Source organism: Microvirga terricola (genome assembly GCF_011777495.1).
GTDB lineage: Bacteria > Pseudomonadota > Alphaproteobacteria > Rhizobiales > Beijerinckiaceae > Microvirga > Microvirga terricola.
Map to the genome: position 1 here is coordinate 736,527 of NZ_JAATJS010000002.1, position 55,872 is coordinate 792,398.

55 protein-coding genes and 1 pseudogene (2 of these 56 running past the window's edge) are annotated in these 55,872 nt (G+C 63.4%); 31 read left to right on the top strand and 25 right to left on the bottom strand.

What is annotated here, in order from left to right; genetic code table 11:
• Positions 1-966, bottom strand: the 5' portion of a protein-coding gene (locus HB375_RS07875) for a hypothetical protein (protein WP_343232370.1). The gene continues 177 nt to the left of window position 1, outside the view; 966 of the gene's 1,143 nt are visible here — the first part of the coding sequence; its start codon is at positions 964-966; the stop codon falls past the left edge of the window.
• Positions 967-1,338: 372 nt separating this feature from the next.
• Here HB375_RS07875 and cckA point away from each other — a divergent pair, with 372 nt between their 5' ends.
• From cckA to HB375_RS07915, 8 genes are all read left to right on the top strand, one after another.
• A complete protein-coding gene (gene cckA / locus HB375_RS07880; RefSeq protein ID WP_167672544.1) occupies positions 1,339-3,876 on the top strand; it encodes a cell cycle histidine kinase CckA in 2,538 nt (845 codons plus the stop codon).
• 188 nt (positions 3,877-4,064) lie between these two features.
• On the top strand, positions 4,065-4,796 hold the full coding sequence (locus tag HB375_RS07885) for a phosphatase PAP2 family protein (protein ID WP_167672406.1): 732 nt from the start codon (positions 4,065-4,067) through the stop codon (positions 4,794-4,796).
• 100 nt (positions 4,797-4,896) lie between these two features.
• Positions 4,897-5,361: an SRPBCC family protein gene (locus HB375_RS07890; RefSeq protein ID WP_167672407.1), complete on the top strand. Its 465-nt coding sequence runs from the start codon at positions 4,897-4,899 to the stop codon at positions 5,359-5,361.
• Between the two features lie 186 nt (positions 5,362-5,547).
• Positions 5,548-6,642 (top strand): recombinase RecA, encoded by a 1,095-nt coding sequence (gene recA / locus HB375_RS07895; RefSeq protein WP_167672408.1) that lies wholly within the window; start codon positions 5,548-5,550, stop codon positions 6,640-6,642.
• 365 nt (positions 6,643-7,007) lie between these two features.
• Complete coding sequence (alaS, locus tag HB375_RS07900) at positions 7,008-9,662, top strand: alanine--tRNA ligase (RefSeq protein ID WP_167672409.1); 2,655 nt, start codon at positions 7,008-7,010, stop codon at positions 9,660-9,662.
• 12 nt (positions 9,663-9,674) lie between these two features.
• A complete protein-coding gene (locus HB375_RS07905) occupies positions 9,675-10,841 on the top strand; it encodes a cyclic nucleotide-gated ion channel (protein ID WP_167672410.1) in 1,167 nt (388 codons plus the stop codon).
• Positions 10,842-10,974: 133 nt separating this feature from the next.
• Positions 10,975-11,253 (top strand): DUF6959 family protein, encoded by a 279-nt coding sequence (locus tag HB375_RS07910; RefSeq protein WP_167672411.1) that lies wholly within the window; start codon positions 10,975-10,977, stop codon positions 11,251-11,253.
• A 190-nt stretch (positions 11,254-11,443) separates the two neighbouring features.
• On the top strand, positions 11,444-13,402 hold the full coding sequence (locus HB375_RS07915) for a vWA domain-containing protein (protein ID WP_167672412.1): 1,959 nt from the start codon (positions 11,444-11,446) through the stop codon (positions 13,400-13,402).
• Between the two features lie 3 nt (positions 13,403-13,405).
• Here HB375_RS07915 and HB375_RS07920 read toward each other — a convergent pair whose 3' ends face one another.
• The 3 genes from HB375_RS07920 to HB375_RS07930 all read right to left on the bottom strand — a co-directional run bounded on the left by HB375_RS07920 (position 13,406) and on the right by HB375_RS07930 (position 15,557).
• Positions 13,406-13,864: a GFA family protein gene (locus HB375_RS07920; RefSeq protein ID WP_167672413.1), complete on the bottom strand. Its 459-nt coding sequence runs from the start codon at positions 13,862-13,864 to the stop codon at positions 13,406-13,408.
• Positions 13,865-13,952: 88 nt separating this feature from the next.
• A complete protein-coding gene (locus tag HB375_RS07925) occupies positions 13,953-14,204 on the bottom strand; it encodes a hypothetical protein (RefSeq protein ID WP_246728386.1) in 252 nt (83 codons plus the stop codon).
• Between the two features lie 138 nt (positions 14,205-14,342).
• A complete protein-coding gene (locus tag HB375_RS07930) occupies positions 14,343-15,557 on the bottom strand; it encodes an NADP-dependent isocitrate dehydrogenase (protein WP_167672414.1) in 1,215 nt (404 codons plus the stop codon).
• A 357-nt stretch (positions 15,558-15,914) separates the two neighbouring features.
• Between HB375_RS07930 and HB375_RS07935 the strand changes: the two genes are divergently transcribed.
• The 7 genes from HB375_RS07935 (at position 15,915) to rpsD (ending at position 24,726) form a co-directional block, all read left to right on the top strand.
• Complete coding sequence (locus HB375_RS07935) at positions 15,915-16,202, top strand: hypothetical protein (protein WP_167672415.1); 288 nt, start codon at positions 15,915-15,917, stop codon at positions 16,200-16,202.
• 182 nt (positions 16,203-16,384) lie between these two features.
• The gene (locus HB375_RS07940) at positions 16,385-17,119 is read left to right on the top strand and encodes an RNA methyltransferase (RefSeq protein WP_167672416.1); all 735 of its coding nucleotides are present in this window, start codon (positions 16,385-16,387) and stop codon (positions 17,117-17,119) included.
• A gap of 69 nt (positions 17,120-17,188) precedes the next feature.
• The gene (locus HB375_RS07945; protein ID WP_167672417.1) at positions 17,189-18,385 is read left to right on the top strand and encodes a dienelactone hydrolase family protein; all 1,197 of its coding nucleotides are present in this window, start codon (positions 17,189-17,191) and stop codon (positions 18,383-18,385) included.
• 30 nt (positions 18,386-18,415) lie between these two features.
• Complete coding sequence (gene murI, locus HB375_RS07950; RefSeq protein ID WP_167672418.1) at positions 18,416-19,291, top strand: glutamate racemase; 876 nt, start codon at positions 18,416-18,418, stop codon at positions 19,289-19,291.
• Between the two features lie 107 nt (positions 19,292-19,398).
• Positions 19,399-20,610: an efflux RND transporter periplasmic adaptor subunit gene (locus HB375_RS07955; RefSeq protein WP_167672419.1), complete on the top strand. Its 1,212-nt coding sequence runs from the start codon at positions 19,399-19,401 to the stop codon at positions 20,608-20,610.
• Entirely contained in the window at positions 20,610-23,753 is a 3,144-nt protein-coding gene (locus HB375_RS07960; RefSeq protein ID WP_167672420.1) for a multidrug efflux RND transporter permease subunit, read from the top strand. Before HB375_RS07955 ends, HB375_RS07960 begins: the two co-directional genes overlap by 1 nt.
• Before the next feature lie 355 nt (positions 23,754-24,108).
• Positions 24,109-24,726, top strand: coding sequence for a 30S ribosomal protein S4 (gene rpsD / locus HB375_RS07965; RefSeq protein ID WP_167672421.1), 618 nt, complete (start codon positions 24,109-24,111; stop codon positions 24,724-24,726).
• Between the two features lie 75 nt (positions 24,727-24,801).
• Here rpsD and HB375_RS07970 read toward each other — a convergent pair whose 3' ends face one another.
• From HB375_RS07970 to rpe, 5 genes are all read right to left on the bottom strand, one after another.
• A complete protein-coding gene (locus tag HB375_RS07970) occupies positions 24,802-25,335 on the bottom strand; it encodes a Spy/CpxP family protein refolding chaperone (RefSeq protein ID WP_167672422.1) in 534 nt (177 codons plus the stop codon).
• A gap of 94 nt (positions 25,336-25,429) precedes the next feature.
• A complete protein-coding gene (locus HB375_RS07975; RefSeq protein WP_167672423.1) occupies positions 25,430-25,984 on the bottom strand; it encodes an RBBP9/YdeN family alpha/beta hydrolase in 555 nt (184 codons plus the stop codon).
• A gap of 31 nt (positions 25,985-26,015) precedes the next feature.
• Entirely contained in the window at positions 26,016-27,266 is a 1,251-nt protein-coding gene (locus tag HB375_RS07980) for a cyclopropane fatty acid synthase (RefSeq protein ID WP_167672546.1), read from the bottom strand.
• Between the two features lie 154 nt (positions 27,267-27,420).
• A complete protein-coding gene (gene purB / locus HB375_RS07985) occupies positions 27,421-28,728 on the bottom strand; it encodes an adenylosuccinate lyase (RefSeq protein WP_167672424.1) in 1,308 nt (435 codons plus the stop codon).
• 59 nt (positions 28,729-28,787) lie between these two features.
• On the bottom strand, positions 28,788-29,459 hold the full coding sequence (gene rpe, locus HB375_RS07990) for a ribulose-phosphate 3-epimerase (protein WP_167672425.1): 672 nt from the start codon (positions 29,457-29,459) through the stop codon (positions 28,788-28,790).
• Positions 29,460-29,678: 219 nt separating this feature from the next.
• Between rpe and HB375_RS07995 the strand changes: the two genes are divergently transcribed.
• Both HB375_RS07995 and HB375_RS08000 read left to right on the top strand, forming a co-directional pair.
• Entirely contained in the window at positions 29,679-30,920 is a 1,242-nt protein-coding gene (locus HB375_RS07995; protein ID WP_167672426.1) for an NAD(P)/FAD-dependent oxidoreductase, read from the top strand.
• Positions 30,921-31,430: 510 nt separating this feature from the next.
• Positions 31,431-32,165 (top strand): hypothetical protein, encoded by a 735-nt coding sequence (locus HB375_RS08000; RefSeq protein WP_167672427.1) that lies wholly within the window; start codon positions 31,431-31,433, stop codon positions 32,163-32,165.
• Here the strand turns inward: HB375_RS08000 and HB375_RS08005 are convergent.
• Positions 32,162-33,172, bottom strand: coding sequence for a P1 family peptidase (locus HB375_RS08005; RefSeq protein WP_167672428.1), 1,011 nt, complete (start codon positions 33,170-33,172; stop codon positions 32,162-32,164). The genes HB375_RS08000 and HB375_RS08005 overlap by 4 nt on opposite strands.
• Positions 33,173-33,268: 96 nt before the next feature.
• Here HB375_RS08005 and HB375_RS08010 point away from each other — a divergent pair, with 96 nt between their 5' ends.
• Both HB375_RS08010 and HB375_RS08015 read left to right on the top strand, forming a co-directional pair.
• Positions 33,269-33,994 (top strand): cytochrome c biogenesis CcdA family protein, encoded by a 726-nt coding sequence (locus HB375_RS08010; RefSeq protein ID WP_167672429.1) that lies wholly within the window; start codon positions 33,269-33,271, stop codon positions 33,992-33,994.
• A gap of 73 nt (positions 33,995-34,067) precedes the next feature.
• Complete coding sequence (locus tag HB375_RS08015; protein WP_167672430.1) at positions 34,068-34,535, top strand: DUF1203 domain-containing protein; 468 nt, start codon at positions 34,068-34,070, stop codon at positions 34,533-34,535.
• Between the two features lie 65 nt (positions 34,536-34,600).
• Here the strand turns inward: HB375_RS08015 and HB375_RS08020 are convergent, their stop codons facing one another.
• From HB375_RS08020 to HB375_RS08045, 6 genes and pseudogenes are all read right to left on the bottom strand, one after another.
• The gene (locus HB375_RS08020; RefSeq protein ID WP_205800089.1) at positions 34,601-35,728 is read right to left on the bottom strand and encodes a branched-chain amino acid ABC transporter substrate-binding protein; all 1,128 of its coding nucleotides are present in this window, start codon (positions 35,726-35,728) and stop codon (positions 34,601-34,603) included.
• A gap of 128 nt (positions 35,729-35,856) precedes the next feature.
• Entirely contained in the window at positions 35,857-36,219 is a 363-nt protein-coding gene (locus HB375_RS08025) for a DUF6867 family protein (protein ID WP_167672431.1), read from the bottom strand.
• On the bottom strand, positions 36,219-36,995 hold the full coding sequence (locus tag HB375_RS08030; protein WP_167672432.1) for an ABC transporter ATP-binding protein: 777 nt from the start codon (positions 36,993-36,995) through the stop codon (positions 36,219-36,221). The genes HB375_RS08025 and HB375_RS08030 overlap by 1 nt, the downstream gene beginning before the upstream one ends.
• Before the next feature lie 23 nt (positions 36,996-37,018).
• Positions 37,019-37,834 (bottom strand): annotated as a pseudogene (locus HB375_RS08035) (ABC transporter ATP-binding protein); the annotation flags it as partial.
• Entirely contained in the window at positions 37,834-39,249 is a 1,416-nt protein-coding gene (gene livM, locus HB375_RS08040) for a high-affinity branched-chain amino acid ABC transporter permease LivM (RefSeq protein WP_167672434.1), read from the bottom strand. The pseudogene HB375_RS08035 and the gene livM, both read right to left, overlap by 1 nt.
• Before the next feature lie 11 nt (positions 39,250-39,260).
• Positions 39,261-40,181 (bottom strand): branched-chain amino acid ABC transporter permease, encoded by a 921-nt coding sequence (locus HB375_RS08045; RefSeq protein ID WP_167672435.1) that lies wholly within the window; start codon positions 40,179-40,181, stop codon positions 39,261-39,263.
• A gap of 282 nt (positions 40,182-40,463) precedes the next feature.
• Between HB375_RS08045 and HB375_RS08050 the strand changes: the two genes are divergently transcribed.
• A complete protein-coding gene (locus tag HB375_RS08050) occupies positions 40,464-40,994 on the top strand; it encodes a flavin reductase (RefSeq protein WP_167672436.1) in 531 nt (176 codons plus the stop codon).
• 4 nt (positions 40,995-40,998) lie between these two features.
• Here the strand turns inward: HB375_RS08050 and HB375_RS08055 are convergent, their stop codons facing one another.
• Positions 40,999-41,853, bottom strand: a complete 855-nt coding sequence (locus HB375_RS08055) for a methionyl-tRNA formyltransferase (protein WP_167672437.1) — start codon at positions 41,851-41,853, stop codon at positions 40,999-41,001.
• A 176-nt stretch (positions 41,854-42,029) separates the two neighbouring features.
• Between HB375_RS08055 and HB375_RS08060 the strand changes: the two genes are divergently transcribed.
• The gene (locus HB375_RS08060; protein ID WP_167672438.1) at positions 42,030-42,356 is read left to right on the top strand and encodes a hypothetical protein; all 327 of its coding nucleotides are present in this window, start codon (positions 42,030-42,032) and stop codon (positions 42,354-42,356) included.
• Here HB375_RS08060 and HB375_RS08065 read toward each other — a convergent pair.
• Positions 42,353-43,795: a patatin-like phospholipase family protein gene (locus tag HB375_RS08065; protein WP_167672439.1), complete on the bottom strand. Its 1,443-nt coding sequence runs from the start codon at positions 43,793-43,795 to the stop codon at positions 42,353-42,355. The two genes, HB375_RS08060 and HB375_RS08065, sit on opposite strands and share 4 nt — an antisense overlap.
• A 258-nt stretch (positions 43,796-44,053) precedes the next feature.
• Here HB375_RS08065 and HB375_RS08070 point away from each other — a divergent pair, with 258 nt between their 5' ends.
• Entirely contained in the window at positions 44,054-44,323 is a 270-nt protein-coding gene (locus HB375_RS08070) for an usg protein (protein WP_167672440.1), read from the top strand.
• 101 nt (positions 44,324-44,424) lie between these two features.
• Positions 44,425-45,021, top strand: coding sequence for an exopolysaccharide biosynthesis protein (locus HB375_RS08075; protein WP_167672548.1), 597 nt, complete (start codon positions 44,425-44,427; stop codon positions 45,019-45,021).
• Here the strand turns inward: HB375_RS08075 and HB375_RS08080 are convergent.
• The 4 genes from HB375_RS08080 to map all read right to left on the bottom strand — a co-directional run bounded on the left by HB375_RS08080 (position 45,018) and on the right by map (position 47,348).
• Entirely contained in the window at positions 45,018-45,383 is a 366-nt protein-coding gene (locus HB375_RS08080; protein WP_167672441.1) for a hypothetical protein, read from the bottom strand. The genes HB375_RS08075 and HB375_RS08080 overlap by 4 nt on opposite strands.
• Positions 45,384-45,385: 2 nt before the next feature.
• On the bottom strand, positions 45,386-46,072 hold the full coding sequence (gene radC, locus HB375_RS08085; RefSeq protein ID WP_167672442.1) for a RadC family protein: 687 nt from the start codon (positions 46,070-46,072) through the stop codon (positions 45,386-45,388).
• Between the two features lie 114 nt (positions 46,073-46,186).
• Positions 46,187-46,447 (bottom strand): DUF3303 domain-containing protein, encoded by a 261-nt coding sequence (locus HB375_RS08090; RefSeq protein ID WP_205800122.1) that lies wholly within the window; start codon positions 46,445-46,447, stop codon positions 46,187-46,189.
• 79 nt (positions 46,448-46,526) lie between these two features.
• The gene (gene map, locus HB375_RS08095) at positions 46,527-47,348 is read right to left on the bottom strand and encodes a type I methionyl aminopeptidase (protein ID WP_167672444.1); all 822 of its coding nucleotides are present in this window, start codon (positions 47,346-47,348) and stop codon (positions 46,527-46,529) included.
• A gap of 147 nt (positions 47,349-47,495) precedes the next feature.
• On the opposite strand from map, the gene HB375_RS08100 reads away from it, so the two are divergent.
• Positions 47,496-48,320, top strand: a complete 825-nt coding sequence (locus tag HB375_RS08100) for an FkbM family methyltransferase (RefSeq protein WP_167672445.1) — start codon at positions 47,496-47,498, stop codon at positions 48,318-48,320.
• A 6-nt stretch (positions 48,321-48,326) separates the two neighbouring features.
• On the opposite strand, the gene sfsA is transcribed toward HB375_RS08100, so the two are convergent.
• A complete protein-coding gene (gene sfsA / locus HB375_RS08105; protein ID WP_167672446.1) occupies positions 48,327-49,046 on the bottom strand; it encodes a DNA/RNA nuclease SfsA in 720 nt (239 codons plus the stop codon).
• A gap of 117 nt (positions 49,047-49,163) precedes the next feature.
• On the opposite strand from sfsA, the gene HB375_RS08110 reads away from it, so the two are divergent.
• From HB375_RS08110 to HB375_RS08130, 5 genes are all read left to right on the top strand, one after another.
• The gene (locus HB375_RS08110; protein ID WP_167672447.1) at positions 49,164-49,910 is read left to right on the top strand and encodes a competence/damage-inducible protein A; all 747 of its coding nucleotides are present in this window, start codon (positions 49,164-49,166) and stop codon (positions 49,908-49,910) included.
• Between the two features lie 22 nt (positions 49,911-49,932).
• The gene (gpt, locus tag HB375_RS08115) at positions 49,933-50,439 is read left to right on the top strand and encodes a xanthine phosphoribosyltransferase (RefSeq protein WP_167672448.1); all 507 of its coding nucleotides are present in this window, start codon (positions 49,933-49,935) and stop codon (positions 50,437-50,439) included.
• Positions 50,440-50,463: 24 nt separating this feature from the next.
• Complete coding sequence (locus HB375_RS08120; protein ID WP_167672449.1) at positions 50,464-52,020, top strand: AMP-binding protein; 1,557 nt, start codon at positions 50,464-50,466, stop codon at positions 52,018-52,020.
• A 65-nt stretch (positions 52,021-52,085) separates the two neighbouring features.
• Positions 52,086-52,385: a hypothetical protein gene (locus HB375_RS08125; RefSeq protein WP_167672450.1), complete on the top strand. Its 300-nt coding sequence runs from the start codon at positions 52,086-52,088 to the stop codon at positions 52,383-52,385.
• A 338-nt stretch (positions 52,386-52,723) separates the two neighbouring features.
• Positions 52,724-54,010, top strand: a complete 1,287-nt coding sequence (locus tag HB375_RS08130; protein WP_167672451.1) for a porin — start codon at positions 52,724-52,726, stop codon at positions 54,008-54,010.
• Between the two features lie 106 nt (positions 54,011-54,116).
• Here HB375_RS08130 and HB375_RS08135 read toward each other — a convergent pair whose 3' ends face one another.
• Entirely contained in the window at positions 54,117-54,497 is a 381-nt protein-coding gene (locus tag HB375_RS08135; RefSeq protein ID WP_167672452.1) for a COG4315 family predicted lipoprotein, read from the bottom strand.
• Between the two features lie 194 nt (positions 54,498-54,691).
• Here HB375_RS08135 and HB375_RS08140 point away from each other — a divergent pair, with 194 nt between their 5' ends.
• Positions 54,692-54,967 carry a hypothetical protein gene (locus tag HB375_RS08140; protein WP_167672453.1) on the top strand — a complete coding sequence of 92 codons (276 nt, stop codon included), beginning with the start codon at positions 54,692-54,694 and terminating at the stop codon, positions 54,965-54,967.
• A complete protein-coding gene (locus HB375_RS08145; protein WP_205800090.1) occupies positions 54,964-55,671 on the top strand; it encodes a 2-phosphosulfolactate phosphatase in 708 nt (235 codons plus the stop codon). Before HB375_RS08140 ends, HB375_RS08145 begins: the two co-directional genes overlap by 4 nt.
• Before the next feature lie 4 nt (positions 55,672-55,675).
• Here the strand turns inward: HB375_RS08145 and HB375_RS08150 are convergent, their stop codons facing one another.
• Positions 55,676-55,872, bottom strand: the 3' portion of a protein-coding gene (locus tag HB375_RS08150) for a GNAT family N-acetyltransferase (RefSeq protein ID WP_167672454.1). Its footprint extends 241 nt past the window's final position; the window shows 197 of its 438 coding nt (coding positions 242-438); its start codon lies beyond the right edge, outside the window; it ends in the stop codon at positions 55,676-55,678.

Consider the following 55,872-nt stretch of genomic DNA (forward strand, 5'->3'; position numbering starts at 1 on the left):
GAGATCCTCTTCCTCGAACTCGACCTTATGCGCGGGAGCAGCCGGGGCCGGCTCGAGAAGCTCGTCCTCGTCGATGGGCTCCGGCGCGCGGACCGGCTCGGGGGTCACCGGGGTCGCGGGGCGCTTCAGGGCCTCTTCGAGCTGCTTGGCCATGTCTGAGAGGATTGCCGCGTCGGGCGTCACCTTTTCAACCGGCGGGGGCTCGGGCACGCGGACCACTTCCGGCACGACCGGCGGCGGAGGCGGTGGGGGAGGAGCCCGGAAAGACGGCTGCGGAGGCGGAGGAGGCGGCGTGAAGCGTGGCTCCGCACGCGGGAAGATAGGCTCCGGCGCGGCAGGCGCGCTCGGGAAAGAAGGTGCCCTGGCCTCGGCGCGCAGCCCAGGGATACCCGCCGGGGCCGCTGCCGCCGGATGAGCAAGGGTGACCACGTCCGGCTTGAGCGCGGGCTCGGCATGGACCGGCAACGGCGCGGTGATTGAAGCGACGGGAGACAATTCCTCCTCGCTGTCGGATTCCTCCGACGGGCGCTTGATGAAGGCGCCGAGCTGGGCCGCAAGCTGTGTTTCGATGGACGGACGGCCCGACGGCTCGACCTGCGGGCGCGGGGCCTCGAGAGCCGGCTCGAACCGCTCCATGCCAGGTTCGCCGGCGGTCGGGGCCAGGCGAGCGCCGGCCACGCGGACGATATTGGTCTCGATCACCACGTCGTTCAGGCCGCCGATGAGGAGCAGGTGCTCCACGTTGTCCCGGCGCAGGAGCACGAGCTGGCGCTGACGGTCGAGATCGTAGATGTCGACCACGCCCAGGCGCGGCTGCCGGCTGCGGGCCCGGTCCTGGCCGGACAGCATGAGGCGCGCGCCCGTCAGTTTGCGCAGGACAAGACCAAAAAGCGCGACGAGGGCCAGGATGATCGCAAAGGCGATCAGGTATTGGGCCGCTCGTTCGATGCCAAATTGAGCTAACACGATGGACTCTCAAACATTGTGGAGGCCTTCCAGCCTGTTCCATTTTTCTGTACCACATCGAGCCGCAAGGCGAGTGGCAAGGTTAACAGATGGTTAACGCTGGCCTCCAACTGTGGATGGCGAAGCCGGGAAAACGCCCGAATCCGGCCTCAGGCGAGGCCGCGGGACCCCTACTACAGGACAGAATGTGGCTTTAGCAGGGTCAACCACAAGGAAGCGGACGGAACCGGTGTCACGCCTCTTGATGCAACCTTAGAGGTCGATCAATAAATTCCACCTATTGTCGCGGAAATCGCCATGCGTCGGTGCATGGTTCCGCAGCCTGGGCGGTACGGTACAGCTGCCGCCATTCCTTGGGGATACTGGATTTCGATGGCTCACGAGGGCGAAATGCCGAAGGCTTCGACGATCGACCGTTCCGAGCGGCCGGGCCATATCGGGCTGGTGCTGCTTCTGGCCTTGCTCCTCGTCGGCGCGATCCTCAGCCTGCGCTTCCTCGGCAACGAGCAGGCCCAGCCGCTGATTCTGGCGCTTCTGGCCCTGTTCGCCATGGCCGGCGTGTTCTTCCTCTTTGCCATCGCCATCGGCGTCGTCCACTTCGCCGGGCATGAGGCGCGCAACGATATTACCAAGATTATGGCCGATACGGCGGGCGAGGGGCTCGTGGTGGTCGAGGACGATGGGCGCGTCGTTTATGCCAATGAGAGCTACGTCTCCCTTGCGGGGCTGAGCAGCAGCGGCGACGTCCGGGCGGTCGAGCGGCTGTTCACCGGCGCACCGGAGGTGTCCGAGGCGATCTATCGCCTGGCCCAGTCCGCCCGCGAGCACCGGATGGGGGCGGAAGAAATCCGCCTCTCACCATCGCTCGACGGCGCACAGGAATTTGGCTGGTACCGCGTGCGCGTGCGGCCCCTGCCGCGCCCGGGCGGCCGCCAATCGGCGCTCTGGACCATCGCCGAGGTGACGCATGAGCGCGAGCGGCAGGAGAACGTCTTCCAGGAACTCCAGCACGCCATCGACTATCTCGACCACGCGCCCGCAGGCTTCCTCTCCATCGATCCCAACGGCGCGATCATTTATCTCAACGCCACGCTTGCCTCCTGGCTCGACTACGATCTCGCCCAGGTCGGCTCGGGCGGGCTCGCGCTTGCCGATATCCTGCCGCGCAACGTCGTGGCGATGATGATCTCGTTCTCCGGCGAGCCGGGCAGCGTGCGCACGGAAACCTTCGATCTCGACCTGCGCCGCCGCAGCGGCCAGTTCCTACCGGTGCGGCTCTATCATCGCATCGCCTTCGGGCAGGACGGGCGCATGGGCGCCTCCCGCACGCTCGTGCTCAACCGCTCTCCCGGCGTCGAGGTGGACGAGGGCCAGCGCGCGGCGGAGGTGCGCTTTGCCCGCTTCTTCAACAACACGCCCATCGCGATTGCGACCGTGAACAAGACGGGTCGCGTGGTGCAGGCGAATGCGCCGTTCACGCGCCTGTTCGTGACCCTGCCGCGCACGGGCGAGGGCGGTGAAGGGCCCTCCATCCTCGATGCGTTCCAGGACACTGACCGGGGGCAGATCGAGGCCGCGCTCAAAGCAGCGTCGGAGAACCGGGGCGACATCCAGCCGCTTGAACTGCAAACGGCGGGTGAGGCTGGCGGTGCGGTCCGCGTGTGGGTGACGCCGGTGGGCGAGACGGGGGCGGAGGGCGAGACAGCGATCCTCTACGGCCTCGACACCACGGATTTCCGCAAAGTCGAAGAACAGCTTGCCCAATCGCAGAAGATGAATGCGGTCGGCCAGCTCGCGGGCGGCGTCGCGCACGACTTCAACAACGTGCTGCAAGCGATCATAGGCTACAGCGATCTGCTGCTCGCCAACCACCGCCCGACCGACCCGTCCTTCCAGGACATCATGCAGATCAAGCAGAATGCCAACCGCGCCGCGAGCCTCGTGCGGCAGCTCTTGGCCTTCTCGCGGCGGCAGACGCTTCGTCCCGAGGTGCTCAACCTCAATGACCGCCTGCATGAATTGTCGATGCTCTTGAAGCGCCTGCTCGGCGAGCGGGTCGCTTTCGATCTCAGCCATGGCCGCGAGCTGTGGTTCGTGAAGGCGGACCTGAACCAGTTCGAGCAGGTGGTGATGAACCTCGCGGTCAACGCGCGCGATGCCATGCCGAACGGCGGAAAGCTCACCATCCGCACGGCGAATGTCGCCGCTGCCGAGGCGGCCCGCCTGAATGTAAACGGGATGCCCGCCGCCGACTACGTGATGGTCGAGGTGGCGGATTCCGGCACTGGCATCACGCCCGAAGTGCTGGGCAAGATTTTTGAGCCCTTCTTCACCACCAAGGAAGTCGGCAAGGGTACGGGCCTGGGACTCTCGACGGTGTTCGGCATCGTCAAACAGTCCGGCGGCTTCATCGACGTGGATTCGAAGGTGGGGCAGGGCACGACCTTCCGCATCTATCTGCCCCGCTACATTCCGGGCGCGGAGGAGATCCCTGAAGAGACCAAGGCCGAGACGGTCAAGAAGCCCGCCGCCGACATGACCGGCCAGGGCACCATCCTGCTGGTGGAGGACGAGGACCCGGTGCGCGCGGTCAACGCCCGCGCTCTCTCCGCGCGCGGCTACACGGTGCTGGAGGCCGCCTCCGGCGTCGAGGCGATGCAGGTGATCGAGGAGAGAGGAGCCCCGGTCGATCTCGTGGTGTCAGACGTGGTGATGCCGGAAATGGACGGCCCGACTCTGCTTGGCGAATTGCGCAAACTCTATCCGGACCTGAAGGTGATCTTCGTTTCCGGTTACGCGGAGGACGCCTTCCGCAAGAACCTGCCCGAAGGCGAAGAGTTCAATTTCCTGCCCAAGCCCTTCAGCCTGCGTCAGTTGGTGGAGACGGTGAAACAGGTCGTGGGGCGCTAACGCCCCGCGACCCCTTGGCCTCCCCAGATTTGCCAAGCCGGCTCCATTGCCGTCGCGCCTTCCCACAATAAAACTAACACCCTTGAGTGTGGCGGATCCCCAAACCGGGTGAGCCGCAGCGCGACGGGAGCCTCGATGGCGGCTGCGCACGCTGGCTCGTCGTGCTTCGCGGGTGGAGCTGAAGGCGCATGGGCGAGACAATTCTCGATTTTTTCTCCCGTCTCGACGCTGCGGTGCTTCATACATTGAGCGGGTGGGGGCAGATTTCGCCGCTCGCCAACAAGATCATCGTCGGGTTCCTCAACCTGAGTTCCGTCAAGATCCTGCCACTCGTCTCCGGGCTGTGGCTTCTCTGGTTCCGCAAGAACCACCATCCCAAGGACAAGCTCGCCGTCATCGCCGCGTTCGTATCGATGATGGTTGCGGTCGGCGTTGCCCGCATGGTCCAGAACGCGCTGCCCGCCCGCCCCAGGCCGCTTCATTCCGAGGATCTCGACTTTCTCTGGCCGCTGGGCATCGATCACGACGTCATGGAAAAGTGGGGGTCATTCCCCAGCGACCACGCAGCGCTCGCCTTCGCGCTCGCCATCTGCGTTTATCGCGCGTCACGACCCGGAGGGATCATCGCGTTCGCGTGGGCTCTTCTGGTTGTCAGCTTTCCGCGCCTCTTTGCCGGTTGGCACTACGCTAGCGACATCATCGGCGGAGCGATGATCGGGATCGTCGTGGGCTCTATCTTCACCCACAGTCAGCGCCTCGAGAAATTGCTGGTCGGCACGGCGCTGCGGCTGGAATCCCGCTTCACCGGGCTGTTCTATGCCGGCGCCTTCATCTTCTCCTACCAGATCGTGACCCTGTTCGACGATATTCGGAAGGTCGGGCGCGAGGCCGTCGAGTTGCTCCTGAAGGGGCATCTCTGAGAGAGGCCCGGATTTATTAATGAAATAACGTTTACATCAATGCGGGCCGGTTTTATGGATTGCCTCGATCCCAAAGGTTTGTCCCGCCAAGAGTTTCGCCATGTCCAGCATCGTTGCCGAGGCCCAGCGCCGTATCCCGGTGGCCTCCGAGGTCGTGTATCTCTGCATCGCCGATTACAAGAATCACCATGGGCAGTTCCTGCCGAAGGAGTTCATCGACTATCGCGTCGAGGAGGGCGGATTCGGCACCGGTACGGTCATCTCCTTCAAGGGGCGGTTCGCCGGCAACGTGCGGCATTTCCGGAACAAATGCGAAGAGACCGTTCCGGGCCGCGTTCTGGTCGAGCGCGATCAGCTGTCATCTCTCGTGACCACGACCACGATCACGCCCGAGGGCGAGGGCTGCACGGTGCAGTTCCGCACCGTCTGGGATGCGCAGGGCGGCATCACGGGACTGATGGAGCGGCTTTTTGCGCCCGCCATGCTGCGGCGCATCTTCTCCCGCGAGCTGGAACTCCTCGAAGACTACGCGAAGCGGCAGGCCAAGCAGGGCGCCTTCCCTTAAGCCTCAAAATCACCCCGCGAGAGCGATAGACCGTGCGGGTTATGCACAGGGCACAACCAAGCAAAACGCCTATTTGCGAAGGGAACAAAAAAAGAACTTGCGCCAAAGAACAAATCGGGTACGCATATTGCATCAACAACCCGCGTTGAGACTCAATCGCCCTCCGTGCCATAAGGACGTCTGGTTATGTCGCAGGCCTCTCTGAGACTGGTGGAAAGCTCATCAATGGATAAAGATAAGTCGAAAGCTCTCGACGCGGCGCTCTCCCAGATCGAACGCGCCTTCGGCAAGGGTTCGATCATGCGGCTGGGCAAGAACCAGCAGCCGGTGGAGATCGAAACCGTCTCGACGGGGTCGCTGGGCCTCGACATCGCGCTCGGCGTCGGCGGCCTGCCGCGCGGCCGCATCATCGAAATTTACGGGCCGGAATCGTCGGGTAAGACGACGCTTGCCCTGCACACCATCGCCGAAGCCCAGAAGAAGGGCGGCATCTGCGCCTTCGTGGACGCGGAACACGCGCTCGACCCGGTCTATGCACGCAAGCTCGGTGTGGCGCTCGACGATCTTCTGATCTCGCAGCCCGACACGGGCGAGCAGGCGCTCGAAATCGCCGACACGCTCGTGCGCTCCGGCGCGGTCGACGTGCTCGTGATCGACTCGGTCGCGGCGCTGACGCCCAAGGCCGAGCTCGACGGCGAGATGGGCGATGTTCAGCCCGGCCTTCAGGCCCGCCTCATGAGCCAGGCGCTCCGCAAGCTCACCGGTTCGATTTCGCGCTCGAAGACGATGGTGATCTTCATCAACCAGATCCGCATGAAGATCGGCGTCATGTATGGAAGCCCTGAAACGACGACGGGTGGCAACGCGCTGAAGTTCTACGCCTCCGTGCGCCTCGACATCCGCCGCGTCTCGACGCTCAAGGACCGCGACGACCCGATCGGCAACTCGGTCCGCGTCAAGGTGGTCAAGAACAAGGTCGCGCCGCCCTTCAAGCAGGTCGAGTTCGACATCATGTTCGGCGAAGGCGTCTCGAAGGTCGGCGAACTCGTCGACCTCGGCGTGAAGGCCGGCATCGTGGAAAAGTCCGGCGCGTGGTTCTCTTACGACAGCCAGCGCCTCGGCCAGGGCCGCGAGAACGCCAAGCAGTTCCTGCGCGACAACCCCGAGGTCGCGGGCAAGATCGAAGCCCTCATCCGCCAGAATGCCGGCCTCTTGGCCGACCGCATCTTGGAACACGCCACCCCGACCGCTGACGATCTCGACGAGGGTTCCGCCGATTAAGGCAGGCCCAACCGACGCGGAGGACGCAACCGGTCGTCCGCGCCGGGTCGTTTAAGTCAGTCATGCTTGCTCTCCTTCAAGGGCAAACAAGGGCCGCCGCGAGCGATCGCGGCGGTTTTTTCGTTGCTGGTAATGGCCGGGCTTGCCCGGCCATCCCGATCCGGGACCTCAATGCTGAGGGGGCAGGATCACCGGGACAAGCCCGGTGATGGCAAGAGAGCATGTCTCCCGTTGCTTTTCATTGCCCGTGGATCCGAAGAAAGGCGCAAAACGTCTTCTCGACAGCGCCCCTGCAGGCGTCTAAAACCGGCCTCCACCATGTCTTTTCTCGGGCCTCGCGGCCTTTTACCTGAGCTTAGAGTTTCATGAGCGGCGTCAACGAAATCCGGTCGGCCTTCCTCGATTACTACGCCAAGAACGGCCATGAGGTCGTGGCGTCGAGCCCCCTTGTGCCTCGCAACGATCCGACCCTGATGTTCACGAACGCCGGCATGGTGCAGTTCAAAAACGTCTTCACCGGCGTCGAGAAGCGGCCGTATTCCCGCGCAGCCACGGCGCAGAAATGCGTGCGCGCGGGCGGCAAGCACAACGATCTCGACAATGTGGGCTACACGGCGCGCCACCACACCTTCTTCGAGATGCTGGGCAATTTCTCGTTCGGCGATTACTTCAAGGAACGGGCGATTGAACTCGCCTGGAACCTGATCACCAAGGAATTCGACCTGACGAAGGAGCGCCTGCTCGTCACCGTCTATCACGACGACGACGAGGCGGCGAACCTGTGGAAGAAGATCGCCGGATTCTCTGATTCCAAGATCATCCGCATCCCGACCTCGGACAACTTCTGGCAGATGGGCGATACCGGCCCCTGCGGCCCGTGCTCGGAAATCTTCATCGACCAGGGCGACAAGCTCTGGGGCGGCCCTCCCGGCTCTGCGGATGAGGATGGCGACCGCTTCCTCGAATTCTGGAATCTCGTGTTCATGCAATACGAGCAGATCGAGCCCGGCAATCGCATCCCGCTGCCCAAGCCCTCCATCGACACCGGCATGGGGCTGGAGCGCATCGCCGCGATCATGCAGGGCGTCTATTCTAACTACGACACGGACCTATTCCGCACCCTCATCGAAGCCGTGGCGCACGCCACCGGCGTTGCGCCGGAAGGCGACCGCAAGGCCTCGCACCGGGTGATCGCGGACCACCTGCGCACGTCCTGCTTCCTCGTGGCCGATGGCGTGCTGCCGTCGAACGAGGGCCGTGGCTATGTGCTTCGCCGCATCATGCGCCGCGCCATGCGTCATGCGCAGCTTCTGGGCGCGAAGGAGCCATTGATGTACCGCCTCGTGCCCGCTTTGGTGCGCGAGATGGGGCAGGCCTATCCGGAGCTGGTGCGCGCCGAGTCGCTCATCACCGAGACGCTGAAGCTTGAGGAAACCCGCTTCCGCAAGACGCTGGAGCGCGGCCTGACGATCCTCGACGATGAAACGCGCAACCTCACCAAGGGCCAGTCGCTCTCCGGCGAGACGGCGTTCACGCTCTACGACACCTACGGCTTCCCGCTCGATCTGACGCAGGATGCCTTGAAGCCGCGCGGCATCGGCGTCGATACGGATGCCTTCGACGCCGCCATGGAGCGCCAGCGCGAGAAGGCGCGCGCCGCGTGGTCCGGGTCGGGCGAGGCGGCAACGGAAACCGTGTGGTTCGGCATCAAGGAGCGCGTCGGCGCGACCGACTTTTTGGGCTACGACACCGAGAACGCCGAGGGCGTGGTGCTGGCGCTGATCAAGGATGGCCAGGAGGTCAAGGAGATCAAGGCTGGAGAAACCGGCCTCGTGGTCCTCAACCAGACGCCGTTCTATGGCGAATCCGGCGGCCAGGTCGGCGATACGGGCATCATGCAGGGCGAGGGCTCGCGCCTTCGCGTTTCCGGCACCGAGAAGAAGCTCGGCGATTTGTTCGTGCACCACGTCATGGTGGAGCATGGCACGCTCAAGCTGAACCAGTCGCTGGAGCTGATCGTGGATCACGCGCGCCGCACGGCGATCCGCTCCAACCACTCCGCAACGCACCTGCTGCACGAAGCGCTGCGTCAGGTGCTCGGCGATCACGTGGCGCAAAAGGGCTCGCTCGTCTCGCCCGACCGCCTGCGCTTCGACTTCAGCCATCCCAAGCCCATGAGCGATGAGGAAGTGGCGAAGGTCGAGGAGATCGCCAACAAGGTGCTGCTCCAGAACGAGCCCGTCGTGACCAAGTTGATGGGCGTGGAAGAAGCCATCGAATCCGGCGCGCGCGCGTTGTTCGGTGAGAAATACGGCGAGGAAGTCCGCGTCGTGTCCATGGGCAAGGCTGACGGCAACAAGACGTTCTCTGTCGAACTTTGCGGCGGCACGCATGTGAGCCGCACGGGCGATATCGGCCTCATCACGATCCTTGCCGAGGGCGCGGTGGCCGCGGGTGTGCGCCGTCTCGAAGCGATGACGGGCGATGTGGCGCGTCACCACCTCACCGAGGAAAGTCGCCGCCTGCGCGAAATCGCGAGCCTTCTGAAAATCCCCGCCGATGAAGCGCCCGCGCGCCTCTCGGCGCTGCTCGAGGAAAAGCGTAAAGTGGAGCGCGAACTCACCGACGCGCGCCGCAAGATCGCCATGGGCGGCGGGGTTGCGGGCGGCGAAGAGCCGGTGCGCGAAATCGCGGGCATCAAGCTCATGGCGCGCGCCGTCACCGGCGTCGAGATGAAGGATCTGAAGAGCCTCGCCGATGAAGGCAAGAAGCGCATCGGCTCGGGCGTCGTCGCCATCGTCGGCGTGGGTGAGGATGGCAAGGCGGGCATCGTCGTCGGCGTCACGGAAGACCTGATCGCGAAATACGATGCGGTCTCGCTCGTGCGCGTCGGCTCCGAGAAACTCGGTGGCAAGGGCGGCGGAGGCCGCCGCGACATGGCGCAGGCCGGCGGACCCGACGGGGCCCAGGCCGAGGCAGCGCTCGCGGCCATCGAAGCGGCGCTCTCAACCGCCGCCTAAAGGACCGGCGCCATGGCGAGGGATCATCCACACCCGGCACGGCGCAGAGTCTATGAGATCCTCGAACGCAGCAGCGTGAGCGATCCCGTCGTTCACGCTGTTCATATTTTTCTGATCCTGCTGATCCTCATCAACGTGACGTCGGTGGTGCTGGAAAGCGAGCCCTCGTTGCGGGCGGAGTATTGGCAGACCTTCGTCGCCATCGACATTTTCAGCGGCTTCATCTTCACGGTGGAATATGCCGCGCGTCTGTGGTGCGCACCGGAGCACACGCCCTGGCGGCACCTGAAGCCATGGCGCGCGCGGCTGCGCTGGGCGCTGCATCCGCAATCCATTATTGATTTTCTGGCCATCGTGCCGTTCTATTTCGCCTATTCCGACATCAGCGAGTTGCGCATCTTCCTGCTGCTGCGGCTCTTCCGCTTTTTCAAGCTCGCGCGCTATTCGCCCGGCCTGACAAGCCTGATGGAGGCGATCTACGCGGAGCGGCGCGCGCTTGTGGCCTGCGGCGTCATCCTGCTCGGCGCCGTGCTGGTGTTTGCCTCCCTCATGAACCTCGTTGAGAAGGATGCGCAGCCCGACAAGTTCGGCAGCATTCCGGAATCCATGTATTGGGCCATCATCACGCTCACCACTGTCGGCTACGGCGACGTGGTGCCGGTGACGATGCTCGGCCGCGCCATCGCGGCGCTGACGGCGGTGATGGGGCTGGTGATGCTCGCGCTTCCCGTCGGCATCATCGCCAGCGCGTTCTCACGCGAGATCCACCGGCACGATTTCGTCGTCACCTGGAGCATGGTGGCGCGCGTGCCGCTGTTTGCCGATCTCGACGCGGAGGAAGTGGCGCTGGTCATGCACAGGCTGCGCTCGCAAAGCTGCGTGCCGGGCGAGCTGATTGTCCGCAAAGGGGACGTGGCGCATGCGATGTATCTCATCGCCTCTGGCGAAGTCGAAGTGCTGGTGCCCGGCGAACCGGTCAGGCTGGGCGTGGGCGATTTCTTCGGCGAAACCTCTGTGCTCAAGCGCCGCCGCAGGCACGTCACCGTGCGCGCCACCACCCCATGCCGCCTCCTCGTGCTCGACGCGGAAGACCTGCACCAGCTCATCGCCTCCGACCCTGCCATGGCGCAGCACATCGAAGAGGTCATCCTGTCGCGGGGCGAACGGCGGGCGGTGTGAAATAGGCGAGGCTAGAATAGCCGTGGACCCATCTCATAGAGGTTAGTCACGCACAGGATAGCGGCGTTTGCCGATGGCACAAACTTGTGATCTTGTTGCGTGATCCAGAGACGAGCCACCTTGGGATCGGGCGATGCGTATTGAGAGTGTTGAGATTTTTTCGGACAGGACCAATGCCGCCGTCATGCGGCACCCCGGTCGAGCTTTTCCGGGCGTTTTGGTGCAGGGTGACAGCCTCCATATACTGTGTCAGCAAGCGGACGCGGCCTGCAAAGAAATCGGGCGGGACGCGCCCGGTTATGAAGATCTGAACGACCTCCGCGATACGTTGCGGTCTTACCTCAACCATTACAAAGCCACGCTCGCCGAGTACGGTATGAAACTCCCATTCTATGAGCCGAAGCTTCCGTGAAGCTTGGACTTCCATCACGTCGTTCGCGGAATTCACGGTCCAACTAGCCTCAATGTGGCTGTGTGCTTATGATTTCACGACTCCAATTATGGCAATGAAGTAACATGGCAAGTAACACGTTTTTTCATTGCGTTCCTTGACGGAATTCTCGTTTTCGCGAAAGCCTCAGGCAGCATTCGGAAATGTTGCAATGAGACAGATCTTCATCACGGCGCTTTTTATTGGCGGCTTTCTTTTCAACCCGGCCCAGGCTCAGGATCGAAACACCCCACCGACGGTGCTGGTGATCGATGCGTCGAACAGCATGTGGGGGCGCATCGACGGGAAGGCGAAGATGGAGATCGCGCGCGATGCGGTCGGCTCCGTCGTGGATACGCTTCCCAAGGGGACGCGACTCGGCATCGTTGCCTATGGGCATCGCCGTGCAGGCGATTGCAGCGATATCGAAGCGATCTTACCGCTCGGTCCCGTCGACAAATCCAAGGTGCAGGCGGTCGCGAACCGGCTGACCCCGCGCGGCAAGACGCCGATCACCGCCGCGTTGAAGGAGGCGGCCGGTCTGCTCGATGCCGGCAAGCCCGGTAATGTCATCATCGTTACGGACGGCATTGAAACCTGCAAAGCCGATCCTTGCGCGCTTGCCGAGGAGTTGAAGCGCGCGAATGCGGGCTTTGTCGCACACGTGATCGGGTTCGACGTATCGAGCGTGGAGCGTCCCAAGCTGTCCTGCATCGCCGAGAGGACGGGCGGCACCTTCGTTGCTGCATCGAATGCGGGTGAGCTGGGGCAGGCGTTGAAGGCGTCGGTGCAGGCGAAGGCCAAGCCTGCCGTTGTCACGCGCAAGATTGCTCTCGAAGCTACGGATGGCGGACGCCCGGTGTCCAACGCAGCCTTCACCGTCGCGCGAAACGGCGAGACAGGCGTGATTGCGGAAGGTGTTTCCGACGCCGTGGCCCTGTCGCCCGGTCGCTATCGCGTCTCGGCCCTCACTGCGGCCAAGACCGGCCAGGTGGAGGTGGAAGTCACCAAGGATGCGCCCGCGAAGATCGTCGTCGCGCTTGCTGGCGATCTGCCCAAGGCCAATCTGCAACCGGCAAAGACCAGCACTCCCGCGACCGGTCGTCTCGACGTGCGCTGGAGCGGCCCTGACGGGAAAGGCGACTACGTCGTCTTCGCCCGTGCGAATGGCGAGGCTTTGGAAACTCGGCACTACAGCTACACCAGCGAAGGCAATCCGCTCAAAGTGCGCGTGCCGGGAGAGCCCGGCGAGTACGAACTGCGCTACGTCTCGGATGCGACCGGCGCGATCCTCGCCCGCACCAAGATCACCGCGACGCCCGTGACCGCGACACTCGATGCTCCCGCCAAGGGTGCGGCAGGCTCGGAGATTGCGGTGACGTTCAACGGGCCCAATGCGGACGAGGATTGGATCGGGCTTGCGAAGCCGGGCAGCGACGTGAACAGCTATGAAGCCTTTGCGTGGGTGATGAGCGGGGCGCCCGCGAAGTTGCTGCTTCCTGCCGAGCCCGGTGCTTACGAAATCCGCTACATCTCCGGCCTCGACCCCAAGACACTGGCGACGCGCAAGATCGACGTGACTCAGGCCAGCGCTTCGCTGACCGCTCCGGCTCGCGCCACTGCGGGCAGCACGATCGAGATCGGTTTCAAAGGCAGCGGCGGTGGCGACACCTTCATCGGTGTGGTCAAGAAGGGCGCTGCCCCGGGGGCCTGGGCCGCCTTTGAATATCCGAAGGGCGAGCAGGTGGCTCTACGCCTGCCGGGAGAGCCCGGCGCATACGAAGTGCGCTTCGTTCTGGAGGCGAACGGTGTCTACAAAGTGCTGGCCTCGAGCCCTCTCACCATCGACCCCGCCGTCGCCAGCGTGACTGCGCCGGATCGCGTCAAGCGCGGGGCGCCGGTCGCGATCACTTTCACCGGCCCCAAGGGCGAGGGCGACTTCGTCACCATCGTGCCTCCCGCGTCCGCGCCCGAGACCTTTGCCGATTATCAGGATGCCACGCCGGACAAAGCGTCCATCACGCTCGAAGCGCCCGCGGAGGCCGGCGTTTACGAGGTGCGCTATGTCATGGCTGCGCCGGGGGAGGGCGGGCACCAGATCATCGCCCGCAAGACGATCCGGGTGGATTGATCTTCAGTCGTGATCCGGGTGCTGGCGAGAGGCCATTTTCGCCAGCTCTTCCGGTGTCGCGCTGTCTTCCGTCTCGGGGAGGGTGTGCAGCGTCTCGAACGCGGCGAGGCGGCTTTCCATGCCATATTGGGTTTCCGGCTGCGCACGGCCCGGATCGTCGAGGCTGCCGATGGAAACGCTGATGCGGTTGCTCTCCACATAGCGAAACGATAGCGGCGTTCCGCAATCCCGGCAGAAACCGCGCTCGACGGCCTCTGAGCTTTTGAAGGTCCCCGGCGCGCCTTTCGTCCATACGAGATCTTTCAGCGGAACGCCGGTGAGGGGCGCGAAGTAATTGCCAAAAGCCTTCTGGCACATGCGGCAATGACAGATACTCGCACCCGTCGGCTCGGACATGAGGCGGTAACGCACCGCGCCGCATTGGCAGCCGCCGGAAAGGAAGGAATGCTGTTGATCGCGCATCGCAGAGGCTCGCTCGCGGGAGAAGTCCCGATTCAACAACCTAGGGCATACGCCGACGACGGATAGGCTGCTCTAGCCGACCGCTAGGTCAATCATCACTCCAGTGTTCTCGGATCAGCTCGAACAGGAGGTCGACATTGTCTTCGACCGCTTCTGAGCCTTTGAAGATGCTGAACTCGATGTGATCATCGAAGAAGTCCAGCTCGATACGTGCGCCGACAAGCGTGAATGAGACCATGATGGTGTCCTCGCGGACATGATCCAGCCGATAGTAGATATTTTCTCGATCGAGATAGTTCAGAAACGGGATCAAATCTTTGATGCCATTCAGCGTCATCATGATGCGTCACTTTCGGACTTTGTTGCCGCCGAGCACCTTAAGGCGTGATCCCGCGGTGAAATTGCCGCTTTGATGGTCCACATATCAAAAAGCCCGGCGTTGAGCCGGGCTTTTTGTCTCTCATCGCGTGAGCGCGGTTTACGCCGCCATTGCCTTCTTGAGGTTCTCGTCGATCTTGTCGAGGAAGCCGGTGGTGGAGAGCCACTTCTGTTCGGCGCCGACGAGGAGGGCGAGGTCCTTGGTCATGTAGCCGGCTTCCACCGTGTCCACGCAGACCTTTTCGAGGGTCGAAGCGAACTTGGCGAGCTCGGCGTTGTTGTCGAGCTTCGCGCGGTGGGCGAGGCCGCGGGTCCAGGCGAAGATCGAGGCGATGGAGTTCGTGGAGGTCTCCTTGCCCTTCTGGTGCTCGCGGTAGTGACGGGTCACGGTGCCGTGGGCGGCTTCCGCCTCGACCGTCTTGCCGTCCGGCGTCATCAGCACCGAGGTCATGAGGCCGAGCGAGCCGAAGCCCTGCGCAACCGTGTCGGACTGCACGTCACCATCGTAGTTCTTACAGGCCCACACATAGCCGCCCGACCACTTGAGGGCCGAAGCCACCATGTCGTCGATCAGGCGGTGCTCGTAGGTGATGCCGGCGGCGTCGAGCTTTGCCTTGAACTCGTTCTGGTAGACCTCTTCGAAGATGTCCTTGAAGCGGCCGTCATAGGCCTTGAGGATGGTGTTCTTCGTGGAGAGATAGACCGGGTACTTGCGGTTCAGGCCGTAATTCATCGAGGCGCGAGCGAATTCGCGGATCGACTCGTCGAGGTTGTACATGGCCATCGCCACGCCGCCGCCCGTGAACTTGAAGACTTCCTTCTCGATGACCGAGCCGTCCTCGCCCTCGAACTTGATGGTCAGGCGGCCCTTGCCGGGCACCTTGAAATCGGTCGCCTTGTACTGGTCGCCGAAGGCGTGACGGCCGACGATGATCGGCTGCGTCCAGCCCGGCACCAGGCGCGGAACGTTCTTGCAGATGATCGGCTCACGGAAGATCACGCCGCCGAGGATGTTGCGGATCGTGCCGTTCGGCGACTTCCACATTTCCTTGAGGTTGAACTCCTTCACGCGAGCCTCGTCCGGCGTGATGGTGGCGCACTTCACGCCGACGCCGTACTTCTTGATGGCCTCAGCCGCCTCGACCGTGACCTGATCGTTGGTCGCGTCGCGGTGCTCCATGCCCAGGTCGTAGTACTTGAGATCGATGTCGAGATAGGGGTGGATCAGCTTGTCTTTGATGTAGTGCCAAATGATGCGGGTCATCTCGTCGCCGTCGAGTTCGACGACCGGATTGGCAACCTTGATCTTCGCCATTGATCTTAACCTTGAGCCTGTTGAACGGGAACCGGGCCTGCCGGACGGCAGAGCGTTGCCGCGGGCTATAGCGCGACTGGGGCTTGCGGGGAAGGGCGGTGACGCTCACGACAGGCGCCGTCCCCATTCCGGCACGGCCTCATCGATGGAAGTCAGGCGGGAAAACGGTCGAAAGACTCCATTCCCAAGCGTCGCTTGTGTGCTGGAGCACCGATGTCGAGGCGGAATTGCTCTGAAATCCTAGGTATTCCGATAGGTCTTCCCAAAAGTCAGTACAGTAAGGATTGACTTTATCGGAATGATATTCCATGTCCGGATTCGGAATGTTCACCTATCGTCATCCCGGGGGGAGAGACAATGCGTCTAGCTATCATCATCGGAGCCGCCACCTTGGTTCTGGCTGGCTGCCAGACCACCGAGCAATCCATGGCCAATGCCCAATCGGTCTGCTCTGAATCGGGCCTGCGGCCCGGCACGAAGACCTATGAGCGTTGCGTCAACGCCAGCTACCGCAACAACGTCGCGCAATCCAACGCCGCCGCCAACCAGGCCGCGGTCGGCGCGGCTGCCGGCGTCGTCGGCGGTGCAGTGCTCGGCGCAGCCGCCGCCCGTCCGCACTACTATTGCGGCTGGGGCTGCTGGTAAGCGGCACAGAATGAAGGGCCTGCCTTGGCAGGCCCTTAGGAAAAAGCCTCCTCGGAGAGAGTTCTCTCGGGGAGGCTTTTTTTGGGCGGACTTGATGAAATCCGGGTCTAGCCGGGTCGTTGTCCTTGGCGGTATGGGAGTCTTGTTCCGTTCACGTCCGCCTTCGGCTCCTTAAACGCACCATGGCCAACCCCGTCATCATCCTGGTCGAACCGCAGCTCGCCGAGAATATCGGCATGGTGGCGCGTGCCATGGCCAATTTCGGGCTCTCGGAGCTTCGGCTCGTGTCGCCGCGCAACGGTTGGCCGAAGAAGGGGGCGCACTCGGCGGCTTCGGGCGCGGTGCATGTTCTCGAAAGCGCGAAGCTTTATGACACGGTTCCGGAAGCGATTGCCGATCTGAACTTCGTCTTCGCCACCACGGCGCGCGAGCGCGGGCAGATGAAGCGAGTCTTCGGGCCGGATGCGGCGATGCAGGAGGCGCGCGAGCGGATCGGGGCCGGGCAGGGCGTCGGCATCCTTTTCGGGCGTGAGCGGACCGGGCTTGAAAACGATGAGGTTTCGCTGGCGGACGCCATCATCACCTTTCCGGTCGATCCGCAATTCTCCTCGCTCAATCTTGCGCAAGCCGTGCTGCTCGTTTCTTACGAGTGGTACAAGCTCGCAGTGGGCGGGATATTGCCCTTTTCCGGTGAGCGGCGCTCGCCGCCCGCGGCGCGCGAGGCGGTTCTTTCCTTCTTCGACTACCTTGAAGCCGAGCTTGATGCGGCCAATTTCTATCCAGAGGACAAAAAGCCGATCATGGCCCGCAACATGCGGGATATCTTCCACCGCCTTGAGATGACCGAGCAGGATGTCCGCACTCTTCGTGGGGCGATTCGTGCCCTTGCGGAGGGGCGGAGATTGAGAAAGCCTTAAAGATCTTCCCCTAAGGTAAGGAAAATAAGCGCATTGCTGCGCTCAAATCCTTTTCGCCCTGAGGCCGCCATGCGCCGCTCCCTGATTGCGTTTCTTCTTCTCGGCTCTTGCCTTGCCGCGCCCGTCGCGCTGGCGGCGTCGCCGCCCAAGCAGCCGGCGGAAGGGCCGGGCGGGACCGACTACAAGGTGGCCGAGGTGACCAAACGCGCGGTCGGAACCGCGAGCGCGGCAGCCTATATCTTCCACGCCGCTGGAGCCGCAGCCGAGCCGCGGCCCGTGGTCGTGTTTCTCCACTCATGGGGCGCGACCAATCCGGGGCTTTACGGCGGCTGGATCGAGCATCTGGCGCGCAAAGGCCATCTCGTCATCGTGCCGCGCTTCCAGGAAGTGAACCGGACGAAGCCGGCTGACGCGACCTCTATGGCCGCGACGATCCTGCGCAATGCGCTCACAACGCTGGCGAACGATCCGGCGGCGCATCCCGATCTCGACCGAGTGGCCTATATCGGGCATCTGGCGGGCGTGCCGATCGCACTCAACCTCGCGACGGGCGGCGGCCAGGAGGGCCTGCCGACGCCGAAGCTGATCCTCGGCCTGATGCCGGGTGGCATCGCGACAGGTGACAAGTCGCGCGGCATCCCGCTCGACGATCTCTCAGCCATCAACGGTTCGACGCTTCTCATCACCATGAGCGGCGACCGCGATTATCTCCCGGCGGATCGCACCGCCAAGCGCATTCTGACCGAGACGACCCAGATCCCGGCCTCCCGCAAACTGTTCATGCGCGTCGGTTCGGACGATCACGGCTATCCCGCGCTCACAGCGACCCTCGTCTCGCCCGGCTCTCCCAAGGCCGAGTACGACGCCTCCACCATGAAGCTGCCGCCCGAGCCGCCGAAGGATCCTAAGCAGAGATCCACCTGGCGCTGGAGCGCCGACATGGCGCTCACCGGCGAGCAGACGGTGCTCACCGCCCAGCTCGGCAACAACGCCATCGACACGCTGGATTATCTCGCGTTCTGGAAAACCTTCGACATGGCGGCGGATGCCGCTTTCTCGGGCAAGGACGCTGCATTCCTCCGCCGCGATCCGAAATTCATCGACATGGGCACCTGGAGCGACGGCTGGCCCGTGCGCCGCCTCTCCGCCGACATGCCGAAGGGCGCCGGGGATGAGAAGCAGGAGCGCGGCCCCCGCCGCCTTCTCAATCTTGGGCCTGCCGGGACCAAGGAAAGCCTGCGGGAATTCCTTAACCAGCGCTCTTAAGAATATGAGGCCAATCTAGGGGCCTTGCTCATGCGTGTCGATCTTCTTGCGGGAACGGCCTATATCCCAAGGGTTATGCCGTCTCCCGTCCCCACGATCCTCGTCTTCGATTCAGGCCTTGGCGGCCTGACGGTCTTCTCCGAGGTCTTGAAAGCTCGTCCTGATGCACGGTTCGTCTATGCGGCGGACGACGCCGGCTTTCCCTATGGGCGATTGAACGAAGCGGAGCTCGTTGCGCGCGTTGCTGTCGTCATGGAGCGGCTGATCGACGTGCATCGGCCACAGATGGTTGTCGTCGCGTGCAATACGGCGTCGACCCTCGTTCTGCCGCACTTGCGCGCGCGCTTCCCGCTACCTTTCGTCGGCACTGTGCCCGCCATCAAACCGGCGGCGCTGGCGACGAAATCGAAGAAGATCACGGTGCTCGCCACGCCGGGTACCGTCGCGCGGGACTATACGCGCGACCTGATCGAAACCTATGCCGCCGGATGCGAGGTCAACCTCATCGGCTCGCGCCGGCTTGCGGGCTTCGCCGAAGCAGAGCTCACCGGCGCGCCGGTATCCGACGCCGATCTGCTCTGCGAGCTTCGCCCCTGCTTTATCGAGGATGGGGCGGGGCGCACCGACGTGGTGACACTCTCCTGTACCCATTACCCGCTGCTACTCGACCGCCTGAGAGGTCTGGCACCCTGGCCGGTGACCTGGATCGACCCCGCGCCCGCCATCGCGCGCCGCGTGGTGCAACTGATCGGCGGCCCGGTTCCCGGTCATGAAGCCGACGAGAACGAGATGGTGGCGGTGTTCACCGAAGGCCGGGGCATCGAGGCCGGGCTTCGCGAGGCCCTGCGCGCAAAAGGTCTGCCCGCCATCGCCATCGAGCCTCTGCCGTTTCTCCAGGCGCAATAACTTAAGCTTTTCAAGAAGCTCGGCCACACAACTGCGTGTGGTGCGTGAACCATATCCCCCCGACGGCGTAGTCAAGTTGGGACGCTTTGTGTGCCGCGGGGAGTTTCATGACGGAGACGACGCCGAGGGCATGGCGGCCGATGCGCGCTGTCCTCGCAGTCCTCATTCTCGGTTTTCTGGCCGCCGGTGGTTACGCCGGCTGGGTCTGGCTGCAATCGCGCGACAACAAGGCGGCTGCCTCGACGCCAGCGGCTGCTGTGCCCGTTCCCGTGCAGGCGGCTGCCGCGGGAAGGGCAGACGTGCCGATCTATCTGACTGGGCTCGGGAACGTACAGGCCTACAACACGGTCACGGTGCGCAGCCGCGTCGATGGCGAGATCCAGAAGATCGCCTTTGAGGAAGGTCAGATGGTCAAGCAGGGGGATCTGCTGCTGCAGATCGATCCGCGCCCCTTCCAGGCAGCGCTCGATCAGGCGGTTGCGAAGAAGGCGCAGGACGAGGCGCAACTGGTCAGCGCCAAGGCGGACCTGGAGCGCACGACCAATCTTCTCGCGCGGAACTATGCCACGCACCAGCTTTACGACTCGCAGCAGGCCGGGGTGAATGCGTTGATGGCACAGATCCGGGGTGATCAGGGAGCCATCGACAACGCGAAGACGCAACTCGAATACACCACCATCCGCGCGCCGCTTTCCGGGCGCACGGGGTTCCGTCAGGTCGACCAGGGCAACATCATTCATGCGGCGGATACGAACGGTGTCGTCGAGATCACGCAGATTGAGCCGATTTCGGTAGTCTTCACGGTTCCTGAGAGCCAGCTGCCGACCATCGTGACGCATCAAAAGCTCGGACCGCTCAAGGTCTGGGCTCTGCCGCCGAGCGGCAAGGAGATCCTCGGCGAAGGTGTGCTGACTCTTCTCAACAATCAGGTCGATACCGGCACCGGCACGATCCGCCTTAAGGCGCGGTTCGACAATAAGGAACACACGCTCTGGCCTGGCCAGTCCGTCAATGCGCGCCTGCTGGTGCAGACGCTGAAAGGCGTCGTCACGGTTCCCAACACGGCGGTTCAGCGTGGGCCGAACGGGCTTTTCGTCTATCTCGTCAAACCGGACAAGACGGTGGAGATGCGCAGCGTCGGTGTCGGCCCGATCACCGAGGACAAGGCCGTGATCGAAAGCGGTCTCCAACCGGGCGATGAGGTGGTGACCGCCGGGCAGTACCGGCTGCAGCCGGGCGCGACCGTCGACATCACCAATGCCCAAGAAAACAATAGACATGAGAATCCGCAGCGCATGACCGCTCAGGAGCCGTCGTGATGGGTGGCGGTCTTTCTGCTCCGTTCATCCGGTATCCGATTGCGACGACGCTGCTGATGGTCGGCGTGCTCTTCGTCGGCCTTGTCGCTTATCCGTTCCTGCCCGTCGCGCCGCTGCCGCAGGTGGATTTCCCGACGATCCAGGTGTCTGCAACACTTCCCGGCGCAAGCCCGGAGACCATGGCCTCGTCGGTGGCGCAGCCTTTGGAGCGGCAGTTCGGGCAGATCCCTGGCGTCACGCAGATGTCCTCTTCGAGCGCGCTCGGCGCGACGACGGTTACGCTTCAGTTCGACCTGAACCGCAACATCGACGCAGCGGCGCAGGATGTGCAGGCCGCGATCAACGCCGCGAGCGGCCAACTGCCGAAGAATTTGCCTAAGCCGCCGACCTATAGAAAGGTGAATCCGGCGGATGTTCCGATCCTCATCATCTCGGTCACCTCCGACAGCCTGCCGCTGGTCGACGTTGACGACAATGCCGACAACAAGCTGGCGCAGCAGGTCAGCCAGATCTCAGGCGTGGCCCAGGTCACCATCGGCGGTGAGCAGAAGCCCGCGATCCGCGTGCAGCTCGACCCGGCGAAGCTCATCAACAAGAACCTGTCGCTTGAGGATGTGCGCGCTCAACTCATGCTCTCCACCGTGGACAGTCCGAAGGGCACCGTCGACAGCGCCACCCGCAGCTTCACGATTTACGCGAACGACCAGCTGACACGCGCCGAGGACTGGAACGACGTCATCGTCGCCTACCGGAGCGGCGCGCCGGTGCGCGTGCGCGATATCGGGCGCGCGTTGTCCGGGCCGGAAAACACCAAGCTCGCGGCGTGGAGCAACGGCAAGCCCGGCGTGTTCCTCGTGGTGTCCAAGCAGCCCGGTGCGAACGTCATCGACACGGTGGAAAAGATCAAGGCGCAGTTGCCGCGCCTTCAGGCGGCGATGCCGCCCGCGATCAAGGTCAGCATCCTGAGCGATCGCACGCAGACCATCCGCGCCTCCGTTGACGATGTGCAATTCACGCTGATCCTCACCATCGTGCTCGTCGTGTTGGTGATCTTCCTCTTCCTGCGCAAGCTGTGGGCGACGGTGATCCCCAGCATCACGGTTCCGCTGGCGCTGCTCGGGACCTTCGGGCTCATGTATCTGGCGGGCTACAGCCTTGATAACCTGTCGCTGATGGCGCTCACCATCTCGGTCGGGTTCGTGGTGGATGATGCCATCGTCATGCTCGAGAACATCGTCCGCCATGTCGAGGATGGCGAGAAGCCGATGGAGGCGGCCTACAAGGGCGCGGGCGAGATCGGCTTTACGATTTTGTCGATCAGCATTTCGCTGATCGCGGTTTTCATTCCGCTGCTGTTGATGGGCGGAATCGTCGGGCGGCTTTTCCGCGAGTTCTCCATGGTTGTCGCCATGGCGATCGCGGTGTCCGCCGTCGTCTCTCTGACGCTGACGCCGATGATGGCCTCGCGCCTTCTGAAAGAAGAAAAAGGCGTGCGGCAAAACTGGTTCTACCGCGTCATGGAGAAGATGTTCAACGGGATGGAGCGAGCTTATGAGCGTGGGCTCGATGTGGCGCTCAAACATCGCTTCATCACGCTTATGGTCTTCTTTGCGACCTTGGGCCTGACGGGCTATCTCTTCGTGGTGATCCCCAAGGGCTTCTTCCCGCAGCAGGACACGGGCTTCGTGCAAGGCACGTCGGAGGCCGCGCAGGACATCTCCTTCGAGGACATGAAGAAGCGGCAACTGAAGCTCGGCGAGATCGTCGCGCAAGATCCGGCGGTCGATACCTTCGCGATGGCCGTCGGGTCGGGACCCAACGCCAGCACGCTCAACAACGGGCGCTTCTACATCAACTTGAAGCCGCGCTCCGAGCGTGACGTTTCGGCGACCGAATTCATCGCGCGGTTGCGGCCCAAGCTTGAGAAGGTGGAGGGCATTCGCCTCTTCCTCCAGGCATCGCAGGACATCAATATCGGCGCGCGTCAGGCGCGTACACAGTTTCAGTACACCTTGCAGAACGCCGACCTCGATCAACTGAACCAGTGGGCGCCGAAAGTTTTGGACAAGCTCAAGACGCTCCCCGAACTGCGCGATGTCGCGACCGACCAGCAGATCAGCGGCACCACGCTGACGCTGACCATCGACCGCGACCAGGCCTCGCGTTTCGGCTTCACGCCGCAGATGATCGACGACACGCTTTATAACGCCTTCGGTCAGCGCCAAATCACGCAGTATTTCACGCAGCTCAACACCTACAATGTGGTCATGGAAATCCTGCCGGAATTGCAGGAGCAGACGCAGAGCCTGAACAACATCTACCTGAAATCGCCGGTCTCAGGGCAGCAGGTGCCGCTCTCCACTTTCGCGAAATGGACGACGCGCAAGATCGCGCCGCTGTCGGTCAACCACCAAGGCCAGTTCCCGGCGGTGACGATCAGCTTCAACCTCGCGCCGGATACCGCGCTGGGACAGGCGACCGCCGCGATCCAGAAGGCGCAGCGCGAGATCGGCGCGCCAGCCTCCCTCGTCGGCAATTTTCAGGGCAACGCGCAGGCCTTCCAGGCCTCGCTCTCCACCGTGCCGCTGCTGATCGGGGCGGCGCTGGTCGTGGTCTATCTCGTCCTGGGCATTCTCTATGAGAGTTACGTGCACCCCATCACCATCCTCTCGACGCTGCCTTCCGCGGGATTGGGCGCGCTCGCGACGCTGATGGTGTTCGGAATCGAGTTCAGCTTGATTGCCTTCATCGGAATCATCCTGCTCATCGGCATCGTAAAGAAGAACGGCATCATGATGGTGGACTTCGCCATCAGCGCTGAGCGGGAGGAGGGGCTCTCCAGCCAGGAGGCCATCCGCAAGGCTGCGATCCTGCGCTTCCGGCCCATCATGATGACGACGATGGCGGCGCTGCTCGGCGGCGTGCCGCTGATGCTCGGCCACGGGACGGGCTCGGAATTCCGCCAACCGCTCGGCTACGCCATGGTCGGCGGCCTGTTCGTCAGCCAGGCGCTGACTCTGTTCACCACCCCGGTCGTCTACCTCTACCTCGACCGCCTGTCCCTCGCGGTCCGCCGCTGGCGGCGCGGCGGGGAGGTGCCTCCGGAGGCCGAAGAGGAGGCGATTTCGCAGGCGGCGGAGTAACTGCATGGCGCCCAACCACCGCCGTCATTCCGGGGTGAGCACGAGAGCCCGGAACCCATAAACGCTGGCAATTCCAAACAAAGCGCGATGAGAGCAGCCGAGCCATACTCGGCGCCGTTAGCGGGTGTGGGTTCCGGGCTCCGCTTCGCGGCCCCGGAATGATAGGGTGGGCGCTACCTCTCCACGCCTTCATTGACTCCCCCGCCATTTTCCCTTAGGCACCCCTGGTCGGCGCGGTCCTTTTGGGCCGCGTCGGCATTTACGCACCCGTGGCCCGGCTTTGGTCGGCCTGTCGTCCCTTCGGGGAAGAGGAGGGCGCGTTCCTCGAAACCGTTCGACTACATGAGGAATCGCGATGTCGAAGCGCATTCAGGCCAAGCATAAGCTTGACCGCCGTATGGGCCAGAATATCTGGGGCCGCCCGAAGAGCCCCGTCAATCGCCGTGAATACGGCCCCGGTCAGCACGGACAGCGCCGCAAGGGCAAGATGTCCGACTTCGGCACGCAGCTGCGCGCCAAGCAGAAGCTGAAGGGCTACTACGCGAACATCACCGAGAAGCAGTTCCGCCGCTACTACGCGGAAGCGCTGCGCCAGAAGGGCGACTCGGGTGAGAACCTGATCGGCCTGCTCGAGCGCCGTCTCGACGCGGTCGTCTACCGCGCCAAGTTCGTTGCGACCCCGTTCGCTGCGCGTCAGTTCGTCAACCACGGTCACGTGAAGGTCAACGGCCGCCGCGTCAACATCGCGAGCTACCTCGTGAAGGCAGGCGACGTGATCGAGGTCAAGGAAAAGTCGAAGCAGCTCGAGATCGTCGTCGTGGCGAGCCAGCTCGCTGAGCGCGACGTTCCGGACTACATCGAGGTCGATCATTCCAAGATGACCGCCAAGATGACCCGCATTCCGACCCTGTCCGAGGTGCCTTACCCGGTGCAGATGGAACCGAACCTCGTCATCGAGTTCTACTCGCGCTAAGCCGCGACGAAACCGAATACGGAAAAGGCCGCCTTCGGCGGCCTTTTTTGTTGCTTGGAATGGAAGCGGTTTCGCTTACTGCTTCGGAGCCGCAGGCTGCTGGCCCTGCATGCCGCCGTGGTGCTCCATACGCCAATGCTCACGCGCCGCCATTCGGCCGCCCCGGCCTTCGTGCATCAGAACCGGAAGAAGCTTCTTCTGGCGGTCGTCGAGCGAGGCCCAGAAGGGCTTCATCGCGGTCGAGAGCGCGGTCAGGTTCTCGCCATTCTTGGTCGAGAACGTGGCAGCACGGTCAAGTCGCGCCATCAGGTCGGGATGCTCCTTGGCGTTAGCCCGTGCGCGAAACGCTTCCATGCGCTCGGCGCGGGTGGCCGAGATGGAGCGAAGCGCCTTTTCAACCGGCGGCCAGAGCTTCTGCTGGTCGGGGGTCAGCTTGAGGCCGGCCTGAATGCCGGCGATGCGAGCGTCCGTAAGCGACTCGACGTCCGCGCGGCTCATCGGTTCGTGCGCGCGCGGGCCGCCGGCCGGCGGCGGGGCCGGCTGGGCATAGGCCAACGTCCCTGCAAGGGCGAGGGCGGACGCTGCCGAGAGAATTGCAAAGGTTTTCATACGGTTTCCTCCATGATGGGGCGAGGACGAAACTGGCTCCCCTTCGCTCTCCGCAGGGTGACCGCCGCATGAAATTTTCGTCATGTTGGGCGGATCAGCCGAGGTGCTTGAGAAACCCTGCGAAGCGCATCAGACCTTCAGGCCAGGGGCCATGTCCGCTATCCGTATTGATGTGGCCCGCATCGCCCGCATCCACAATGGCCGAACCCCACGCGTAGGCGATATCTTCCGCCTTGGCGTAATCACAATGCGGATCCGTGCGGCTTGCGACGAGCACGGACGGGAAGGGCAGCGGATCGCGCGGGATCGGCGCGAAGGCGTGGTCGATTTCCGGGATGAAACCGGGCCGCCCGACGTCCGGCAGACCGGCGAGGAATGCGCCCTGAACCTTGCCCTTGGGGAGAAGCGGAGCGGCGTGCGCAATGGCGATGATGCCGAGGCTGTGGCCGACCAGGACGACGGGCTTCTTCGCGCGCTTCACGTCCTGGACGATGCGCTTGACCCAGTCATCCTTCTTCGGCGCGTCCCAATCCTCCTGCTCGATCCGGCGTGCGGTCGAGAGCTGGCGCTCCCAGCGGCTCTGCCAGTGATCGACGCCTGAATTGGTGTAACCGGGGACGATGAGGATGTCGCAGTCGGAAGTTTTCATGCTCCCGAGGTAAACGCCCAAGGCCGCCGGTTCAAGCGCTCCGCCGCAATTCCAGCTCCTCGGCTCGCTTGAGCACGGCTTCCCGCTCGGCGATGTAATCGCGCGTCAGCGGCACCGTGTCGTTGCGCTTGGCGAGCTGGAGCTGGAACACCACCGCATCCTGGAAGCGGAAGGCGGATTCCGACATGGCGAGATAGCACTCCCACATCCGGCAGAAGCGCTCGTCGTAAAGCCGTAGCACCTCTTCGCGATGCGCCATGAAGCGCTCGCGCCACGCCTTGAGCGTGAAAGCGTAGTGCAGGCGCAGCACCTCGATGTCGGTCACGATCAGCCCAGCGCGCTCCACGGCAGGCATGATCTCCGAGAGGATCGGCAGGTGCCCGCCGGGGAAGATGTAGCGGGTGATCCAAGGGTTTGTCGGATGGGGCGTGCCCGTGCGGCCGATGGTGTGGAGCAGCATAACCCCGTCGTCTTTCAGAAGCCGACGGCAGGCCTGAAAGTAAGTGTCGTAGGACGGCACACCCACATGCTCGAACATGCCGACCGAGACGATGCGATCGAACGAGCCCTTGGTGGCGCGGTAATCCTCAAGCTCGAAGCGGACGCGCTCCGGCAGTCCGGCCGCCACCGCACGCTTGCGGGAGATGTCGAGCTGTTCCTCCGACAGCGTCACGCCTTTGACCGAGCCTGCCCCCGCCACGCGGGCGAGATAGAGCCCGAGGCCGCCCCAGCCGGAGCCGATGTCGAGCACGCTCTGGCCTGGATCGACCATGAGTTTGGCCGTGATGTGCCGCTTCTTGGCGAGCTGCGCCTGTTCCAGCGTCGCGTCGGGATGGTCGAAATAGGCGCAGGAATATTGCCGGTCAGCATCCAGGAAGAGGGCGTAGAGCCGCCCGTCGAGATCGTAGTGATGGGCGACATTGCGCTTGGAGGCGCGCGGGTCGTTCTCGGCCCTGAGCTGCATCCAGGTCCTGATCGCCCTCAGGCGGCGTAAGGGGAGCTCGTCCAATTCCCCGTGCGTGTCCTGCAGCACGAGTTGCAGCAGGTCATAAATGGTCCCTTGCTCGATCACGAGCCGGCCATCCATGAACAATTCGCCGAGCTTCAGTTCTGGGCGGAGGCACAGCAGCAGTTGCGCGGCGCCGTCCGTGAAGCGGATCGATACTTTAGGTTCCTGACCGTCGCCGAAGGTGAGGCGCTGTCCGCGGGCGGTCGTCAAATTCAGGGTTCCCCGCCTGACCGCGCTCGAGAAGGCGGCGGCGAGAAGTCTTTCCGACAGCATGGCAATCCCCAAGCCGGTGAGTCCTGCCCGGGGATTGTTGCTCAAACAACGAAATTTTCCAGTACTGCCTTTGGCCTAGAAAATATTCAGTCATTCCTGGGGCGCATAGGCCGCAGTGCCGCGCGATTCCCTCCCCGCAAAGGGGAGGAGAGGCTCAGCTCGCGCCGAAGACCCGCTTGAAGATCGTGTCGACGTGCTTGAAGTGATAGGCGAGGTCGAAGCAGGCTTCGATCTCGGCAGGCGACAGGTATTTCGTCACGTCCGCGTCGCTCTTCAGAAGTGTGAGGAAGTCGCCTTCGCCACGCCAGACCGGCATGGCGTTGCGCTGCACGAGGCGGTAGGCGTCTTCGCGGGACGCGCCCTTTTGCGTCAGCGCCAAAAGAACGCGCTGCGAATGCACGAGGCCGCCGAGGCGGTCCAGGTTCTTCTGCATGTTCTCCGGATAGACCAGCAGCTTGTCGATGACGCTGGTGAGCCGCGCGAGCGCGAAGTCCAGCGTCACGGTGGCGTCGGGGCCGATCATGCGCTCGACGGAGGAGTGGGAGATGTCGCGCTCATGCCAGAGCGCCACGTTCTCCATGGCGGGCAGGGCATAGGCGCGAACCATGCGAGCGAGGCCGGTCAGGTTTTCCGTCAGCACGGGGTTGCGCTTGTGCGGCATGGCGGAAGAGCCCTTCTGGCCCTCCGAAAAATACTCCTCCGCTTCCAGCACTTCACTGCGCTGCAGGTGGCGGACCTCGATGGCGAGACGCTCGATGGACGAGGCGATGACGCCCAGCGTCGCAAAGAACATGGCGTGACGGTCGCGCGGGATGACTTGCGTCGAGACCGGCTCGACGGAAAGGCCCATCTTTTCGGCCACGTATTCCTCGACCTGCGGGTCGATATTGGCGAAGGTGCCGACGGCGCCCGAAATGGCGCAGGTCGCCACCTCGCGCTGCGCCTCGATGAGACGCAGCTTGCAGCGCTCGAACTCCGCATAGGCCTGGGCCATCTTGAGGCCGAAGGTGACGGGCTCGGCATGGATGCCGTGCGAGCGGCCGATCGTCGGCGTCATCTTGTGCTCGAAGGCGCGGCGCTTGATGGCGGCGAGCAGCGCTTCGATGTCGCGCAACAGAAGGTCCGAGGCGCGCACGAGCTGCACGTTGAAGCAGGTATCGAGCACGTCGGAGGAGGTCATGCCCTGGTGCACGAAGCGCGCTTCCGGGCCGACGATCTCGGCAAGGTGGGTCAGAAAGGCGATGACGTCGTGCTTGACCTCGCGTTCGATGGCGTCGATGCGCTCCACGTCGAAGGTGGCCTTGGAGCCCTTTTCCCAGACGAGATCCGCCGCTGCCTGCGGCACGACGCCGAGCCCGGCGAGCGCGGTCGTGGCGTGCGCCTCGATCTCGAACCAGATGCGGAACTTGGTTTCGGGCGACCAGATGGCCACCATCTCGGGACGGCTGTAACGAGGGATCATGGGCTCACACTTTCGCGCGGGGAATTAAGCCCGCGCGGTAGCACGACAAGCCCGCGATCTCAACGCGCCTTGGCTGCCGCCTCGCGAATGGCTGCAATGTTGTGGGAATAAGCCGACGGGCCGCCCTTGAACGTGGCCGAGCCTGCGACGAGCACGTTGGCGCCAGCCTTGGCCACCAGGGGCGCTGTCTCGGCGGTCACGCCGCCATCGACCTCGATGTCGATGTCGCGGTCGCCGACCATGGCCTTGATGCGCCGGATCTTCTCGCAGACCGAGGCGATGAAGGCCTGGCCGCCGAAGCCGGGATTGACGGTCATGAGGAGCACCAGATCGACCAGGTCGAGGACCGGCTCGATGACGTTCTCATGGGTACCGGGGTTCAGCACCACGCCCGCCTTCTTGCCGAGCGAGCGGATGGTCTGGAGCGAGCGGTGGAAATGCGGGGTCGCCTCCGCATGAATGCTGATGACGTCCGCCCCAGCCTTGGCGAAGGCCTCCAGATAGGGATCCACCGGCGCGATCATCAGGTGCACGTCAAACACCTTCGCCGAATGGGGGCGAATGGCCTTCACGATGTCCGGACCCAGGGTGATGTTGGGCACGAAATGCCCGTCCATCACGTCGATGTGGATCCAGTCGCCGCCGGCGGCGTCGACGGCACGGACTTCCTCGCCGAGCTTGGCGAAATCGGCGGAGAGGATGGAGGGAGCGATCAACAGGGGGCGTGTCATGGCGGCGCGGGTAGCACGAGCTTATCCAAACGGCAACGGCGCAAGCAGATTCCGCTTCTTCCGCGCCCTCAGACAACTGGGGAGACGGCTTTTTGCCACAGGAAAGAAATGGACGGCTCTCGGGGATCGGGAGTAAAGAAAGCGGATACAAGAGGGGCAGCGAGCCCCTTCGGCCCTCGCGGATGAGGGCGTCATTTCGAGGATGGGGCTAAGGTTTCCATGCGTAAGGATGTCGTTGTTCTGGGCGCCGGCATTGTCGGCGTGTCGATTGCCATTCACCTGCAGAAGCGGGGCCGTTCCGTGCTGCTGGTAGATCGCCGCGGGCCGGGGCAGGAGACCTCCTATGGCAATGCGGGCCTGATCCAGCGCGAGGGCGTCTATCCTTACGGCTTCCCGCACGATTTCGGCGCGCTGCTGCGCTATGCGCTGAACAACACCATCGATGCGCATTACCACATGGCCGCGCTGCCGAAGCTCGCGCCCTTCCTGTTCCAGTACTGGATGCACTCGCGCCCCGCGCAGCACAAGGCGATCGCGCGGCTCTATGCGCCGCTGATCGAGAACAGTGTGACGGAGCACATGGCGTTGGCGGAGGAGGCGGGCTCGACCGCGCTCATCCGCCCGACCGGCTGGATGAAGGTTTTCCGCAGCACGAAGGCGCGGGACGAGCAGTTCCGCGATGCGGAGCAGGTGAAGCGCGACTTCGGCGTGAACTTCGAGGCCCTCGACGACAAAGGTGTGGCGGATCGTGAGCCGCACCTGAAGGCGGAACTGACCGGCGGCCTCCATTGGACCGACCCGTCCGCCATTTTCGACCCCTTTGCGCTCACCTCGTCCTATGTGGAGCTGTTCGAGCGCCTCGGCGGCGAAATGGCCGAAGGCGATGCCCGGACGCTGGAGGAATCAGGCTCCAGCTGGCGTATCCAGACCGTGAACGGCCCCGTCGAGGCCGGGTCGGTCGTCGTCGCGCTCGGTCCGTGGGCGGATGCAGTGACGAAGCGTCTCGGCTATCGCTTTCCGCTCGCGGTCAAGCGCGGCTACCACATGCACTACACGCCCGAAGGCAACGCGGTGCTCAATCGCCCGACGCTCGATTTCGAACGCGGCTATTTCCTCGCGCCGATGGCAAAGGGCATCCGCCTTACCACGGGCGCGGAATTCGCCAACCGCGACGCGCCCAAGACGCCGGTTCAGCTCAAGCGCGCCGAACCCATCGCCAAGGAATTCTTCCCCCTCGGCGAGAGGGTGGAGGAGGAGCCCTGGATGGGCATGCGCCCCTGCACGCCGGACATGATGCCGATCATCGGTAAGGCGGAGCGGCACAAGAACCTCTGGTTCAGCTTCGGCCACGCCCATCACGGCATGACGTTGGGCCCCATCACGGGCCGTCTCCTGGCCGAGATGATCGTTGGCGAGAAGCCGGTCATCGATCCGAAGCCGTATCGGCCGGATCGGTTCTAATCCGGCACCTTTAAGAGCAACTTCTCATAAGACATCAATCCTATCCAATTGGAGGGGGAGGTGCTTGAATGAGGAGGTGGAACGCTTATGATCTGCCCCAACGTTACAGGGGGGAGCGGATGCTGGGGGGCGGCCGGTCGCTGATAAGCGACATCTATGAAGCTGCGGTCATTCCTGAGCGATGGTTCTAGGTTCTCAACCAGATTTCCGCCATTGCAGGAGCTGAAGGGGGCTTCGTGGTCGCCGTCAGCGGACGAGGCGAACGATCCTGGGTCGCTACGGATTACTATCAGCCCCTTCTCTGAATGGTATGCCGATGGCTGGCATTTGCGAAACACCTGGATCAAGCGCGGCCTCCAGCGCAAGCGCCTTCAGTTCTTCGACGAGAACGATCTTTTCGCACCCGGCGAAGTCGATTCAATTCCCATGTATCGGGATTTTCACCGTCCGCGCGGCGGCGGGTGGTCCGCTGGCGCCATCATGCAGATCCCCGGCGGCGGCCTTGTCTGCATGCGCTTCGAGCGCCGCTATGACCAAGGGCCGCTGGAGCGGGATGGCAAGGCGAATCTCAATGTCCTCCGATCGCACCTTGCGCGTGCGTCCTTCCTGTTTACGAAGTTCCCGACGCGGCAGGCTCGATCGACGGTTTCCGCTCTCCAATTCATGGATATCCCCGCTGCGGTGCTCACCCGGAACGGTCGTGTTTTGGCTTGCAATGAAGCCATGGAGACCCGGCTTTCCCAGGTGAATGTGAGAGCCGGTGATCGGGTCGTGTTCACGAATGAAGATGCCCAACGCGACTTGAGCGAGAGCCTCGAACGGATGACGGCCGGCTTGTTCGATCAGTTGCGCGGCCCCATTCCTCTCCCGGCCACGGAAGAGCACGGGCCGGCGGTTGCTTATCTGATCCCGATGCGCGGGGCTGCCCAAGATCTGTTCGGCTGCGAGAGCACGTTGCTCATGATCCGGCCAGCTGATTCAGAGAACCGACTCTTGGATCTGGTGCGGACCCGGTTCGCCATTGATGCCGGTGAGGCTCAACACTGGGGAAGACTGATTGCGGCCGCCTCTCCGCGCCTGGCCGCGGCGCTCTTGGCCTCGACCGAGAACGTTCAAGCCACCCTCGACCGTACGCTCGGAAACACACAAAGCGGATTGGAAGCTCGCATGGCGAACTTCTTATCGCGACTCGGGGACGATCCGGAATACAGCTCCGCCGCAAGACAGGCTGCACTCTCGCTCTAACCCTGCCGCTCTTTGCTGAAGCAATCCCGCCAAGCCGGCTGCGCGCCGGGGTAGGGTAGTGCCGTCGCCTCATAGACCCCGCGTGCGATGGCGCGGGTCAAACAATCGGTTGCGATAGCAGTAATTTCGGTGAACTCGGCGGGTTCGTCCTTCAGCGGTCGGCGTCCCGTGGAGGCGGCAAAGACCGTGTCGCCGTCGAAGAGCGCATGAGCGAAGCGTAGGCCCCGCGCGAGGCCGCCATGGGCGGCGATGGCGAGGCGCTTGGCCTGGCCCTTGTTTAGCGTCGCGTCGGTGGCGACAAGGGCGATGGTGGTGGCCGGCTGTGGGCCGCCTTTCCAGATCAGCTTGCGCTTTTCCGGCTCGATCTTGCCCGGCAGGCCGAGGCCGCCGAACTCGTCGTTTTCCTCAAAGCCGCCGGCCCAGAAATGCGGGCCGTTGCCGATAACGGCCGAGGCGACGGAGTTGACGATCACCAGCGCGCCGACCGTGTGCCCGGTCGAGGTGACGGCGCTGGCGGAGCCGAGGCCGCCTTTCAGGTTCGCGGTGGTCGCGCCATAGCCGCCGCCGACGGTGCCGAGCGAGAAGTCGAGCCCCGCTTTCTGCACGGCCTCGTAGCCCAACTCGCGGTAGGGCGGATAGCGGCCCCAATCCTTGTTGCCGCCGTTGAGGAGGTCAAAAATGACAGCCTGCGGCACCAGTGGCACGATGGCATCTCGCACCGCGAAGCCGATGCCTTTTTCCCGCAACGCGGCTTGCACGCCGCTCGCCGCATCGAGGCCGAAGGCCGAGCCGCCGGACAGCACGACCGAGTGAATGGCGGGAGCCAGCTTATCGGGGTCGAGCAGATCGGTCTCGCGCGTGCCAGGCGCGCCGCCCATCACGAAACACGAGGCGACGGCGGGTTCGTCGAACAGGACGGCGGTGACGCCGGACCCGAGGGCGGTGTCGTGGGTATTACCGACGCGCAGGCCTGCGACATCGGTGATCAGATTGCGAGCGTTGGTCATGACGCAAGGCAAACCTAAAACGCGCGGGTTCACAAGCTGGCGACCTTGGCTTCCACCGGCTTTCTTGTGGGACCGCGACGGGATAGAACGCCTTCCATGCTCAACGTTTCCCTTTCAGCCGCTGCGCTCGGTGGCCTCATCAGTTTCTTGAGCCCCTGCGTTCTGCCGCTGGTGCCGCCGTATCTGTCCTTTCTCGCGGGCACGACCTTCGACCGCCTGAACGCGGGCGAGGGCGCGGTACGCCGCCGGGCGCTTCTCGCCGCGCTGCTGTTCGTCGCCGGGTTTTCGACCGTCTTCGTGCTCCTGGGTGCGACGGCCTCCGCGCTTGGTCAAGTCATCCGGCAATATCTCGACGTGTTGAGCACACTCGCCGGGCTCGCCATCATCGTCATGGGGCTGCATTTCTTAGGCGTCTTCCGCATCGGCTTTCTCTATCGGGAGGCGCGGTTCAGCGTGAACCGGCCGGTCGGTCTCTGGGGCGCTTATGTCATGGGCCTCGCCTTCGCCTTTGGCTGGACGCCCTGCATCGGTCCCGTCCTCGCGGCCATTCTGGCGGTTGCCGGTTCCGAGACGGATGTTTTGCGCGGTGCGCTGCTGCTGGGCGCCTATTCCGCGGGACTCGGTATCCCGTTCCTGCTCGCTGCCTTCGCGATGAAGCCGTTCGTCGCGCTCATCAAGCGGATGCGGTCGCATTTCTCCATCGTCGAAAAGACCATGGGCGTCCTGCTGGTGCTCACCGGCATCGCCTTCCTGACAGGCTGGATCACCAACATGTCCTTCTGGCTGCTGGAGACATTTCCGGCGCTGGGGCAGTTGGGGTAGGGCGCCACAGGAATCGGGTCGCTCGCAAGCCGTCACCTTGCGATCCTGACGGTCCCATTCTCGGAGACCGTCCATGCCGTTCCAGATTCGCGGGCTCGATCCCGCGCTTTTTTCTTCTCTATTTCGCCTGTCCGAAGCCGAGCTTGCTGCTGTTGGCGCACAGCGGGTCTATGCGGATGAGGCGGATGCCTGTCCCTGCCGGGTGTCGCTGACGCGGGTAGACGAGGGGGAGGAGCTTCTGCTTCTCAACCACACTCACCAGCCGACGCCGAGCTCGCCCTATCGCGCGAGCGGCCCGATCTTTGTCGCGCGATCCTCGTCGGCGGGGCACTACCGGGATGAACTGCCGCCGATGCTGCGGAACAGGCTGCTCTCGCTGCGGGCTTATGATTCAGCGGCGTTGATCGTGGATGCAGAAGTCGCCGAGGGCGGGGAGGTCCTGGCCGTTATCGCACGTTTCCTGGCGAACCCCGAGGTCGCCCATATCGACGCCCATTTCGCCCGGCGCGGCTGCTTCGCGGCGCGGATCGAGCGGGATTGAGCAATAAGAAAAACCCGCCCTGTCGCCAGGGCGGGTTCCTTTAGGCTTCGGCGTGGGCCGGTCGATTACATGCCCATCTCGTTGCCGGAGTAGTCGATCTTACCGTCGGCGCCCTTCTTCCAGACGTACATGACGTAGTCCGGACGGGTGATGTCGCCCTTCTTGTCGAAGGAGATGTCGCCGATGACGGTCTTGAACGGCTTGCCGGAGTGCATGACCTCGGCCACCTTCTTGCCGTCGATGCTGCCAGCCTGCTTGGCGGCTTCCGCCAGGATCTGGGTCGCAGCGTAGCTGTAGAGCGTGTAGGCTTCCGGATCGAAGTTCTTGGCCTTGAACTTGGCCACGACGTCCTTCGCGTTCGGGTTCTTGCGCGGATCCGGCGAGAAGGTCATCAGCGTACCGTCGGCGCCCGGGCCGGCGATCGAAACGAACTCGGCCGACACGATGCCGTCGCCCGACATCATCGGGGCGGCGAGGCCCTGGTCGCGCATCTGGCGAATGATGAGGCCGGCTTCGGTGTGGAGGCCGCCGTAATAGACGACATCAACGCCAGCCTGCTTCAGCTTCGACACGAGCGCGGAATAGTCCTTCTCGCCCGGGTTGATGCCTTCATACACGACTTCCTTGAGGCCCTTGGCGTTCATTGCCTTCTGGGTCTCGTCGGCAAGGCCCTTGCCGTAAGGAGTCTTGTCGTGAACGACGGCGACCTTCTTGCCCTTGAACTTGTCGGCGAGGTAGCCACCGGCAACTGCGCCCTGCTGGTCGTCGCGACCGCAGGTGCGGAAGGTGTTCCACATCTTGCGCTCGGTGAACTGCGGGTTGGTCGAGGCCGGGGTGACCTGCACGATGCCGGCTTCCTCGTAAACCTGCGAGGCCGGGATCGAGACGCCGGAGTTGAAGTGGCCGACGACGAACTTCACGCCTTCAGCGGCGAACTTGTTCGCCACCGACACGCCTTGCTTGGGGTCGGACACGTCGTCGCCGACGACGATCTGCAGCTTCTGGCCGTTGATGCCGCCGGCGGCGTTGATGTCTTCAACAGCCTGCTCGACGCCATTCTTGAGCTGCGCGCCGAAAGCGGCGTTCGGGCCGGTCACGGGGCCGGCGACGCCGATCTTGATCTGCGCGTTGGCCGCGCCGGAGAAGGCAAGGCCAAGACCGAGCGCTACGCTGGTCAACAGCATCTTTTTCATGAGGTCACTCCTCTGGGGTGGTTTTATAGGCCCCCTTCCTCGGGGCCGGGTTTCAGCAGGCAGGAACCCGCCGTCCGGGTGACATCATGACTCTTTTTGAGCGGAAGTCACCCCGGAATTTCATGGGCTTAGCCGTTCGTATGAGAGGACTTTTCCTTCCAGCCGAACGGGCTCGTGCGCTCGTAAAGCCAACGATATTGCGAGGTCATCAGCTTCGTCTGGTTGTATCGGTAGCCGAGGCTGCCGATGATCAGCACCACGATCGCATCCACAATGTAATAATGGAGCGAAATCAGGGTGCCCTGGAACAGGGCGAAGTGGATGAACCGCACCGCCGCCGTCAGGATCAGCAGGTAAACGACCAGGTTCCAGAAGGGCCGCCAGGTGATGGCGATGGCCCGCCCGGTCATCCAGGCGGCCGAGCCACCGAGCACGACGGTGATGAACAGGAACAGCCAGATCGACTGTTCTTCATAAAGAAAGCCCTGCATCAGTGGTGCCCTCCTTCGAGGTAGGCCGCGCGGACCTGCGGATTTTCCAACAGTTCCTTGCCAGTGCCGCTCAGGGTGATGTTGCCGGTCACCATCACATAGCCGCGGTGAGCGAGCTTGAGGGCGTGATAGGCGTTCTGCTCGACGAGGAAGACGGTCATGCCGTCCTTCTCGTTCAGTTCTTTGATGATCTCGAAGATCTGCTTCACGATCAGAGGCGCGAGGCCGAGCGAGGGCTCGTCCAGAAGCAGGAGCTTCGGGCGGCTCATGAGCGCGCGAGCAATCGCCAGCATCTGCTGCTCACCGCCGGAGAGCGTGCCCCCGCGCTGTTGCAAACGCTCCTTCAGGCGCGGGAACAGGGTGCAGACCCGCTCCAGATCCTGGTCGAAATGGGCAAATCCGTTGATGGACGCGCCCATTTGCAGGTTCTCGAATACCGTCATGCGCGGGAAGATGCGCCGTCCCTCGGGCGATTGCGCAATCGACAGGCGGGCGATGTCGTGGGTCGGCATCTGGGTGATGTCCCGGCCCGCATAGGTGATCTTGCCCTCCCGCGCCCGCGGGTTGCCGAAGATCGTCATCATCAGGGTCGACTTACCGGCGCCGTTGGCCCCGATCAGCGTGACGATTTCTCCCTCGTGCACGTCCATGTCGACGCCCTTGAGAGCGATGATGTTGCCGTAATAGGTCTTGACGCCGCGCACGCTCAGCAGGGGCTGACGCGCCGGTGCGGCTGCACTCTGGCTCATCGGGTTGGTTGCTCCTGCGGTGCTCATGCGCCGATCTCCGCTTCGACCTTGGCGATCTCCTCGTCGGCGACGCCGAGATAGGCGGCGATGACGCGCGGATCGTTCTTCACTTCGGTCGGCGAGCCGTCCGAGATCTTGGTGCCGTAATCGAGCACCACCACGTGGTCGGAAATCTCCATCACCACCGACATGTCGTGCTCGATGAGCAGGATCGAAGTGCCATGGTCCTTGCGGATTGAGAGCAGAAGCTCATTCAGCTCCAGCGACTCGCGCGGATTGAGGCCCGCCGCCGGCTCGTCGAGGCAGAGCAGGAGCGGGTCCGTGCACATGGCGCGGGCGATTTCGAGACGCCGCTGATCGCCATAAGGCAGATCGCCGGCAGGATCGTCCGCGCGGTGGATGAGCCGGGTCTTTTCCAGCCAGAACTTCGCGCGCTCGATGGCGGCGCGTTCCGCTTTGGCGTAGCCGCCGATGCCGAGCACGCCGAGGAAGGTGAAGCCGGACGAGATCATCAGCGGGTTGTGCTGGGCAACCAACAGGTTCTCGAGCACGGTCATGCCGGAGAACAGGCGGATGTTCTGGAAGGTACGGGCGACCTTGGCTTTCCAGTTGATGTCGAAGCCGGGGAGCCGCTCGAGAAGCAGTTGCGAGCCGTTGGGCTTGCGCAGCGCGAGCATCCCCTCCGTCGGCTTGTAGAAGCCGGTGATGCAGTTGAAGACGGTCGTCTTGCCCGCACCGTTGGGGCCGATGAGCGCGGTGATGTCGCCGCGTCCGACCTTGAAGGAGAGATCGTTGATGGCGACGAGGCCGCCGAAGCGCATCGTGAGATGCTGAACGTCGAGAATGGGGTCTTGTTGCCAGCGCATTAGCCGTGTCCTTCCTTCACGAGCGAGCCGGAAATCGCCTTGCGCTCTTTCAAGATCACCGAGGGTTCGCGCTCCGAAATCAGGCCACGCGGACGCCACACCATCATGGCGACCATGCCTGCGCCGAAGAGCAGGAGGCGGTACTCGTTCGGGTCGAAGTTTTCGCCGAAGACCGCTTTGAGGAAGGTCAGGTTACGCAACATTTCCGGGCCGCCGACGAGGACGATGGCGGCAATCGCCACGCCGATCTGCGAGCCCATGCCGCCGAGCACGACGATGGCGAGGATGATCGCCGATTCCAGGAAGTTGAAGCTTTCCGGAGAGACGAAGCCCTGACGCACCGCGAAGAAGGACCCGGCGAACCCGCCGAACATCGCGCCGATGGCGAAGGCCGTCAGCTTGGTGTTGGTGGTGTTGATGCCGAGCGAGCGGCAGGCAATCTCGTCCTCGCGCAAGGCTTCCCACGCGCGGCCGATGGGCAGGCGGCGCAGGCGCATCGTGACGAAGTTCGTCAGGAGCGCGAGGCCCAGGATGAGATAGTAGAGGAAGATGTAGCGGTGCATCGCATTGAAATCGAGCCCGAACAGCGCGGCAAACCCGTCATCACCCGAGGTGAAGGGCACGCCGAAGAAGGTCGCGCGCGGGATCGACGAGATGCCTGCGCCGCCATTCGTCAGGTCCACCCAGTTGATGAGAACGAGGCGGATGATCTCACCGAAGGCGAGGGTGACGATGGCGAGATAGTCGCCACGCAGACGCAGCACCGGGAAGCCGAGGATCATGCCCCAGAACGCGGCGAGAATGCCGGCGAGGGGCAGGCAGATCCAGAACGACAGGCCGAAGGTCGTCGATAACAGCGCGTAGGAATAGGCCCCCACCGCGTAGAATGCGACGTAACCGAGATCGAGCAGGCCGGCGAGGCCGACGACGATGTTCAGACCCCATCCAAGCATCACATAGGTGAGGATGAGGATGCCGAGATCGACGAAGTAACGGGATTCGTTCAGGCCGCCCTGCACCAGATAAACCAGGAGAGGGAAGCTGAGCGCGACGCCGAGGAACAGCGGGATCGCAAAACGCGAAACCTTCTGATAGGCGCTCGGCTCCGCATGGACCGGCTCTGTTGCCTGATGCGGATCGGGGAGGGCCTTGCGCGACGCTTTGGTCGCGAGGAAGGCGTGTTCGAGAACGCGCAGCACGAAGATGATGCCGACGACAGCCGCCACCAGCCACCAGCGCGAGGCGAGAAACAGCTCGCCGCCGTTCTGCTCGGTCTTGTAGGACAGGATCGGGATCGACAGGGCAAGCGTGATCAGCGCGGTCTTGAAGGCGTCCTTGAGGGCCGCCTGGAGGTTGAAGCGGCTCGGTACCTGAGTTTCCTCGGCCGAGCTGGTCGTAATGGAAGGAGCATTCATGGACGGGCTCCTTAGACTTTTTCGACTTCAGGCCGTCCGAGAATACCGGAGGGCATGAAGATCAGAACGATGGCGAGGATCGAGAAGGCCGCCACGTCTTTGTACTCGATGGAGAAATAGGCCGACCAGAAGGTCTCGATCAGGCCGATGATCAGCCCACCGAGAACCGCGCCGGGCAGGGAGCCGATGCCACCGAGCACGGCCGCCGTGAACGCCTTCACGCCCGGCACGAAGCCGTCGTTGAAGCTCACCACGCCGTAGTTCAGGAGGTACATGGTGCCCGCCACCGCTGCCAACGCCGCGCCGATGACGAAGGTCAGTGAGATCGTGCGGTCCACGTTGATGCCGAGCAGTGCGGCCATCTTGCGGTCCTGCTCGCAGGCGCGCTGGGCGCGGCCGAGCGAGGTCTTCTGAACCAGGTACCAGAAGACGGTCAAAAGCACCGCCGTCGTCAGCATGATGATGATCTGCTTGTAGGACAGCGCGACATTGTAGCCGCTCTCGCCCTGGAAGAGCACGATTACGTCGCGCACCATCGGCGGCGTCGGCTTGTTGCGCGCGCCCTGCGCGACCTGCACGAAGTTGGACAGGAAGATCGACACGCCGATGGCCGAGATCAGCGGTGCGAGGCGGAAGGAGCCACGCAGCGGCCGGTAGGCGATCCGCTCGATGGCCCAGCCCCAGAGGGAGGTGAGCACCATCGCGATGACGAGAACAATCAGGAGCGCCAGCGCCACGGAGGAAATCCCGAGCCATGTGGTCAGGATTAAGAAGAAGATGAGCGCGATGAAAGCCGAGAGCATGAAGACGTCGCCGTGGGCGAAGTTCACCATGCCGATGATGCCGAACACCATCGTATAACCAATAGCGATGAGGCCGTAGATCGACCCCAGCGTCAGCCCATTAATGAGCTGCTGCACAAAAATATCCATGTCCTGCCCTTGCCCCTCTGGATGGGGTCGTTGTTGGGATACGTCTCAGCAAAGCACGATGTGGGGTCGAGGCCAAGCCGGACGTAAGGTGGGGTGTCTAGCAAACCGGGATGCCTCCGACAATTCTCCGTTAAGTTTCCTATCAATAAGTCTGATAGGATAGAAATGTGGGCTAAACCCCGGGAAAAACTTCAAAAAATTTCGGATGGCGACCATATGTCGTTTATGGTCTTGTGCTTCGCCTCAAAGGGTGGGAGAGGCTTTTCGTAGACGATGTCGAAGATGCAGCCTCATCCCGAATCCCCTGCCGATTCCCCGGCCATCACCGTTTCCGGACCCGATGCGGCTCTCTTTCGCGAGGGCATGAGCCGCGTTGCTGCGGCCGTCCACATCGTCGCGACGGACGGACCGGCTGGCAGGGCCGGTTTTACGGCGACGGCGGTGACGCCGGTCACCGACAGCCCGGCGACGCTCCTCGTCTGCGTCAACACGGCCGGCCGGTCGACCCAGGCGCTCCTCGCCAACCGGGTATTTTCCGTCAACACGCTCGGGGCCGGTGAGTCCGCCCTGGCGGATATTTTTGCCGGACGGACAGACCTTCACGGCAAGGACCGTTTCAGCGTCGGGCAATGGGGCCTCTGCGCCACCGGCGCGCCTCTTCTGATGACAAGCCTCGTCTCGTTCGATTGCCGCCTCGTCGATGCGCGGGTTGTCGCCACGCACCATGTGCTGATCGGCGAGATCGACGGCATCCGCCTTGGCGAATCCGGCCCAGCGCTGGTTTACCAGGGGCGCCTCTACCGTAACCTTTAGAAGTCTATTCCTTCAACGTCCGTGGCCCCTGCGGCGCGTAGGGGCTCCATCCGGTCAGCTGGACGAATCCATCCCGCGCGGCGACCAGGAGGTGCTTGCGGTGCCGATGGACGAGGGTGCCGGGGCGATAGCTGTGCGCTTCCTGCCAACCCGACGCTTCCCAGACATAGATGTAGCGGGAATTGACCTGCGCGAAGGTTTCGATGGAGCCAAAGGCGCGGACGGTGCGGAGGATGTCGGACACGTCGCGCCACCAGTCGAGCGTCCGCTGAGGCTGGGTCATGCGCGGCCAATAGGTGCCGGGCCCTTGCGGCATGGCCTGCGTCCAGAGCGATGGAAGATCGTTGGCAAGAGCATTCGCGGCGCGCTTTGCGGCCATCTGGCATTTGGCCAAAAGCGTGTCGTGCGTCTCGACCGGGCTTAGCGGGAAAAGCTCTTGCGCGACGATGGGGCCGGTGTCGAAGGTCGGGTCGAGAAGGTGGACCGTCACGCCCCATTCCGGCACTGCATCGAGAATGGCCTGGAAGAGCGGGTAGGGGCCGCGCCCCAGAGGCAGCGGTGAGGGATGGAAATTGACGGCGAAGGGAAGGTAGCGCTCCCAACCCTTGATGAGCCATGGATAGCCCGCAACGATGAGAGCCTCGCAGCGCGCGGATTTCAGGCTGGCGAGATCCGCCGGCTGAATGCGTGAGAGTTGGACAGGCACCTTCAGCGCCCGGGCGCGGGCGAGCGTCGCGTCGTTGAAATCATAGATGCCGTCGCAGGGGCGGCTGAAAAGCTTCACGGGTTCCCAGCCCCTGTCGAGCAGGGTCTCGAAAACGTCTCCGAGAAAATCGATGCCGGCGAAAGCGAAGCGCATGTTCTGCTTTATGCCTCAAGCATGCCCTCGATCAAAAGGCGGGGTGCGACATCACTCCACATCATTGGCGAAGGCGCGACGGACGCTCGCATTCCCGCTGTCGCATCAAGTTGATCCTCCTCAATGGGAGCGCGCGGCGCCCCTTTTACGTTGACCGGATTGCGAAGGAGAAGCGCATGCGGATCGATCCCCTCAAAGTCGGACTTGCTGTGGGTTTGCTGTTGGGGGGCTGGCACGCGTGTTGGTCGCTTCTCGTGGCGCTGGGCTGGGCGCAGGCTGTGGTCGATTTCGTGCTGTGGATTCACTTCATCCAGCCGATCTATGTGATCGGGCCCTTCAGCCTCACGCGGGCGGTGCTTCTCGTGGCCATCACCGGGGCGATCGGCTTCGTCATCGGCGCAGCTTTTGCTGCGATCTGGAACCGTCTGCGCCGCCGGCCGAGCGCGACCGTCTCGGTTCTTTCGGAGGTGCGCAAATCCAACGATTTCAAATCGCGGCGTTAGCGTCGCGTTTGGCTTGCTGCGAGCAGTGGCCTGTTGCGCATGAAGGCGCGGAAGGTCGCGTTGTTGTGTAGCGCTGTTTCGCCTGCGCCGATCACCGTATCCAGAGTGGCGGGATCGAGCTGGAAGCGGGTCGGCACCTTGTCGAGCTCGCGCCGCAGCTCCGGTCCCGCGTCATCGAAAGAAACGCGGCCCACGGTGAATGCGACGTCGTCGCATTTCCAGCCGTTGAGCGTGCCGCGCAGCGCTACAACCTCGTGGTTCGGCAGCGAGCAGCGCCAGCGCCGGATGTCGCTTTCCCAATCGCGCATGATGGTGGTGAAGTAGTCGTAACCCTTGTAGACGCCTGAATCGATGGCGACGTCGGTCACGATGCCCGCGAGTTCCATGCCGGTCGGCGAGGCAAGCTTGCTCGGCCATTCGCCTGCGGGGCCGCGTCCTGCATCAACCACGAGGAACAGGAAACGCTTGACCCGCACGGCCTGCTCCGCCGTCATCGGCATGTAGGGCCGGTCGCGGTTGGTCCGTGCGACGGCAAGCGAGTGGATGCCGAAGTTATCCGTCAGCCCACCATCGAGAAGCTTCACATAGTGGAAGTGCTCGGGGTCCTGCCGGTAGCGCGTCATCGCGGCGGCGCTGGCGCGCAGGGTTGCGGGGGCTGTTTTGTCGGCGAGTCCACGTTGGAGCCACGCGGGAACGTGTCCGCCGCAAGCGCCGCCGAAATTCTCCACGTTCATGGGAACGAAAAGGCCCGGCACCGCCGCGGAGGCGGCCACCGCCTCCGAGAGGCGCACCTTGCTCAAGTCGCTGCAGAGCGTGCTGAAGGTGATGGGCTCGAAGACGAACGGCACGCGGTTATAGATGTCCGATGCCGCAATCCACACGAGCGGGCGCTTGCGCGCGAAAAGATCGGCATAGGTTGCGCCGTCGAACAGGTTCTCATCGAGCCAGCGCGGAAACTTCGAGCGGTCATTGACGCCGCCGTCGTGCACGATCCGCAGCACGTTCGCAAGGGAGACATCGGCGTCGAAACCCTGCTCGGCATTGCGTTCAAGGAAGCGGCTGCGGAACGTGGGCAAGCCCTCGCGGCCCTTAAGGCCGAAATAAGCGGCGGTGACCGAGCCGCCTGAGACGCCGGAGATCAGATCGATCATATCCGTCATCCGCTGGCGGCCATTCTCGGCCACGATTTCATGCCGGTCGAGTTCGTTCAGCACGCCATAGGAAAAGGCCGAAGCGCGCATGCCGCCGCCGGAAAAGGCCACGCCGACGACGGTCTCCCCGAACTGGTCGGGACCCAGTGGCCAGCTGCGCTGGTCGGCGACCCGGGTAATGGGCTCGTTTAGGGGCGCGTGGGTCAAATCGCCGGAACACGCCGACAATGCCAGCGCCGTCGCACCCGCGAGCGCCCATCGCTTGAACCCGCCCAGCCCCATGGTCATGCTCTTCGCCCCCAACGGAAGGGCGAAATACGATGCGCGGCGAAAAGTCTCAATAGCTGAGCATCAAGTCTTCACGAGACTTTTGGCTTGGCTCTTGTTTCCTTCCCCCTGCGGCTATCGGTATCGTCATCCGGCTCTTGGGGAACTCCGAAGTGTGGTGACAATTTAACCTTGAGCATGGACCCTCAGAACTGCGCCGCCAAGGCGGAGCCTCTTCGATCCCGTCAGGCGGACTACGTCTGGTCCAGAGGAGGTCTTATGGCGTCCAAGGACTTCATTCGTCAGCTGGAGGGCTATGGGCTGACGACGGCGAGCATTCTTTATCGGATGCCCGACCATCCCTCATTCCTGCAAACCTTCATCTGGCAGGATTACGACCTGGCTCCCGAGTTTCCGATGCTGCTCAAATTCCTCAACTTCTGGCAACGCGAGCTGGCGGGGCCGCTGCATTCGGTCACGGTGAGCCATTCGCACCTCATCCGGCCCGCCGAATTCCGGGCCATCCAGGGCGAGATCAGCATTCATTGAGCAGGATCGAGACGGGAACAGAACCGGGAGTCTTGGCCCAGAGACGCAACTCGGGTAGAGAAGCCCTCTCTTTGAGCGTCCCTCGAACCTCCCAGGGCTCCTTGTCCTCAAACGCGCGCACCTCGCAGATCCTTCTTGCCCTGGCCTCGCAGCCGGGCGAGCGCTTGACCGTGCGGGACATCATGGCCGTACTGCAGGACCGCGCCTTCGCCGTGCTGGTGGTGCTGCTCGGCTTGCCGAACTGCCTTCCCATGCCGCCGCCGATCCCATTGATCTGCGGGCTTCTGCTGACGCTCGTGGCCATCCAGATCATGTTCGGCCGCCCGACGCCCTGGTTGCCGGGCCAGCTCCTCAACCGGTCTATCGCGCGCACCGACATCGAACGAGCGGTCGCCCGCGCCATGCCGGCCTTCCGGCGGCTTGAGCGCCTGTCCCGGCCCCGGCTGACCTTTCTGGACACGCCCATCACCATGCGTCTCATGGGGCTGGTGATCCTGGTGATGGCTCTGGGTCTGCTCTTTGCGCCGCCCTTCGTGGGACAGATCCCCATGGGGCTGGCGGTCTGCCTCGTCGGCCTGGGGCTGGTGGAGCGCGACGGCGTGGTGGTGATCGGCGGCCTCGTCATCGGCGCCATCGGCCTGACGATCAGCCTCGGCTTCGTCTATGCGATCCTGTCGGGGCTAGAGAGTATTTTTTAGAAAGCCCCAGTCGGCGCCCGTGTCATCCGTCTCTCGATTCCGTCACAGAGGCACAACGAGGTTGAGTACGCTGAAAAGAGCAGGTTGACCATCAATGTCTGCTGCTTCTCAGAGCTTAAAAGGATCGAGCGGAGAGCTGGCAGATCGGTCTTGCAGGTCAAACCGCCATCAAAACTCAGGCAGAACGGTCCGAAAATGCTGCCGTCATGAAACTGCTGAATCTGCTTAGGGGGCAGATCGGCCGCCAACCCGGCGCTTGCCGCGAGCAAAACGTAGCCGCTGACGATCCCGATAGGGCCAAGTCTCGATGTCATGCGCCAAGCGTAGCAACGAATGGCGTCAATACAATCTTGTTTAGTCACCGTCAGATCAACTGCAGCCCCTTCAGGCTCGCGTGCCCTTCGCGCCCCACGATGATGTGGTCGTGGACCGTGATGCCGAGGGGCTTGGCGACGTCGATGATTTCGCGGGTCATCTTCACGTCGGCCGAGGAGGGTGTCGGGTCGCCGCTCGGGTGGTTGTGGACCAAAATCAACGCCGAGGCCGAGAGTTCGAGCGCCCGCTTCACCACTTCGCGGGGATAGACGGGCGTGTGGTCGACGGTGCCGGATTGCTGTACCTCGTCGGCGATCAGCGCGTTGCGCTTGTCGAGAAAGAGCAGGCGGAACTGTTCCTTGTCCATGAACGCCATGGCGGCGCGGCAATAGTCCAGCACCGAGGTCCAGGAGGATAGAACGGGCCTTTTCGCCACCTCGCCCTTGATAAGACGGCGCGCGGACGCCTCGACGATCTTCAGGTCGGTGACGACGCTCTCGCCGAGGCCGGCCACCTCCATCAACCGGGCAGGGGAGGCTGCAAGCACCTCGGCGAAGGAGCCGAAGCGTTTCAAAAGCTCCTTGGCGATGGGCTTCACGTCCCGGCGCGGGATGGAGCGGAATAGGACGAGTTCCAGAAGTTCGTAATCGGGCAGTGCATCGCCGCCGACGTCCGAGAAGCGGGCTCGGAGGCGGTCGCGGTGACCGTGATAATGAGGCGTGTCGTCAGCGCTCATGCTTTCCCGTTACTCTTCGCCCGCGTTGTTCCAGGCAATCGAATCTGGTTCGTGAGATACAATATTGCAGTTTGAGTTTGAAGCGACCGCAAGCCGGGCGCTCAAGTCCCGGCATCACAATTGATCTGCAATCGCCGCGGCAGTTTCCTTGCCCGTGGCAACGGGCACGATCTCGAAGCCTGCAAGGTCGCACCATGCGGCGACCCAACGCTGGAGCAAGGTCACGTCATCGCAGCGCATGAGCTGAAAGCAACGCGTGTAATCGGCTGAAACCCAGCTATCGACGAATTCGAGACCGTCCGGCATCTGCCGGCCTTTCTCGCGAAAGCGCCTGTAAACCGCCTTCGGGTCCTGGCCGAAGGTCTCGATCACCATGAACAACACTGACGGCCTCCCCAGCTGGCATGGCTGGAAGGTGCCGCATTCCTTCGGGTAGGTAAATAAGCCTGACCCGTCAGGCCGCAGCGTAGGGCGGCTTGTCCAAGCCCTTCGGCGACAGCGTGAAAATCTCCACGCCTGTCTCCGTGACGCCGACCGTGTGCTCGAACTGGGCCGAGAGGGAACGGTCGCGGGTCACGGCGGTCCAGCCGTCGGAGAGCACCTTCACCTGCGGGCGGCCCAGATTGATCATGGGCTCGATGGTGAAGAACATGCCCGGCTTCAGCTCCACGTTATAGGCCGGCTCCACGTAATGCAGGATCGTCGGCGAATCGTGGAAGACCCGGCCGAGGCCGTGGCCGCAGAAATCCCGCACAACGGAGCAGCGCTCGGCTTCCGCGTAGGTCTGGATCGCTGCGCCGATATCGTTGGTCGTCGCGCCAGGGCGGACTGCGGCGATGCCGCGCAGCAGGCTTTCATAGGTGATCTCGCACAGGCGCTGCGCCCGGCGCGGAACGTCGCCGACATAGTACATGCGGCTGGAATCGCCGTGCCATCCGTCGAGAATGACGGTCACGTCGATGTTCATGATGTCCCCGTCGCGGAGCGGCTTGTCGTTGGGGATGCCGTGGCAGACGACGTGGTTGATCGAAGTGCAGATCGTCTTGGTATAGCCGCGATAATGCAGGCAGGCGGGATAAGCCCCGTGGTCGCGGATGAAATCGAAGGTGAGCTTGTCCAGAGCCTCGGTGGTGACGCCGGGAGCGACCTTGTCGACGAGCATGTCGAGCGCTTCCGCCGCTAGGCGTCCCGCGCGGCGCATCCCTTCGAAGGCCTCGGGGCCATGCAGGGGAATTTCGGCCGCCCGCTTACGCTCAATAACGTCGGTATCAGTCATCATAGGTCCTTGGAAACGTAGGCCCGAATGTAGGGATCGGCGCGTCCGACGCAAGCAAAGACATCATGCACACGCTTGCGAATGAAGCGCGAGGGTGTCATGAGCACCCCGCATTCGCTTTGTTTGCCGGTATTGGACTTCTCCATAATGAACGATTTTGGCCCATTTGGCACCCTTTCTCCTTCAGGTTTTACCCGCTGGGTGATCGAGCGCACGCGCGCCATGCCGGAAGGGTGGGCGACCCGCCGCCTGGCCCTCATGCTGCGCCGGCTTGTGGTGCAGTCGCTGAATGGCTCGCCGATCGATCTCGAGACGTTCGGCATCAAGATGCGCCTGCACCCCTATAACAACGTCTGCGAGAAGCGCATTCTCCTCACCCCCCATTATTTCGACCCTGAGGAACTCGCCCTGCTGGCGACCCGGATCAAGGACGGCTTCACCTTCGTCGATGTGGGCGCGAATGTCGGCTGGTACGCGCTGTTCGCCGCCAGCAAGGCCGGGGCGTCCTCGCGCATTCTGGCGGTGGAGCCGCAGCCGGAAATCTTTGACCGCCTGACCTTCAATATCAGCCAGAACCCCTTCGGCACCGTGAAGGCCGTCGCCTGCGCGGTGGCCGACAAGACCGGCGAGCTGACCCTCTTCCTCGACCCCAACAACCGCGGCGAATCGAGCGTGAAGATCGTCAGTTCGAGCCAGACCGACGCCATCCGCGTTCCGGCCGTTACTCTGCTCGATCTTTTCGAGCGGGAGGGTTTTGCCCATGTCGATGCGGTCAAGCTTGATGTGGAAGGGGCGGAGGACCTGATCCTCGACCCGTTCTTCCGCGATGCGCCCGAGGCGCTCTACCCCTCACTCTTCATCATCGAGGACGGGCGCGAAAGCTGGCAGATCGACTTGCCGAAGCTCTTGGAGGGCAAGGGTTACAAGCTCATCATGCAGACGCGGATGAATCTGGTTTTCGAGCGGAAGTGACGCCGGTCACCGCAGCGTGACGATCTCCACCGGGTGGTCGATCACGACTTCCTCCGGCGTGATCCGACAGACATAGGCGTAGGACTCAACACCCATCGCAAGCGCGTGGCGGAAGGCCTTGTCGTAGGCGGGGTCGATGTCCCGCGCCACGTCGAAGCGGTCGGCCTCCATCTGGATCACATAGACCAGAGCGGCCCGTGCGCCCGCCGCAACCATATCCACAAGCTCATAGAGGTGCTTGGCGCTCCTTGCCGCGATGCAATCGGGAAACTCGGCAAAGCCTGGTTGGCGCATCAGGTGGCAGTTCTTGACCTCGAGGTAACAGGGCGGCGCGCCGTCCTTCTCCAACAGGAAGTCGATGCGGCTGTTCCTGCCATATTTCACCTCCGGCCGGATGCGGTCGTAGCCGGTGAAGGGGGCGAGTTGGCCTGCCCGTAGGGCCTCCGCGACCAGAAGGTTGGGACGTGAGGTGTTGATGCCCACCAACTGCTTCGGTCCACCGCCTGCCGCCACTTCCACAAATTCCCAGTTGTATTGCAGCTTGCGCTTGGGGTTCGTGGCGCGGGAGAGCAGGACGCGGCTTCCCGGCTCCTTCAGGCCCAGCATCGCGCCGGGATTGGCGCAGTGGACCGTCACCTGCTTTCCGTCCGGCAGGACAACGTCGGCGAGAAAGCGCTTGTAGCGCTCGATCAGACGGCCTTCGAGGAGAGTTTCGGCAAAACGCATGGGGTTCACTCAGGTCTCGGGCTTCCGTAACAGGGGAGAAGCCCTGCCTTCAACCGAAGGCTTGCTTGAGAAATGCCGTTTCGGGCGCTAAACGCCTTGAAAAAGGATCGTTTTGGCATGGCCGCTCCCATCACAGCCGCCCTTCTCATCATCGGCGATGAGATTTTGTCGGGCCGCACCAAGGACAAGAATATCGGCTATATCGCCGAGTATCTGACCGGCGTCGGCATCGACTTGTGCGAAGTCCGCATCGTGCCCGACGTGGAGGATGAGATCGTCGCGGCGCTCAATTCGCTACGCCAGCGCTACACCTATCTCTTCACCACCGGCGGTATCGGCCCGACCCATGACGACATCACCGCCGATGCGGTGGCCCGCGCCTTCGGCGTCGGCATCGATCACGATCCTCGCGCCGTCGCCATGCTGCGCGAACGCTACCAGCCGCACGAGCTGAACGAGGCGCGTCTGCGGATGGCGCGCATCCCGGATGGGGCCGACCTCATCGAGAACCCGATTTCCAAGGCGCCCGGCTTCAAGATCGGCAATGTGTTCGTTATGGCGGGCGTGCCCGCGATCATGCAGTCCATGCTCGACACCATCGCGCCGACGCTTCAGACCGGGGCGCGCATGCTGGCCGAGACTATTGAGGCCGAGGGGCTCGCCGAGGGCAACTATGCCGCGGGTCTGGCCGACATTGCCTCCGCCCATCCAGGCGTTTCCATCGGGTCCTACCCGTCCTTTTCCACCAGCGGCTTCCGCAATCAGATCGTCGTGCGGGGCAGGGACCCCGTCGCCGTCGCGCGCGCCGTTGCCGCCGTCCAGGATCTGCTCCATCGCCTCAAGAGCGATGGGGTGCCACATTAACCTAGCCCCAACGAGTGCGCCGATGTCTCCGACCTCTCCAAAAGCCTTCCCCGTCTCCTGGGATCAGTTTCACCGCGATGCGCGGGCGCTTGCGTGGCGTCTGGCTTCCGCAGGCCCGTTCGAGGCCATCGTCTGCATCACACGCGGCGGCCTCGTTCCGGCGGCCATCGTGGCGCGCGAGCTTGACGTGCGGCTCATCGAGAGCGTCTGCATCGCGAGCTATCACGACTACAAGAACCAGGGCGAGTTGCATGTGCTCAAAGACATCGCGCCCTCCATCAAGGCTCTCGGCGACGGCAAGGGGAAGGGCGTTCTCGTCATCGACGACCTGACCGACACCGGCAAGACGGCCAAGATCGTGCGCGACATGCTGCCGAACGCCCATTTCGCCGCCGTTTACGCCAAGCCCGCGGGACGTCCGGTGATCGATACTTTTGTCACGGAAGTGAGCCAGGATACGTGGATCTATTTCCCGTGGGATATGGGCCTCGCCTATCAGGCCCCGATCCGCGAGGGTTCGGCTGGCTGACAAAGCCCGTAAGGAGGAGACGCCGTGGCTGATTTCGATATCGCGCGCACGCGCAAAAGCCTGTTCAGCGCTCTCCTCGATGCCAGGGACACCTTTGGGCGCGACAAGATCGCGCTCGAGGATCTGGAACGCCAGCCGATCAGCTTCGGCCGCCTCGTGCTGGCCGCGCTGCTTCTCGGTCGTAAGTTGGCCGCTTTGACGAAAGAGCGCGAGCGTGTGGCGGTGCTGTTGCCGAACGTGCAGGGCATCGCGGTCACGCTCTTCGGGCTCAATGCCTTCGGGCGCGTTCCGGCGTTTCTGAACTTCACGGCGGGCCTGAAGAACCTGAAAGCCGCCTGCGAGCTGGCGCAGATCGAAACTATCGTGACCTCGCACCGCTTCGTCGAGCAGGGCAAGCTCGACGATATTGTTGCGGCTTTGGGTGAGGGGCGGCGGATCGTCTGGCTGGAAGAGGTGCGCGCCTCGATCACCAGTCTCGACAAGATTCGCGCCCTAGTGGAGAGCTGGTTCGCGCGGCGCGTCCATGCGCCGGCGGGCGTGCAGCCTGACGATCCCGCCGTCGTGCTCTTCACCTCCGGCTCGGAGGGCAAGCCGAAAGGCGTCGTGCTGTCCAACGCGAACCTCGTCGCCAATGCCTATCAGGTGAAGGCCCATGCGGGCGGCGTACTGACGCCGGACGACGTCTTCTTCAACCCGCTGCCGATCTTCCATTCCTTCGGCCTGACGGCGGGTCTGCTGACGGCGGTACTCAACGGCATGAAGAGCGTGCTCTATCCAAGCCCGCTTCATTATCGGCAAATTCCGAAGCTGATCGCCGGCACGCGCGCCACCATCGTGCTTGCCACCGACACCTTTCTCCAGGGCTATGCCCGCGCCGCCGACGAGAACGACTTGAAAAGCGTGCGCTACGTCATCGCCGGCGCCGAGCGCGTGAAGGAGGAAACGCGAAAGCTTTGGGGACGCTACGGCACCGTCATTCTGGAAGGATATGGCGCGACCGAATGCGCGCCTGTGCTCGCGGTCTCTCTCCCGGATAAAAACCGCGTCGGCTCGGTGGGGGCGTTCCTGCCGGGGATCGAGTGGCGGCTCGAGCCTGTCGAGGGCATCCACGAGGGCGGGCGGCTGCATGTACGCGGCCCGAACGTGATGAAGGGCTATCTCAGCCCCGAGCGTCCGGGCGGAATCGAGACTCCCACCGAGGGATGGCACGACACAGGCGATATCGTCGCCGTCGATGACGGGTTGATCACCATTCTCGGCCGCGCCAAGCGCTTCGCGAAGGTCGGCGGGGAAATGATCTCGCTCGCCGCTATCGAGGCGATGGTGCAGGGTCTGTGGCCCGACGCGAACCACGTGGTCGTCGCCTTGCCCGACCCGCGTAAGGGCGAGCAGATCGTTCTCGTCACCGAAAAGCCCGATGCGGACCGCGACGTGCTTCTGGCCCATGCGCGGGAGCAGGGCTTTCCGGAGCTTTGGGTTCCCAAGGCCATTCTGGTGTCGCCTCTTCCCGTTCTCGGCTCCGGCAAGGTGGACTACGCCGCCGCCGTGGAAATGGCGCGTCGGCTTCAGGCGATGCTTTAGGCTTGGCACAATCCCGCGCGTGCGGCGTTCTTATTGCGTACGGCATCCCCTGGCGGATCGACGTCATGAAGCACTTGAAATCCTGGGCGATCATCGTGGCCGTGACGGCCTTTGCGACCGGTGCACAGGCCCAGCGGCCCCTCACGACCGCCATGCCCTGCTTCCAGGCGCAGAGGATCGTAGCCTCGCGCGGTGCGGCGGTGCTCGGCACTGGCCCCTATACCTACGATCGCTTCGTACGGGACCTCTCGTTCTGCCAGGTCAACGAATATCTTCAGCCTGCCTGGGTGCCCGCGCGCGACACGCCTCAATGCTTTGTGGGGTATCGCTGCAAGACCGGCCCGCGCGAGTTGTTTGATTTCTGAAACTGACACGCCCTTATCGCAGTAAAGAGGCTCCCCAAAGCTTGGGAAGCCCATCGATTCTAGAAAAATCGTCTCAACTTAGACTTTCGAATGGGTTTCCCTAGGGGCATGGCGGCCGTCCCGTGTCGGAAGGTCTTCACAATTACTGTTGGAATTTTGACACACCTCTCGGTAGAAATCGCGAGAATTGCCCCATTTTGTCCTCTTTTTGGGCAAAACGCCCGCAACTTCGCCAAAACCGAGCTTGGCCGCGATTGCCTCCGATCCTGAGGTGGGTATTGTTACCTTAGGCATTGGAGGTACCACCTCCAGCGCAGCGAAATTTTTGGAGAATCCCAATGAAGCTCGTTAAGAGCCTAATGCTCGGATCGGTCGCGGGGCTTGCTGGTGTCGTCGGCGCTCAGGCTGCCGATTTGCCGGCGAAGAAGGCTGCTCCGGTTGAGTACGTGCGCGTCTGCACCACTTACGGTGAAGGCTTCTTCTACATTCCTGGCACGGAAACCTGCCTGCGCGCCGGTGGCCGCGTCCGCGCCGATTATGTGTATGCCCAGCCGTTCAACCGCGCGGATGATGCCTTCGGCTTCCGTGCTCGCGGCCGTATCCAGCTCGATGCCCGCACAGCGACCGCTTACGGGCTGCTGCGCACCTTCGTCCGCTTCGAGATCACCCGCGATTCCGGCACGCCGCTCTTCGCGACCGGCCGCATCGGCACCACGCCTGACGTCAACGAGGCCTTCATCCAGTTCGGCGGCCTGACCGCCGGTCGTGTGACGACCTTCTTCGACAACGGCGACTTGCCGACCGAGCACATGGGCACCCTGCGCTTCTCCGACTCGCCGGACGTGGACCTGCTCGCCTACACCTTCACCTTCGGCGACAACTGGTCGGCCACGATCTCGATCGAAGACGGTCTTGAGCGCCGCGACAACGGCCTTGTCGGCAGCCCGTTCGGCCTGGTCCCCGCTGGCCAGCGCATGCCCGACGTCGTCGCCAACGTGAAGTACACCGGTACCTGGGGTACGGCTCAGCTCTCCGGCGCGGTTCACCAGATCCGCAGCGCGGTCCTGACCAACGGCGTGTTCGTTTCGCCGATCCTCGGCTCGATCCCCGACACCGAATACGGCTTCGCCGTGCAGGGTAACGTCGGCGTCAACCTGCCGATGCTCGGCGCGGGCGATGCGGCCTGGGTCAACGTGGCCTATGCCAACGGCGCTCTCGGCTACATCACCGGCGGCTCGACCGATGGCCTCTCGACCGGCATCCTCAACGTCCTGCTCGTCGACGCGTTCGTGAACCCGACCACGGGCGATCTCAGCCGCGGCCGTGGCTGGTCGGTGGCCGGTGGCTACCGCCACTTCTGGACCCCGCAAATCCGTCAGGCGATCTTCGGCTCCTACGCCCGGTTCGACTACTCGGCGCAGGCTCGTGAGGTGGGCCTTCCGGACTTCACCGAAACCCGCCTCGGCACCAACATCTTCTGGACCCCGGTCAGCGGTCTCGACTTCGGCGCCGAAGTCATCTGGGTTCGCCTGGATCCCCATGGTCGCGTCGAGGGCCCGAACGGACGCCTCGTCAGCTCCGACCACGCTTGGGAAGGCCGCCTGCGCGTGCAGCGCGACTTCTAAGCGAAGTCTCACGACAACAATCGAAAAACCCCGGTGGCGACACCGGGGTTTTTCTTTTCATCGGCTATGGAAACGCGGATCAGGGCTTGAGGTGGGCCACCGCCCTTCATGGCCGCGCGATGTGCCACGCACCGGCGACACCATCGCCCGTCGCTTCGCCGGGCTTCGTGTCCTTGCTCCAGTGATAGACCGGCTTGCCCTGATATGCCCATTGCTTCGATCCATCGTCGCGGGCGATCACCGTCCAATGCCCGCTGCTCTTCGCGTCGGCGGCAGCGGCGAGAGGCGGCCAGTTCTGCGCGCACACGCCCGTGCAGTTCGATTTGCCCGCCGCGTCGCGGTCATAGACATAGAGGGTCATTCCCTTGGCAGCATCGACCAGGGCCTTGCCCTTGCTGGTCTCGCTTTCCTTTCCTTGAGCGAAAGCCGGCTGCGCGGCGAGAATTCCTCCCGCGATCGCGACGGCCACAAAACCGAATTTGAGCATCGATCCCTCCCGAGCGTGTCAGATCCCTTTTCAGAAATGTGCGACGCTGCGATTTGTGCCTCACCCATCCCTGGCCAAGAAGAAGTAGGAGGGAAGGGGGACGCGGAAAGATGTCCGGTCCTGTTCATCGGCAATTCAAGGGCCGGGCCTCACTCTCCCGCCGCACCAGTGATGAGACATGACAGGAGATGGTTGTGACGGGTGCATTCGACCGAAGAGGGTTTGTCGTCATCGCTCCCGCCCTGTTCGCGGGCGCGCTCGGCGGCTGCGCGGCCAGCGCCGACTTCACCTATGGCGAGTTCCAATACGGTCCCGGCTATCAGACCGAGCGGGTCTATGGGCGGCGGGTCTATGGCGACACCAGCCAGGGCCTCGCAAGCGAAGCCTGCCGGGGCGCTGTGCGGCGGCATGTGAATGCGTCCGGAGAGACCGTTGTCACCGACAACCGCGCCTGCGACCGGATGCCTTGAATGAAGGTCCTGAGCGAATGGGGCATGGCCGGAGTCGAGACGCTCCGGCAGCGGTCGATGTTCTCATCATCGTCGATACCCTGTCCTTCTCGACCGCCGTCGATGTGGCAGTCTCGCGAGGCGCCATCGTCTATCCGTTTTCGTACGGCGACCATAAGGCGGCGCAGGCCGAGGCGGATCGCGTCGGAGCCGTGCTCGCCCATCCCCGGCGGGCCGCTGGCGGACAGTTCAGCCTCTCGCCGGTCAGTCTCGCGGGCCTTTCTGCGAGGGCGAAGCTCGTTCTTCCATCCCCCAACGGCTCGCGCCTCTCCGCCGCATGCAATGGCATCCCAGCTCTCGCCGGTTGTCTGCGAAACGCGGACGCGGTCGCGAAAGCCGCTCGCGAGGTCGCGGGGAGCGGCATCATTGGCGTCGTGCCTGCCGGAGAGCGCTGGCCCGATGGAAGCTTACGCCCGGCCATCGAGGATCTGTTGGGCGCGGGCGCGATCATCGACCGGATCGCCTTGCCCTGTTCGCCGGAAGCGAAAGTTTTTCGCGACGCCTATCGCAGCGCGGGTCAAAGCCTCAACCGCCTCATCCGAGACTCGCTCTCAGGCCGCGAATTGACGGAAGCTGGCTATGTCGGGGATGTGGAAATCGCGCTGGAGCAGAACGTCAGCGCTTTCGCGCCACGGCTCATCGACGGCGCCTATCGCGCGGGCTGAAAACTCAATCCAAAATCTTGCGCATGAAGAAGCGCGGATAGATCGGCGGCGGGCCGTCGAGCTGGCCAAAAACCTCGAAGCCGAAGCGCTCATAGAACGGGCGGGCCTGGAAGCTGTAGGTGTCGAGCCACATGTGGTGGCACCCCCGCCACCGCGCCTCAGCCTCCGCCGCCTCCATCAGACGCGAGCCAACGCCCGTGC

Excerpts from the sequence above, each read along its gene's own strand:
- HB375_RS07905 (WP_167672410.1), top strand. The coding sequence starts at position 9,675 with ATGGCGAGGGATCATCCACACCCGGCACGGCGCAGAGTCTATGAGATC.
- HB375_RS07920 (WP_167672413.1), bottom strand. The coding sequence starts at position 13,864 with ATGCGCGATCAACAGCATTCCTTCCTTTCCGGCGGCTGCCAATGCGGC.
- HB375_RS08000 (WP_167672427.1), top strand. The coding sequence starts at position 31,431 with ATGCGCTTCGAGCGCCGCTATGACCAAGGGCCGCTGGAGCGGGATGGC.
- HB375_RS08060 (WP_167672438.1), top strand. The coding sequence starts at position 42,030 with ATGCGGATCGATCCCCTCAAAGTCGGACTTGCTGTGGGTTTGCTGTTG.
- HB375_RS07940 (WP_167672416.1), top strand. The coding sequence starts at position 16,385 with ATGGCCAACCCCGTCATCATCCTGGTCGAACCGCAGCTCGCCGAGAAT.
- HB375_RS07960 (WP_167672420.1), top strand. The coding sequence starts at position 20,610 with ATGGGTGGCGGTCTTTCTGCTCCGTTCATCCGGTATCCGATTGCGACG.
- HB375_RS08125 (WP_167672450.1), top strand. The coding sequence starts at position 52,086 with ATGAAGCACTTGAAATCCTGGGCGATCATCGTGGCCGTGACGGCCTTT.
- sfsA (WP_167672446.1), bottom strand. The coding sequence starts at position 49,046 with ATGCGTTTTGCCGAAACTCTCCTCGAAGGCCGTCTGATCGAGCGCTAC.
- HB375_RS08005 (WP_167672428.1), bottom strand. The coding sequence starts at position 33,172 with ATGACCAACGCTCGCAATCTGATCACCGATGTCGCAGGCCTGCGCGTC.
- HB375_RS08135 (WP_167672452.1), bottom strand. The coding sequence starts at position 54,497 with ATGCTCAAATTCGGTTTTGTGGCCGTCGCGATCGCGGGAGGAATTCTC.
- HB375_RS07980 (WP_167672546.1), bottom strand. The coding sequence starts at position 27,266 with ATGCTGTCGGAAAGACTTCTCGCCGCCGCCTTCTCGAGCGCGGTCAGG.
- HB375_RS08045 (WP_167672435.1), bottom strand. The coding sequence starts at position 40,181 with ATGGATATTTTTGTGCAGCAGCTCATTAATGGGCTGACGCTGGGGTCG.
- HB375_RS08020 (WP_205800089.1), bottom strand. The coding sequence starts at position 35,728 with ATGAAAAAGATGCTGTTGACCAGCGTAGCGCTCGGTCTTGGCCTTGCC.
- HB375_RS08055 (WP_167672437.1), bottom strand. The coding sequence starts at position 41,853 with ATGCGCTTCGCTTTCGCCGGCATCGATTTTCTCGGAGACGTTTTCGAG.
- HB375_RS07910 (WP_167672411.1), top strand. The coding sequence starts at position 10,975 with ATGCGTATTGAGAGTGTTGAGATTTTTTCGGACAGGACCAATGCCGCC.
- HB375_RS07915 (WP_167672412.1), top strand. The coding sequence starts at position 11,444 with ATGAGACAGATCTTCATCACGGCGCTTTTTATTGGCGGCTTTCTTTTC.
- HB375_RS07885 (WP_167672406.1), top strand. The coding sequence starts at position 4,065 with ATGGGCGAGACAATTCTCGATTTTTTCTCCCGTCTCGACGCTGCGGTG.
- cckA (WP_167672544.1), top strand. The coding sequence starts at position 1,339 with ATGGCTCACGAGGGCGAAATGCCGAAGGCTTCGACGATCGACCGTTCC.
- HB375_RS07890 (WP_167672407.1), top strand. The coding sequence starts at position 4,897 with ATGTCCAGCATCGTTGCCGAGGCCCAGCGCCGTATCCCGGTGGCCTCC.
- HB375_RS07945 (WP_167672417.1), top strand. The coding sequence starts at position 17,189 with ATGCGCCGCTCCCTGATTGCGTTTCTTCTTCTCGGCTCTTGCCTTGCC.
- HB375_RS08050 (WP_167672436.1), top strand. The coding sequence starts at position 40,464 with ATGCAGCCTCATCCCGAATCCCCTGCCGATTCCCCGGCCATCACCGTT.
- gpt (WP_167672448.1), top strand. The coding sequence starts at position 49,933 with ATGTCTCCGACCTCTCCAAAAGCCTTCCCCGTCTCCTGGGATCAGTTT.
- HB375_RS08030 (WP_167672432.1), bottom strand. The coding sequence starts at position 36,995 with ATGAGCACCGCAGGAGCAACCAACCCGATGAGCCAGAGTGCAGCCGCA.
- HB375_RS08025 (WP_167672431.1), bottom strand. The coding sequence starts at position 36,219 with ATGCAGGGCTTTCTTTATGAAGAACAGTCGATCTGGCTGTTCCTGTTC.
- livM (WP_167672434.1), bottom strand. The coding sequence starts at position 39,249 with ATGAATGCTCCTTCCATTACGACCAGCTCGGCCGAGGAAACTCAGGTA.
- purB (WP_167672424.1), bottom strand. The coding sequence starts at position 28,728 with ATGATCCCTCGTTACAGCCGTCCCGAGATGGTGGCCATCTGGTCGCCC.
- HB375_RS08015 (WP_167672430.1), top strand. The coding sequence starts at position 34,068 with ATGCCGTTCCAGATTCGCGGGCTCGATCCCGCGCTTTTTTCTTCTCTA.
- HB375_RS07935 (WP_167672415.1), top strand. The coding sequence starts at position 15,915 with ATGCGTCTAGCTATCATCATCGGAGCCGCCACCTTGGTTCTGGCTGGC.
- HB375_RS08110 (WP_167672447.1), top strand. The coding sequence starts at position 49,164 with ATGGCCGCTCCCATCACAGCCGCCCTTCTCATCATCGGCGATGAGATT.
- HB375_RS07995 (WP_167672426.1), top strand. The coding sequence starts at position 29,679 with ATGCGTAAGGATGTCGTTGTTCTGGGCGCCGGCATTGTCGGCGTGTCG.
- HB375_RS07970 (WP_167672422.1), bottom strand. The coding sequence starts at position 25,335 with ATGAAAACCTTTGCAATTCTCTCGGCAGCGTCCGCCCTCGCCCTTGCA.
- alaS (WP_167672409.1), top strand. The coding sequence starts at position 7,008 with ATGAGCGGCGTCAACGAAATCCGGTCGGCCTTCCTCGATTACTACGCC.
- rpe (WP_167672425.1), bottom strand. The coding sequence starts at position 29,459 with ATGACACGCCCCCTGTTGATCGCTCCCTCCATCCTCTCCGCCGATTTC.
- murI (WP_167672418.1), top strand. The coding sequence starts at position 18,416 with ATGCGTGTCGATCTTCTTGCGGGAACGGCCTATATCCCAAGGGTTATG.
- rpsD (WP_167672421.1), top strand. The coding sequence starts at position 24,109 with ATGTCGAAGCGCATTCAGGCCAAGCATAAGCTTGACCGCCGTATGGGC.
- HB375_RS07930 (WP_167672414.1), bottom strand. The coding sequence starts at position 15,557 with ATGGCGAAGATCAAGGTTGCCAATCCGGTCGTCGAACTCGACGGCGAC.
- HB375_RS08010 (WP_167672429.1), top strand. The coding sequence starts at position 33,269 with ATGCTCAACGTTTCCCTTTCAGCCGCTGCGCTCGGTGGCCTCATCAGT.
- HB375_RS08100 (WP_167672445.1), top strand. The coding sequence starts at position 47,496 with ATGAACGATTTTGGCCCATTTGGCACCCTTTCTCCTTCAGGTTTTACC.
- HB375_RS08065 (WP_167672439.1), bottom strand. The coding sequence starts at position 43,795 with ATGACCATGGGGCTGGGCGGGTTCAAGCGATGGGCGCTCGCGGGTGCG.
- map (WP_167672444.1), bottom strand. The coding sequence starts at position 47,348 with ATGACTGATACCGACGTTATTGAGCGTAAGCGGGCGGCCGAAATTCCC.
- radC (WP_167672442.1), bottom strand. The coding sequence starts at position 46,072 with ATGAGCGCTGACGACACGCCTCATTATCACGGTCACCGCGACCGCCTC.
- HB375_RS07955 (WP_167672419.1), top strand. The coding sequence starts at position 19,399 with ATGACGGAGACGACGCCGAGGGCATGGCGGCCGATGCGCGCTGTCCTC.
- HB375_RS08070 (WP_167672440.1), top strand. The coding sequence starts at position 44,054 with ATGGCGTCCAAGGACTTCATTCGTCAGCTGGAGGGCTATGGGCTGACG.
- HB375_RS08130 (WP_167672451.1), top strand. The coding sequence starts at position 52,724 with ATGAAGCTCGTTAAGAGCCTAATGCTCGGATCGGTCGCGGGGCTTGCT.
- HB375_RS08090 (WP_205800122.1), bottom strand. The coding sequence starts at position 46,447 with ATGGTGATCGAGACCTTCGGCCAGGACCCGAAGGCGGTTTACAGGCGC.
- HB375_RS07925 (WP_246728386.1), bottom strand. The coding sequence starts at position 14,204 with ATGATGACGCTGAATGGCATCAAAGATTTGATCCCGTTTCTGAACTAT.
- HB375_RS07975 (WP_167672423.1), bottom strand. The coding sequence starts at position 25,984 with ATGAAAACTTCCGACTGCGACATCCTCATCGTCCCCGGTTACACCAAT.
- recA (WP_167672408.1), top strand. The coding sequence starts at position 5,548 with ATGTCGCAGGCCTCTCTGAGACTGGTGGAAAGCTCATCAATGGATAAA.